Genomic DNA, 56,525 nt, shown 5'->3' with positions numbered 1-56,525 from the left:
ACAGGTTATTCGCATTGGTTCGGGTGGTTACATGTAACCATCCTGTAACCCTACTTAATATGTTGATCATATTATCTATTACTATAAAAACGGTTACAAAAGGATAGTATGTACCCAATGAAGATTTTCAAATGAAAATGAATCTTCCTTCCTTCCTGTTCGATGATGCGAAAAAAAACCAGTGGTTCCGCTCGAACTCGTGGTTAATAACGAATCAGTTCAGGTCCCGCTAATGCTTCAGACTTCCTTTGTGAACGCCATTGACAAATTCACTTACGACCACGGGCTAACCCAAATTCTAGTTGCGTCTAAAGCTGGAAAATAGAATGCTTGATAGCAGCGATGTTAGCAAAATGTTAGCATTTTTGAGATTAAGGTGATTAGTGAGTTAGTTTTGGGAGATTTTAGAATTGGAAGTTGTTGAAATCCTTGGTCATTACGTGGTGCCGAGGGACGGAATCGAACCATCGACACAAGGATTTTCAGTCCTCTGCTCTACCGGCTGAGCTACCTCGGCAACCGGAAGCTATACTAATGTTTGTGATGAGATCTGTCAACGGGTTTTGGCAAGATTTTGCCCCAAAAGGGTCCATCCTTATCCTTGCAGAGGCGCAAAATCACTTTTTCAGATAGTCACTCGCGTAGTTTCGGACACCTTTGTTCTTTAACATGTGGAATGTGCGCATCCTGTTTATATGAATTGGATTCAACGAGCCCAGGGGAATATAGACAATGCGTCTTCCCATAGTGCCGGCGAGTTTCTTCCAGCGATTGGTCGGTGGCTTACGGGCGGCATAAACTATTCCAGGCTTCTCGGAATAAGCTATTCCCGCCACAAGAAGCCTCTCATGACGAGTCGGCACAAAATTAAACGTCGGGTCCTTCCACACGTCAAACATTCGCATAGGCGGATAGGAAAGAATGAAACCGCCGTGCTCCATCCTGCTTATACCCGGCCCCACAACATCCTGACCAGGTGGAGTGGAATAAAAAGCCATGTCCGATTCCTGGGAGTGCTCCCCTAACCATGTCATCTCAAAGGTGAATTTTTCACGATCCAGGTCTTCATCGAATATTATTACTATAGAACCAAATTCCGGCGTTCCTTGCTCACGGCTTTTAATATAGATTCTATTTTTGTAGAATCGTCTGAGGGTCTCTCTGACATCGACCCCTCCCCCTATATCGGAGACAAATGGCTCCGTATGAGACTGACTTGTCTGCATTAGATTCGTGGCATGCTTGGCAAGAGACTCGCCCCACTTTTCTATTAGAACGTCTTCCGGTGGAAAAGAGCAAATATCTACTTCATCAGGATCGGAAGCCTCCCACTTCTGCTTCAGATGATCCTTCCATTTTCTGGAATTGACCGCTTTTAATCGATAACGTCGACTTGGGCCTATGAATAGTGACCTTAGCCTTTTGTGCAGGGTTATCTTGTGACCATAGAACTGAAGGCTCTCTTCATCCAACTGCACGGCCGCCGGATCGTTGGGATCGTTTTCCCAACTATAACCTGACATGAACTCATGAACATGATAGGCGAGGTCCTCATCCATAGCGGCGCGGGCAGATGACACCAGATGAAATAGGTCCGGCAATATCATGCCCTTGGCCCTTAACCATTTACGCAGGAACTGGGCCCATGTCAGTCTTACATATTCGGGGATTTCCTGCCGTGTTTGCTTCGCATAATACCCAATCGCCTCTTCCATCAAGCTTACGATCAGTTCGTGTCGATCCGGCGGAAAATCGGTTTCCATATCCTGCCGCCAATCCTCATACGCTTCCGTGATCCTCGGGATGTCGGTAAATCCCTTTTTCAAAGTATCCGGATGAAGCGGCGCAACCACAGCCGCCTTGGCGATTTCCGGTTTCATGAGTGGTATTGCGTGAGGCTCTTCAAGGATGTTGGCCAATCGATTTACAGTTCGAAAATTTCCAACAAACAGAATTCGTTCGAAACTGTGCGAAGCTTCTTGAAGACGGGCCGCAATATAGAGTTCACGATTGGGGTGGTCAGGATCGGGCCTGTCGGTCATAGACAGCCCAATTATGCTTTCCAGGAAAGTCTTCTGACCAATTTGATCTATTGTGTAAGCGTCAGGAAGTTTATCGGATGAACCATGGCGGTTACGCACTGTCGGGTCTAAGAACCAAACAGGGATATTTTCCTCAGTAGCTGACCGCACCGCTTCAATAATTCCGTCAGACCCATCTATTATCAACCCCGTGTACTGATCATTCGCATTTCCATATATGATCACAGAGTGGTATGGAAGACGACGGACCGCTGTGACGATTTGCTCACGTAGAGCTACCGGCGCCTCGACGCACACAAGGTCGGGCTGTTCATTGAGAATGAACGAACGAACCTGGCAGGCGAATTCGACGCGGTAATCAATTGAGCCAACCAGAGAAACCCGCCCTACCCTGACAACGTCAGACCAACGTCGGCCCATCATATGCGACACGCCTAACCCCTGTGATTTGGAATACTGCCTGGTTTAAAGCGCTATCCTCAGATAACTTAGGTCTGAACTTCAGGAGACGGTAAGCGAAACGGGATATGTTCATGCCATCCCTGACGCTGAGATCTTCGTCTTTGGCATGAGATTCCTGGAGCAACTCAACTACATGATCGATTAATGTGTCACTTGGACCACCTAGTTTTCCCCTGATTATCTTGAATTCCTCGTCGCGAGTCGGATAATCCATGTGAATTCCAGGCTGTAATCGGGAGTAAATATATTCGGGCACTTCAAAAGTGGAAGCGTCTTCGTTCATGGTTACGCAAATTCTAAATTCCGGTTTGGCCTTAATTTCAACACCTGCGATAATTGAATACACAGAACGGCGCATATCCAATAGTGAAGCGATTGAGGCCCAGCTCTTCTCACTCATTCGGTTCCCTTCGTCCAGAAGACAAATTCCACCGCGAATCATGGCCGTCACCAAAGGTGAGGCTACATATCGTATTTTCCCTTCTTCAGCAATCACCGGCGAAATGAGTAAATCTTCGGGTTTTGTATCCACAGTGCATTGGAAAATATAAAGGTCCTGCTTCATCCTTCCAGCCGCCGTAATGGCCAGGGAAGTTTTCCCTACTCCAGGCTTTCCGAGGATGCGAGGCTGCATCGGAGGGTCATCACCATCATCCGACCAGGAGGCGAGAAGTTGTGTCAGCGGTTCTTCCATGCCAACCCATTCAACGTCGAGTTGCGGTGGGTCCATAAGGTGAATCTCAACGCCTTTTACTACGATTTTGTTGTTCTGTTTCCCCATGTTGATAAATCTCTTCCCTGAATTACATAATGTCCTGAAAAATTCGTCTTTGCCGCGCATTTGTCAAGTTCAACGCAAATTCTATGCGACCACACATTTGGTGTCAACCAAAGGCGGGCGCTCCACGACCTTCATGAATGGCGCTACTCTCGACAGGCCAGGTCTAGACAAACCTTGAAAAAATGATGTTGGAAAGAAGACGACCACGATCGGTGAGTTTTACGCAGTCTCTTTCGATCACGAACAGATCGAGGTTCTCGAGACCACACAAAGTTTCTTTTACAAACAGGCATGCGTCAAATCCATATTGGGACCCCATTAACGCGAGGTCAACACCTTTATTTAATCTGAGCCCCATAATGAGAGCATCCTTGAGCCTGGTCACTGGATCCAGATCTTCCATGGAATTTGTAATGGGCCTTTTCGATGAGATCCCTTCAATATAACTTTGAAGCGTCTCCGTATTGGCGTACCGCGTGCGTCCCGTCATCCCGTGAGCGGCTGCTCCAAACCCCAGGAACACCTGGTCCGTCCAGTATTTCAGGTTATGTTTCGATTCCATTCCCTGTTTCGAGAAATTCGAAATTTCATATTGCTGGAACCCCACAGATCCTAGTTTCTGACATATCGCTTCATACATATCCGCTATGAGATCATCATCAAGAAGTTCGACGTCTCTTGATGTGACACTTTTTTCAAGTTTAGAGCCTCCCTTCACCTCCAGGAGATACACGGAAATGTGTTCCGGTTCGAGTTCAATAATTCCTTTCAGACTGTTCATTACAGATTTGAGTGTTTGACCTGGATATCCGGCCAACAAATCAACAGAGACGTTGTCGAATCCGGCTGATCGAACAGCATGAAACGTTCTCAGGAAGTCATCCACCGAATGGCGCCTGCCCATGGCTTTCAACTCCTGATCATTGAGGGATTGCGCTCCAATACTTATCCTGTTGATTCCAATTTCGCGACACAGAAAGAACTCTTCTTCCCGGTAAATTCCTGGATTCACCTCAATTGTTATCTCGACCGGATGGACTAAATTAAATTTCTTTGAAATGGAGGCTACCAATTGATTTAAACTCTGAGGGCTAAGAACCGAGGGCGTGCCGCCACCGATGTATATCGTATCCAGGTCACGAGGCTCCTCTTCAAGCTCCTGAATCGGCAAAATATCAGAACCGCTGATTTCCTCAGTGACGGCCTTCAAATAGCGGCTTTCCAGATTCGGATCTGAAGGATATGAAACGAATCCACAATAGTCGCAACGACTAAGGCAAAATGGTATGTGGATGTAGACTCCGATAGGGCTGGAATCAACAGGGAAACTTATGGGGTTATTATTCGATTTCATTTTTGAGAAGTGTTGGGTCGGAGGGGGATAATTATTAGTGTGGCGTACGATGAGAATTTTGGTTATTGGCTGGGGGACGAGGATTCGAACCTCGGTTAACGGGGCCAGAACCCGTCGTCCTGCCGCTAGACGATCCCCCAGCAACAACGAACCCATATTAGGGATGATGAGCCGTTTCTGTCAAGGTTATTTCATTTGACTTAACTTTGGGTGTAGTTTCTAGCCTATTGTCCTAAGGCTCTTGAAATTCGTTCTTCGGAAATCGATCCAATTCTGACCATGCTCCACGATTCATCAGAAACATCAATAACCGTTGAAGGCATGCCTCCGGGACATGACCCATCATCCAACACCTCATCGACCGAACCAACCAATTCAATGGGTATCTCGTCAACAGTTTTCGGAGCCGCTTCCCCTGAAAAGTTAGCGCTGGTAGCAGTGATCCAACCACCAACTTCCGCGGCCAATCGACGCGCTGGGCAATCAGGTGGCACTCTTACACCAATTTTGCCGAATTCATTTCGGACATAACGAGAAAACTCCTTCTCGGCATCCAACAGAATAGTGAGGCTTCCTGGCCAGAATGTTTTCATGAGAGTCCTGGCTATTGGAGAAACATTAAATGTCTTGGAATTCACAAATTCCTGGCTGGCTGCTATCAAAGGTAATGGACTTTCTGAAGATCTTCTTTTGATTGAAAAAATTCTCTCAACGGCTTTACCAAGGAATGGATTTACGGCAATGGCATAATAAGTCTCAGTGCCAACTATAACGGTTCCTCCTTTCAATATTGCCCTAATAGCTTTCTCCATCTGTAAATTCGGCTTCTTAAGCCAATTATCGGAAACAGTTATCAACAACTGTTGGTACCTCTAAACATACTTGCAACATGCGCTAAAAAGGAAATGCTGACTCAATTTAAACCATTAACATATCGATATGGCATCAGTTATTTAATTGTCCGCCATAGCGACAGCCTATGGCAAACCGACAGTTTTTCGAACGCAGGTCGCATTTTTGACAGGTCTACATAAAAGTTATCAACAGGCTCCGACAAAATTTCGGCCCAACGGTTTATAATGAGTCTAATGGGGAATACCTAGCGCTTCCTTAATTTCCTGTTCCTTAAAACCGACTATGACTTTTTCACCTATTATTACCGTGGGAAAAGCGCACTTTGATGTAAGCTTTTTTATTTCGTCCAGAATTGGCTTTCGATCGTCGTCTGAGAGTAAATCTACGTCCGTGAACTCATATTCTATTCCACATTCCCCCAGAAATTTCTTGCAGGCTTTGCAATGACTGCAGGTACTCAACGAATAAAGTTTACATTGTTCCATCTTGTATCTCCTTCAATTCAACCATGGAAATTCAATTTATCAATCACTGTTCAAATAACATAATTTGTCGGTTTCAATGATGACATTTTTCATTACTACCTGAACCTAACTATGCAAATTGAAGCTATTAGATCATTTTAGTTAGTCTTTTCAGATGGTTGTTGACGTTAGTTACCCATAATGTTATCGTTAAGTTTCGTCATTTTATTTCCAAAAGTCGGGTTCTTACAAATGTCACAAACTGAAAACAAGAGGGCTCTAATTACCGGGGTAACCGGACAAGATGGCGCTTACCTGACAGAATTTCTCCTTCGTAAAGATTACGTTGTATGTGGTGTTAAAAGAAGAAGCTCGTTGATCAATACCCAGAGAATCGACAATTTTTATGAAGATCCCCACTTCCCAAGTCGACGTTTGATCCTTGAATACGGCGACATGACGGATTCTACCAACCTTATTAGAATCATTCAGCAATTTCAGCCTACGGAAATTTATAATCTTGCGGCGCAAAGCCATGTCAAAGTTTCATTTGAAACACCTGAATATACCGCAAATTCAGATGCGCTTGGAACGCTTCGATTGTTGGAAGCGATCCGCATCCTGGGCCTTGTAGACAAGGTACGTTTTTATCAAGCGTCAACAAGTGAACTATACGGGATGGTCCAGGAAATACCTCAGAAAGAAACCACGCCCTTCTACCCCAGAAGTCCCTACGCCGTGGCCAAGCTGTACGGTTACTGGATAATAAGGAACTATCGTGAAGCCTATGGCATGTATGCTTCCAACGGCATACTTTTCAATCACGAATCACCTCTGCGGGGTGAAACCTTTGTAACCAGAAAAATTACGCGGGCAGTTGCAAGAATAAAACTGGAGATGCAAGAAAAACTCTTCCTGGGCAATCTTAACGCCAAACGGGATTGGGGCTACGCGGCAGATTATGTGGAGGCAATGTGGCTGATTCTACAACATCATGAGCCTGACGATTTTGTAATAGCAAGTGGCGAAAATCATTCCGTCAGAGAATTTGTAGAGCGAGCCTTCAGGGAGGTCGGCATTTCTATTATATGGAAAGGGTCAGGCGTAGACGAAATAGGGATAGATTCAGAAACTGGTAAAGAACTGGTCCTTGTTGACCCCCGATACTTTAGACCAACTGAGGTTGATCAGTTGCTTGGAGATGGAACCAAGGCTAAAGAATTATTGGGATGGACCCCTCGGTGCGATTTCTCCCAATTGGTTCGGCGAATGGTCGTCGCCGATCTCAGAGAAACCGAGAAAGAACAGTTGTGCAGAACAGCGGGATTTAATTGATGAGTTCAACAAAACCTAAGGTATTCGTCGCGGGTTCCACAGGCATGGTGGGATCCGCTATTTGCAGGCGACTCTCTTTGGAAAATTATCCAGTGATAAAGCATCCCGGTCGCAAAGTCGATTTGCGTAACCAAACAGCCGTGTTTGATCTAATCAAGAGCGTCCAGCCCCAATGGGTTTTTCTCGCAGCGGCCCGAGTTGGAGGGATATATGCTAATAACACGTTTCCTGCTGAATTCATTTACGACAATTTGATGATGCAATGTAACATCATGCACGCGTGCCATGAACTCAAGGTAGAGAAATTGCTTTTCCTCGGGAGTTCCTGCATATATCCCAGATTGGCTCCTCAACCCATAAAAGAGGAGTACCTGTTAACGGGACCACTCGAACCTACCAATACTCCGTACGCTGTGGCAAAAATCGCCGGAATCATCATGGCCCAATCTTATCGAAGACAGTATGGAGCAAATTTCATATCAGTTATGCCTTCTAATCTTTATGGTCCTTTCGACAATTTTGATTTAAAGAATTCTCACGTATTGCCGGCATTATTAAGAAAAACACACGAAGCTAAAGTTTCCGATTCAGATTATGTCGAAATTTGGGGTTCAGGTTCCGTTTTGCGCGAATTCCTGCACGTGGAGGATCTGGCTGACGCTGTTGTATTCCTCATGAAAAATTACAACGAATTGGGCATTGTGAATATAGGAACAGGTAAAGACATTTTGATCAAGGATCTGGCTGAATTGGTAAAAGACGTTGTAGGTTTCACGGGCGATTTACGTTTTAAAGTGGACATGCCTGACGGAGTACCGCAGAAATTGTTGGACATCTCCAAGATTACAAGCCTCGGATGGCAACCCAAAATAGGCTTGAAAGAAGGTTTGGAATCAACCTATTCCTGGTACCTCGAGAATATCGATCATTGCAGGAATTCATAGGGCCTGCGTTAAAATTATACCGCGATTTTCTAAGAAACGGTTTATCGTGTGATGGATGCGGCTTTGAGGCCCGAACTGTTCAGAGCCCTTTCTCAACGAGACTGAACGCAGTAGAGATCAAATTGGGGATCATTTCGACCTGATCATCCAACAGGGTTCTAGGGTCAATCACTATGCAATCATCCTTGGCTAGCGCTACGACCGGTGGGTCTCCTCGTCTGAGGGCGCTTTCAAGACGAGCGGCGGAGAAATTGAGAGGTTTTACGCAAACGCGGGGGCCAGGGAGGTCACTCATAGGTAAAGCGCCTCCACCTACTCTGCCGGAACCCTGTTCAATGCTTATTTGCGCTCTTTGTCCCATGGCAAATTCCAAAGCTTCGGCAATTTTTGAGGCGTCTATCATCAGATCGCCCTGACTTTTCTTGATCATAGCCAGAGTGGGTATATAATTTGTCGGATCCGATGATCGGGTATACTCCTGAAGTGTGGCCTCCAAACCGGCAAGGGTTAACTTGTCCATTCTCAGAGCCCGTGCCAGCGGGTTTACAGCCATTTTATCAATCATTTCCTTCTTTCCGGCTAGAATCCCCGCCTGTGGCCCACCCAACAGCTTGTCCCCGCTGAAACTGACAACGTCAATCCCTTTGGCAATAACTTCCTGAACAGTGATTTCTTCCGAGAGTCCAAAAGGAGACAGATCAACGAGACATCCGCTTCCCAGGTCCATCATTGTAGGCAGTTCGTAATCTTTGCCTATTTGAGTCAGTTCCTCCAAAGATACTTCGCGCGTAAATCCTACAATTCTGTAATTGCTAGTATGAACTTTTAGAATAAGAGCGGTACTGTCGGTTATGGCCTGTACATAATCCTGGGGATGGGTCCTGTTGGTTGTCCCAACTTCCCTCAAGACGGCCCCGGATTGGGCCATAACTTCGGGGATGCGAAAAGAGCCCCCGATCTCGATCAACTCACCTCTCGAAACGATCACTTCCCGCCCTTTAGCAATTGAACTCAAAGCCAGTAGAACCGCTGCGGCGTTGTTATTAACCGCAAGAACAGCTTCCGCTCCGGTTAGTTCTTCCATCAAGGATCTCAAATGCGCGTTTCTCTGACCACGCTTACCCTTTTCCAGGTCATATTCAAGGTTCGAGTAAGAAATGGCCGCCTCAAAAATTCTTTGCGCAACTTCCCTTGACAACGGGGAACGACCCATATTTGTGTGAACAACCACGCCAGTGGCATTAATGAGTTTATGAAGTTTACGGGATAATCGCTTTTCGACTGCAAGCCGAATTTTGCTAACCATCAAATCCGGGGCAAGGTCTTCAGAAATCAATTTGTCATTTCTAATGAGCAAGCGCACATTGTCCAGCGTAGATGTAATGATCTGTTTTACTAATGTCGGAGAATATAAGTTTAACAGGCGCTGAATATCAGGATTGGAAAGTAACCTGTCTACTGAAGGAATAAGACTGAACAAAGATTCAGATTTCTTGTCCGTCACGATCCCGCCCCTATGATGATTTGATCTTGATTGACTTGACAAATTCCTCAAAGGTTGTGGAATAGGTCTTGAAATCTTTGGCCGGAGCAGAAAATTCGACATTGATTTCGTTCTTGTCGGTAAAAATTTTCAGACCCCATGACATCAAACGATTCGTATCGGATGGAGGTTTTTCTTTTGTTAGAATCGCTTTCGAATTCGAAATCCTTAAGGTTTTTACCCGATCCAATCTGGTGTCGGTGTTGGCAGTTTTCTTGAATGCGTTTATCATTGCGCTTCTCGATCCGATGAGCCGGTCACCGACTACGATATATATCTCCGCGGAGTTTTTGGTCCATTTAAAAATATGAGGTTCGTCAACCCCTTCCGCCTTAAATCCTTCAGGGATCTTGATTTCCATCACGCCGTCTACAACATGGGCCTGGGATGGACTTGTTTGCGCGGGTTGGCAGTACGCCGTTACAGGGGTCAGGATGACCGATAAAGTCAAGATCATCAGTATAAATATTCCCGAAATCGCAATTCCAGGAAAAGGCGCCCAGGAGGCGGCTTTCGTTCCCAGGAACCTTATTGGTTCGCTGTCAGGATTACACTTCCCAACGTATCGAGTCATCCAGTCTCCGGATTCCAGGATTGCTTAATAGAAAATACTAACTTGAACATTTCCGAAATTGTACCACGGATACAAAAACATGTCAAAAATCATTACATCTGACACCACCCTGCCTTCCCGAAAAGCGCATGTCTATGTGATGGGATGCAAGGTGAACCAGGCCGAGATTGATAGTGTGGCAGGCTTCCTCATGGAGAATGGGTTTGAAATAGACCAACACAGCGAAACGCCGGAAATCATTTTTGTTAACACCTGTTGTGTTACTGATTCAGCAGCCGGAAAATCCCGTCGTATGATTCGAAAATTGGCGGATCAATATCCATCCTCCAGATTATTGGTTTCCGGTTGTCTTTCTGAAATCGATCCCGAGATGATCAAAAGAGTCGCTCCGAACGCTGATGTCCTCGGGACATATGACAAAGACCGTTTTCAAGAAATCATTTTCGCTAAATCATCGACTGTTTTAGAATCTAGTCTTATTCCAGCGTCATCGTGTCTAAAATTTTCCAGTGTGTGGAGATCATTTCGGTCATCCAGGAGTCGGGCTTTCCTGAAAGTTCAGGATGGTTGCTCGCATCGCTGTTCCTATTGCGTTGTACCGATAGCGAGGGGACCGTCTCGCAGTATGAATGTCAAGGAAGTCATAAACAATGTTCGAGACCTTGTTAAATCAGGATTTTCCGAGATAGCTTTGACGGGGGTTCATTTAGGAGCCTACGGTAGAGATCTGTCTCCGAGATCGTCTCTCGACTGTCTTATCGCAGAGCTACTTGCCAACACATCAAATTGCCGGTTTAGGTTGAGTTCAATCGAACCTCAGGACTTTTCTGATGAGTTGGTCATGTTGGTTTCACAAAGTTCCAGAATTTGCCGGCACTTCCATATTCCTACGCAGAGCGGAGACGACGAGATTCTCAAACGGATGTTCAGGCCTTACAGGACTGGTTTGGTTCGCGACCTTGCGGATAAGATTCTAGAACACGTAACCGACGCTTGTTTGGGCATGGACATAATGGTTGGATTCCCAGGTGAATCTGAATCCTCGTTCCAAACCACCCTGGAATTTGTCAAGGGATCTCGTTTCAGCTATTTTCATGTATTTCCATTTTCTCCCAGAAGGGGAACAGTGGCATACGGGCTTCCCCTACGGACTCCTAACAAGGTAGCTCGCTCAAGAGTGAAGATTCTTCGGAGTCTCTCAAATGAACGGCGCCAGGAATTCTACAAGAGATTTGTAGGACGGGCTTTAGAAGCTGTTGTCGAGTCGGTTGGAGAAGATTCTGATGGATGGGGTAAAGCTCTCACGGACAATTACCTTTCCGTGAATGTTAGCGGTCTGGATAAGGGACTTAAGAGAAAGATTGTGCCGGTTAGAATCCACACGGTGTCCAAAAATGATGTTATAGGATCACTTCTACGGGAAAAGTAAAATTACGGAGGGTAATTGTTGGTAACACGTCACGGGATTCTGTCAGTGTGGACTTAAATTACGTTTGCTTAACCCGAATTGTCACGCTTCCTGGTCAGCTCGATAAATTCCTTGGCCTTCGAAAGATGGTCTCTGACCTTCCGCAAGTCCTCGGGTTTAGCGTCCTGAAAATAATTGGATACCGATTCACAGGCAAGATATGTGTGAGATATTGACTGTCTGATTAATTCATGGAACTGGGCGTATTTCGAAGGCGGGATTATCGAAAAGACCTTTGAATCAAGTATGCGTAAATCCCGCTTCAATGATTCGAGTTTCAGGTTAAGATCTTGAACCGCCACATGCGTGTTCGCTTCGCTAGGGTCGTAATCCTCTAAATTCAAGCTCGGGGCTCTTGTCATTAGAAGTGACAGCTCTTCCAATATTGGGGTCGTTTCCGTGAGATAAATTCGTAGACCCCTGCTTGTTCCGACTTGTTCATCCAGGGGAGAAGGAATGTGTTCCTTTGGCGCGATAGATTCTGTAAGGTTTTCAGTGGCGCCTGGCGCCGATTCTTGTGTCTCTTTGACCGGAAGCTGTTCTTTTTCAGTCGACTGGCTAGGAGATTCAACCGGGGTTTGCCCTGAATTCTCAACCACGGCGCCAGTAGATTCTTTAGAAAGCGTTTCATTGAATTCGGGCGCTTCCGACTGAGCCTTCTTTATTTCTGATTCATGTTTCGTTTCCTCAACAGGAATCTCAGTGGCTTCCTTTCTTGTTTCCAGGACTATCCAGTCTTCCGGCGCCAGAGCTTCATGATCTTCAAGAGCCTCAACCGCAGGAGCTTTCAATGAGCCTTTAATGGGTTCCAACTCTTTGATTTTGGGCGCAATTAGGTTCTGTCGCCTTCCTAACGCTTCCTTGGCAGGCTCCGGAAGCGCTTCCGTAATATTTATGGGAGCTAAAGGAGTCCCCATATGGGGTTGCTCTCGTTCGATGCGGTTCTTGACATCCTGCAGATCTTCTTTTTCATGTTGCTTGATTGTTTTTCCATCACTGTAATCAAAGGGTAGATGAGTAACAGGCGTCTCCTGCCGATCTTCCAGTTCTGATGGCCCAGGAATTTGTATGACTGGCCCAGGCTTCTCCGGTGAAACGGGTTCCGTATTTTCAGGCTCAACAGGAGCTTCCACCGGATGAGGCGCCTCCTCAACTTTGGGTTTGACCTCCCCCACGATCTGATTCATTTTTATTTCGGGAATAAATACCTTGTAGCCGGATGGTCCGACTGGAGCGTATGTTCCGGCGCCCTGACTTGATTGGGCATTAGGCGCCCCTTCTTGCGGCGCGTTTGGTAAAGACTGTCCCAAAGTGTCTGAGCTGAAAGTTAAAACCAACAGTGCAGACAACGTTAATATTATCGGTTCTATGGCTTGAAAACGTTTCATATCCAAGCGCTCAGGCGCAATTCACTACGCCTATAAAATGCTACAAAAACTTCTCAACAGTACTTCAAAATTGCTAATAGCAAATCATATTTTATTTTATTAACTTATTTTATATTAGTCAAGTTGATCATTAATTTCAGGTGTATCGGAGTCCAATGAAAGGTCTAGCCTTACAGACCTGATTCGGTCCAACACTCCATTAATAAAGGCTCCTGAATTCTCAGCTCCGTATTTTTTTCCAATCTCAATAGCCTCATTCAGGATTACGGCGGTGGGGGTTTCCGGAAACGTGGTCATTTCAGCTATGGCCATGCGTAATATGTTTCGGTCAACCTGATTAATTCGATGAAGCTTCCAGTTCTCTGAAAATTCTGAGATCAGGCGGTCTATGGAGTCTTTGTGGTCCGTAACCGCTATGATTAGAGCAGATGCGAAATCCATTGAGACTCTATCGGTTTGGACAACCTTTTCCGGATCCGATCCAAAGTGGGTTTCCAAAAAGCGGAGAGTTCTCAATGGAGACTGATTCAGTGTTTCCGCGGAGAATAATACTTGCAACGCGAATTCACGAGTTTTTCTTCTGGAAGGCACTCTTAAATAAACATTCTCATGTCATAAAATCGGTTTATTTTATTGCTTTTAGCCATGTCATATAGATTTTAGCAAACTAGCCATTTCTATGGCCGACATAGCAGCCTCAGAACCTTTGTTGCCACCTTTAGATCCAGCTCTTTCAATCGCCTGCTCCAAAGTGTCTGTGGTCAAGACACCAAAGCTTACAGGAATCGTAGATGTGAGAGCTGTCTGCGCTACACCTTTGGACACTTCCGACGCGATAAAATCAAAATGAGGAGTGGAACCTCTTATTACAGCGCCTAGAGCTATAGCCATATCAAATTTCTTTGAGTGCGCAGCAGCGTTAATAACTTGCGGTATTTCAAACGCGCCCGGTACCCTGACAATCGTTATATCTTCAGACGCCATGCCATGTCTGACTAAAGTGTCTATGGCTCCATCGATAAGCCTGGACACCACAAAATCGTTAAAGCGACTAGCTACCAACACTGCTTTAAGACCGGAGGCGTTAAAGACGCCTTCAATCATTCTAGTCATCAAGCCTCCCTGTAAATCGTGATTTAGGCGCCGCGGACACCATCAGGCAGACGCGGCTGCCCACATTAGCACGAGGACAATTCATATAGATGTCCCATTTTTTCCTTTTTGGTCTTTAAGTATCTAAGGTTCGTCGAGCAGGGCTCGCAAACTATTGGAACCTGCTCAATAACTTCAAGGCCGTAACCTTCCAGACCTACAATCTTGGTGGGATTATTGGTCATCAAGCGCATTTTTTTGACACCCAGATCGGCCAGCATTTGCGCGCCGATACCGTAATCCCGAAGATCCGGTTTGAAACCGAGTCTCAAGTTTGCTTCAACCGTGTCACATCCTTGATCCTGAAGAGCATACGCCTTGATCTTGTTCAGCAAGCCTATTCCGCGTCCCTCCTGCTGCATGTACAATATTACGCCCTTGCCGGCCTCTTCCACCATGTGCATGGCCTTTTCCAATTGATTGCCGCAATCACATCTTTTCGAACCAAAGACGTCTCCAGTTAAACATTCGGAATGGACACGAACAAGGGTTGGTTCCTCCGGGTTGACTTCACCTTTTACCAAGGCCACATGATTGTGATTGTCCACATCGTTCTCATAAACGATCAGCTTGAAATCACCCCCGAACTCTGTGGGTAAAACAGTTTCAGCTCCTCTTCGAACGAGTTTCTCGGTGCGCATTCTGTACTTTATGAGATCCTTTATGGTACATATTTTGAGGCCATGTTTTTCAGCCATGATCATAAGGTCCGGCAAACGGGCCATTGTGCCATCTTCGTTCAAGACCTCACATATTACCCCGGCTGGGGCTAAACCAGCCAATCTTGACAGGTCTACACTTCCTTCAGTCTGGCCGGCTCTCACAAGGACACCACCCTTGCGGGCCCTAAGAGGGAAAACATGGCCAGGGGATATTATGTCACCAGGTGTTGCGTCCTCATCCACTGCCGTAAGAATGGTAACAGCACGGTCATAAGCGGAAATTCCAGTGGTTACTCCCCTTGTCGCTTCAATTGAAACAGTGAAATTGGTGCCAAAAGGGGATTTGTTGTCCGACACCATCATCGGCAAATCTAAAGATTCGATCTTTTCTCTGGTCATGGACAAGCACAAAAGTCCTCGCCCGTATTTGGTCATAAAGTTAATGGCCTCCGGTGTTACCTTTTCTGCGGCCATAGTGAGGTCACCCTCGTTTTCACGATCTTCGTCATCAACAAGAATCACCATTCGTCCTTGTTTTATCTCTTCAACAGCCTCTTCTACACCTACAAGCACGCCCATTCAGGCATCCTCCCTAGATAAATCCATATTTTCGCAAAGTCTGTTCATCGAGCCCAGGCTTGCTTGACCAAACGTTTACAAATTTTTCCACATACTTACCTATTATATCGAACTCAATATTGACAGTATCATTGATCTTTTTATCGGTCAACCCTGTCAAATCAGAGGTATGCGGGATGATCATAACCCAGAATCGGTTTCGTTCAACTCTATTCACCGTTAAACTGACGCCGTCTATGGCGACACTACCCTTTTCCACCAAGTATCTGGACGAATCAACCTCAAAGCCAAGCAAAAAGCCGACACCCACTTGACGTTTTTCCACTATCCTCCCCAGACAGTCTACATGTCCTGAAACTATGTGCCCTCCAAAACGGGAATCCATCCTCATCGCCTTCTCAAGATTTACACCTGCGCCGTTTTTGGATTGTCCAAGGGTCGTAACATTCAACGTTTCAGGAGAAACATCCATTGAAATTTGTTTACTCTCGATCGACACCTTTGTCGCTGTGAGACATACTCCGTCAACGAGGATTGAATCCCCTTCCTTAACGTCCGTCAAATCCATATTCGATTTTATTACTAGTCTGATGAAATTCTGATAAGGCTCGATAGCCCTTATCACTCCTCTGCTCTCGACTATTCCTGTGAACATCCCGAATCCCTGTTGAGTCTATGCCTTTTCATTAATGAAGTTCTGTTCCGGTTAAGTCTGGAAACAAGTGCCTTTTGCGCACCCGTCCCATGGATGATAGTAAGCTCGATTTAATATCTGGGACCTGTGTTTCCAAGTCAAGCAGCAGTCTTTTTACCCAATGTCTCCTGGAATCCACCATTCCCTGGAATATGCACCCGCAGGCCACTATAGGCAATCCCATTTCTTCAGACATTTTTGAAGTAATCACTTCTCGAACATAAACAAGAGGTCTGATAACAATGTTGGCGCCATTGTCGGCCGTAAGCTTGGGACTCATCCCTTTTATCGATCCATTAAAAAACATGTTCAAAAGCAGAGTTTCAATGAAATCATCCAGATGATGACCCAATGCGATCTTATTCCATCCATTTCTTGAAGCGAATGAATACAGAGCGCCTCGCCTGAGTCGTGAGCAAAAAGAACACGGATTTGTGCCTTTGGTGAGGTGCTTTGAAACAATAGAAGGAATATCTGAAACAATAATCGTATGAGGAATGTTGTCGCTTTTCAGTCGGCAGGCCATTTTCTCCAGACCGTCAGCGTCAAAATCTGTGGCAAGGGTGACAGCGGCGACATCGTAGTGAATAGGGGCCTTCTTTTGCAGGGCTAGCAAGGTATAAAGAAGGGACCAGGAGTCCTTGCCTCCGGAAAGAGCCACAAGAATTTTGTCATTTTCCTCAATTAATGAAAAATCACCGATAGCTTTCCCTACAAGGCGTGTAATTTGTCTTTTGGTTGCAATCTTGGACATTTATTTTTAAAATTACGAGAAAAACTATCCACCCTGCTCTTGATAAAATCTGATTATAGAATAAATTATATTATTAATCTTTTCAATTAAGAGGAAACCATCTGAAAGAATTTTCAGGGCTCGTTGGCGAAATCTTTACAGGCAAGATTCATGTAAGGTTTGATATCTTATTGACCTAATAGTCCATTTCTGGAGACAATAATTGATTTTCTTAAATAATGTAGCCAAGTATGTTCAAGGCAGAGCGCTTTTCGAACAATTAAATCTGAATATTCACAGAGGAGACCGAGTAGGAATCATTGGACCCAATGGAGCTGGAAAATCAACTCTACTGGGAATGATGGAAGGCCTTATCGAAACGGACAAGGGAGAAGTTACGGTCGAAAAGAGAATAAAGATAGGCGTCCTACATCAGGAAATAACTCAAGGGAGTGATGGTCCGATTCTGGAAGAAGTTATGAATGTGTCGGACCGGCTCAGAGCCATAAAACAGAGACTGCGGGAACTTGAAGGGGCTATGGGAACACTTGCTGAAGATTCATCGCAAGCCTCGGAACTTCTGGAGGAGCATGGTCAGCTCCAAAGTGAATTCGAACAATTGGGTGGCTATTCTCTCGAGGCTCGAGCGACCAAGACACTCCAGGGTCTGGGTTTCTCTTCAGAAGATTGGACGAGAAGATGGAGTGAATTTTCCGGCGGCTGGCGAATGCGTGTGGCGCTGGCCAGGATTCTTTTGTCAGAACCGGACGCCCTGTTGCTTGATGAGCCTACAAATCATCTTGATTTAGACAGTCTGCTTTGGGTAGAGCAATACCTTGCCGATTTCAGGGGAGCGCTTGTTATTGTATCCCACGACAGGGCGTTTCTTAACAAACTGGTGAATCGTATAGTCGAGGTCGACGCAGGGAAAGCTACGACATGCTCCGGAAACTTTGATGACCATGAAAGAACGAAAGAGACCCAACAGGAAATTTTGGTAGCGTCATTTAAGAATCAACAGGAAAAGATTAAAAGAATTCAAAAATTCATCGACCAAAACCGTGTAAAGGCAAGGACCGCCAGTCGTGCCCAGAGTAGACTGAAAATGCTCGACAAGATTGAAAAGATCGAACTTCCAACTAAACAGAGACGGGTAAAATTCACGTTTCCTCAACCTCAACCTTCCGGGAGAAGGGTTATAGAAATCCTCGGTTTGGTTAAAAAATTCGGTTCCAAAACAGTTTACAACGGGTTTGATTTCAAGGTCGATAAAGGAGAGAAAATAGGGCTGGTAGGACCAAATGGAGCCGGAAAATCCACGTTGCTCAAGATTATGGCCGGAGTCTTACCTTATGACGACGGAGTTGTTCAACCGGGCCACAACGTGAAGGCCGGTTACTTTGCCCAGCATCAATCTGAAAGTCTGAATTCAGAACTTTCGGTTTTGTTGGAAGCCACCTCTGTTGCCCCTGGCGCTTCCGAACAGGAAGTGCGCAACATATTGGGGGCGTTTCTGTTTTCAGGTGACGATGTGTACAAGAAAGTCAAGGTTCTCTCTGGTGGAGAAAAGAGTAGGCTGGCTTTAACGAAAATTATGCTGGCTCCTCCTAATTTCCTGCTAATGGATGAACCTACAAACCATCTTGATATTCCTTCTTGCGAAATCCTTGAAGAGGGACTTAAGAAATTCTCAGGAACCATGGTTCTGATCACACATGATCGTAGGCTGATGAACTCTGTTTGCACCGGGATTCTGGAAATTCACGACGCTGGAGGAGATTTTTACCCTGGAAACTATGATGATTATCAGTTCAAAAAAGACCTGATGAGTAAAGAGGTTCAGAGTTCTCCACCTGAAGTCCACTTTGTCAACCCTGTGTCGCAGTTGAACCAGGCGAACCCGGGCACAAAGGACCAACGAAAAGACAAAAAAAGGAAAGACGCTCAGACGCGACAGGCTCTATCCAAAAAAATGGGTCCGTTCAAAGAACAGATCAGGCTGATAGAAATTGACATGGGGAAAAAGGAGATTCGTCGGAAAGAGATTCAGGACTTGATCGCAGACCCCAAAATTTACGAGGACAAAGACACCTTGATGTCCCTTCTCTCCGAGGAACCGGCTTTATCTAAGGAAATAAATGCGTTGGAAGAACAATGGGAGCACCTCCATACGGAACTCGAAGCATTGGAGCTTCAGTCCGGGTGAGATCTGTCGGTCCGCGTAATTTCTCCAGTAGTTTATTACGCGCAGCGTAAGTTCCACGGAATAAAGAGATAGCTTTATAGATTATCTATTCATCAACGGATTCGGCTTTTTTCAGTTCATCCACAACACGGTGGACATCGCCGAGACATCATTTCCCAGATGGGTTTTTGGAGGCGCATTTACAACCTCCAAGCCTCTTTTCAGCCATGATCCGCTCCATGATCAATGACTTGCCGTTGCAGGCAAAATCTTCTTCCAGATCATGTTTGGTGTAGCCAAAACAGTAGCAGATCAATGGGTCTTGGTTGCGTTCATCGAGTTCATTGGAATTGGTTTTCAGGGGTTGTTCTCATCCATTTCGCTGAGTTCTTTTTCGATCAATCCAATATGGCCTTTGAGGATTGGAGCAAATAATAGATAAATCAGATCCGCGGCGCGTCTACCAATGGACATGAAGTCACTCGATCCGCCATGAATATTTTTGGTTAAAAAGGTTTGTCGGCGCAGTGATGAGCAGATGAAAAGTTAGTACGCTATCTCCAAGGTGGTGGCAATTGCGTTGAGTCTTTTGTCGAGTGTCCATAATGGGACAGTAGTCAATATCGACGAGGCTAGGATGTGCGCGTCGACATAACCAAGTCCTTTGCCCATAAGATGACGAGTCTCTATGAACTTCATAACGTCTTCATGTTCAACAAATTCAGCCATGGGAAGAGCCTGCAGGAGAGTGAGTATTTCAGACCTATTTTTGATATTCCCGCAAGCGAGTTCGCCGATTACAAAAGGATGACAGAAGACTGCCCCGTCATTCAATAACGCCTTAAGTACTGTGTGGCCGGCGCGCAGATGGGCAACCCATATGGACGTGTCAACAAGTACCATTCCGTTAGCTACTTCTTTGTCTACGAGGTATCGGCATTAACTTTTTTTCGGTCCCCCCGAGTTTAGCAAGCCGTTTGCCACTTTCCAGCGCAATCAACGACTGAAGCCCAAGCCTGACAAGGGCTGTCTTCTCTACAATTCCGGTCAGTTTGGAAGCCTTTTGAATTAACTCATCATCTATGTTTAGTGTTGTTCTCACCAGTAAACTCTTTTCCTCATATGCGTTTCTGTATGATATAGTATGTATATTTTATGTGTATTTGTAAAGAAAACCAACTTTTTTGAATACAAGATGTCTTATTAATAACCAATTTTCACTTGACTGAAAAATTGAGTTGGAACCACATTTGATTAATTCGGCGTCCAACTCATCCTGGATGAATTATTTAAAGCCATTCACAACAATTTTAACGGTGAATCCGGCGCGTTCAAGAATTCAGTATAGGCTACAATTTTCTATTGCGTATGAATTTATAACAGGGTAAGATTTAATTTGGACAAGCGATGACCTCGTCCAGATGATCTTTAGTCTCAAGCTGGAAAGAGCCCGAACTGCAGACGAAAATTCCGGATCTCAATTATTTCTCGTTGAGATTTATGAAAATTCGTTAGGACGTTCGCTCAAAGTAATTTTTATAACCACTTTTTCGGACCAGATCTATAATCCGGAGGTATCTATTTATGGATCGTAACGTGTGCGTTATCGCCGGAGGAATGTCCAAGTGGGGGGTAAGAGACGGCAGTCAGAGAGATTTCTTTCAGGAAGCCGCGAAGGCCTGCTACGATGACAACCCTCAATTGAACCCAAAAGAAATTGATGGGTTACTAGTGGCATCCGCTTACACTGAGAGAACTTCTTATCAGACGCATCTTGCTCCACTTGTGGCAGAGTATGTTGGGGTAAAACCCAAAAACATTTGCGCCAGGGTAGAACTACTGTGCGCGAGTGGAAGTTCCGCGATAATTCTGGCTTTTGCCATGATTAAATCAGGTCAGGCCGATGTAGTCATGGTGGCCGGCGGAGAAAAACTTTACACCCCGCAGAAATGGGAAGTTTTCTACAGCGAACTGGCCTCTGTGGACCATGATTGGGATGGTGGCCAGGGACTAGGGTTGCCACCTCCTGTCTTCGCAATGGTGGCCAAGCAGCACATGCTTCAGTATGGCACGAAGAAGGAGCATCTTGGGACCATCTCTGTCAAGAACAGGAGAAACTCTTCCAAGAACCCCAAAGCCCAGTTTCAAACTCCAGTAACAATGGAAGAGGTTATGTCCGGCAGGATGATTGTGCCCCCGCTTACGCTTTACGATTGCTGCCCGATCACTGATGGGGCAGCATGCGTCGTTCTGGCGGCTGAAGAAATAGCCAAGGACTTGACGGACAAACCTCTTGTATACATTAGAGGAACTGGACAGGCCTCTGTAAACAACATGTCCGCGAACATGCCTAACTGGACCACCTGGGAAGCCTTAAAAATAGCAGCGAGCCAAGCTTATTCAAAATCCAAGGTGGACCCCAAAGAGGTCAATGTAGCCATGACTCATGATTGTTTCACCATTTCTGAAATAATCGAAATGGAAGATCTTGGGTTCTGCAAAAAAGGAGAAGGCGGATTCTTTGTGGCCGACGGTCAAAATGATTTTGGCGGTCAGGTGCCCACAAATACTGACGGCGGGCTACTCGGATGCGGACACCCCTTTGGTGGAACAGGAATCAGACAGGGAATTGAAGTTATGCGTCAACTGCGAGGAGACGCCATCCAGCAGGTTCCAAACGCAACCGTTGGGTTGACCCACAATTTGAGCGGATTTATAGCCGCCCATACTGTTCTTGTTTATGGGAGGGAAGTGGCATGAGCACACCTGGAATTTCCATTTTGGATGGAAAATACATGGTCACCATGGACCTGTTCCCTCAACAGTCCAAGGAATTCAACCAGATCCATGAATTTTACGAGTTTCTCAAAGAAGGCCGATTTACTACCACAAAATGCAAGGACTGCGGATCGGAGCCTTTCCCTCCGAGGGTCATGTGCCCGGACTGTTACAGCACAAATATGGAGTGGATAGACTGGCCCACAGTCGGGACAGTTATTGATGTAACAGAAGAAGCGGTAGGTGTCCCCTTGGGCTTCGGTAAACCTCCGTTGGTGCATGCTTTGGTCGATCTGGACGGCAAGAAGACTTTTTTTGTCCGGATCATCAATTGCAAGACCGGTGAATTGAAATCGGGCGACAAGGTCAAGTTATCCGTGTTTGATGTGGATCCGGTTCCCCAAGAAGTTGGCAGGGAAGTAGTTCAAATTCCTAGGGTGTTTTACGCTTTCGAGCCAGTTAAATAACCCGGACGATAGTGTGGAAGTCTAGGAATTCTGTTCTGTTCATAGGCACTAAAGGTAACAAGTTTAGCCCCGACATTTTTCGGGCCAAAACCAATAATCAGGAGGATCAAATGACTTTGGAATGGTTGCCTCGCGATAACGGACCTAAGAATCACGTTCTTATCGGCGCTGAGCATTGGGGCACAGACGCTCCCTGTACCGTATATGAAAGAAAACCTCTGACCAACCCCAAAGGAGAGGAAATCCCGGGTCTATATGTAGCCTGGATCCGACTCAACAATCCCAATCAGTATAACTCCTACACCACTGAGATGGTGAAGGGCGTCATCGCTGGATTTACCGCTGCGAGTCAAGATAGATCAGTAGTCGCGGTGGTGTTCACCGGAACAGGTGATAGGGCGTTCTGTACGGGTGGTAACACAAAAGAATACGCCGAATATTATAGCATGAGACCCCACGAATACGGCGAATACATGGATCTGTTCAACGGAATGGTGGATTCCATCCTTGATTGTAAGAAACCGGTTATTTGCCGCGTAAATGGGATGAGAGTCGCCGGTGGCCAGGAAATAGGAATGGCCTGCGATTTGGCCATTTCCAGCGATCTCGCAATATTCGGTCAGGCCGGAGCTAGACATGGTTCAAGCCCAGACGGTGGATCCACGGATTTCCTCCCATGGTTCCTTTCCATGGAAGACGCTATGTGGAACTGTGTAAGCTGCGAAATGTGGAGCGCTTACAAAATGAAGGCTAAGAACCTCATCTCCAAAGCAATTCCTGTGCTCAAACAGGGCGATAAATTCATTAGAAATCCTTTGATAGTAACTGACACATATATAAAGGACGGAGAGATCGCTTACGGTGAATTCAAGACCGGGGATGACGCCAAGGCGGCAAAGGAACTGATGAAGGAGCTTCCAATTGACTTCACCCTGCTGGACAAGGAAGTCAACAGGATTATCTGGACATTCGCCAATCTGTTCCCAGGATGTTTGATCAAGGCGGTCGACGGGATCAGAGCCAAGAAAAAATTCTTCTGGGATCAGTCTAAACTCCCCAACAGACATTGGCTTATGGCCAACATGAATTACGAGGCGTACCTAGGGTTCAACGCTTTTAATACCAAAAAAATTACTGGAACAGACGTAATTGACTTCATTAAATGGAGGCAATTGATTGCTGAAGGGGCCCCTGCTATAGCTGAGACTTTCGCGGAAGTTTTAGGAAAACCTAAGGCATAGTCGTTAATTCTTTGACTTCAATTGCGGCGGCCCGCTTGATCCTGTTTCAGTGGGCCGTCGACCAAATAGCTCCATCTGAGGATCCTGTAAAATGGAATACCGTTTGATTAGGGTTGAGAAACTTTTTGAAGAGTCAGTCATTAAAATCGTGCTGAACTCACCAAAAGCCAATGTCCTGGAAGCAGCCATGCTGGGCGAAATATTGGCCGTGATCAAGGATCTGGGCTCCAGCAAGAATTTTAAGCTCATAGTTTTTGAAGGCGAGGGGAAGCATTTTTCTTTTGGCGCCAGTGTTCCAGAGCACACGAAAGACAAGGCGGCCATGATGCTCAAGTCTTTCCATGAGTTGTTCTATGGACTCGCTGACTTGGGGATCCCCACCATGGCCGTTGTGAAAGGCCAGTGTCTGGGAGGCGGAATGGAATTGGCCCTGTTCTGTAATTTCATCGTCGCCGATTCGACGGCATTTTTTGGCCAGCCAGAGATTGTGCTGGGTGTATTTCCTCCACCAGCTTCCGTAATGCTGCCTTTGAAAATAGGGCAAACATTCGCCGATGAAATAGCTCTCACCGGAAGGTCTGTAGACGCAAGAGAGGCCGCCAAGATAGGACTTGTGAATCTTTTGTGTGAAGATGGTCAAGACGCATGGGAAGCCTCGTGCAAATGGATCGAAAAGTATATTCTCCCCAAGAGCGCATCCAGCCTGAGAATCGCCAATTTTGCGGTCAGAACCCAATTTTTTAGGGCTATTCGCGAAGACCTACCTCGAATGGAAGGTCTCTATCTAAAGAACCTGATGGAAAGCTGCGACGCGAACGAGGGAATCCAGGCCTTTTTGGAAAAGAGAAAACCAAACTGGAAAAACGACTAGTTTTCACTCAAAACTCGTCTTGTGACCTTATTTAAGGGCTGTGACAACCTGATCCATGTGCGACCCTCCACGGAGGACCTGGATGTCGTGAAATCCACTTAGAGCGAGGTCCTCACTAATCTCCTTGAATGTGTAGGTAGATCCTTCCCCAGTTGCTACAAGCATATTCACGGCAAAGATAGCGCCATCTTCAGGAGCAACTCGCGATTCCTCCATGACATGGTCTCTAATGATGATCAGACCATTTGGATCCAGACATGCGTGGGCTTTTGAAAATAGTCGCTGGTTGCCTTCACGCCCGTTCATGTGAATGATTGCGGAGAGCAACACAATGTCATAACCAGCGGGCAACGGATCAGTTTTAAAATCACCCTTTACAAAATTGATTCGATCGGCCCATTTGCCGTCGGAAATTTTTTCGGTGGTGATTTCAACGACCAGAGGAAGATCAAATAGAGTGGCTCGAAGCTCAGGGTTCAATTCTAAAAGGGCTCTGGAGTAAATCCCAGAGCCTGCGCCGACATCCAGCAAACTGGTTCTATTTCCTAGATTTATATCTTTGGCGATTGCCAAAGCCCTATCACGTCCAACTACCTCCATGGCTCCAATAAAAGCTTCGATATCTTCCCTTGATCTAGCTGCCTTGAAATAAGATTCAAAATCAAAATCTCCACGAACAATGGCTGTCAGGTTGGACCAACTATTCCACATGCGTACCCGATGTCTAATCAGGGGCAATATTGACTTGTCCGAGTCCGAATCGAGCCATTCTGATAGTTGTTGATCAACCGAATATGATGAGCCGTCCTTGGTCAGGAACCCCATGGCGACAAGAGAATCCATTAGAATTTCAAGCCCCCTTGGATTCCAACCGTGAATTTCGCATAGATCATGAACTGATTTCTTCGTCCCTTCACGAAAATTGGAAAACAGATCCAGTTCAGCGGCCGACAGCAGTATACGCGCCTTCTGGAACCCGGAGCAGATAGCGTCAATGCGCTGAGGGTCAAATTTCGTGATCATACTATAACTTCCTCCCGTGGATTCATCCTGAAATACGCTTGAACAGAGCCACTCCAGCGGAACTCATGGCAATCAGAATGGTCCCGATCATCAAATACAATCCTATAGAGGGCAGGCTGCTCATGTATAATTTGTAACGCCTGACGACAATGAGTTTCACAATCAAAAGAGAAAAAACAACTATTGCCGTAAATCCATGGACCAAAAAATTCACTGGAACATTTTCAAAGAATGCGATTCTAGGAACCATGTATATGAATAGACCAGTAAAAAGAACCACGAAACAGAGTCCCAGCCATCGGTGCAATGACCTAAGACTATTTCGCCCTCCCTTGCGGCCTAACACTTCAAGAATCACAAGGGTGTTGACTGCCCCTATAACAACTAAAGTGATTGCGCCCGTAAGAACTATTGACTCAGCCATGGCTCCTACCTCTCAATTTATGAATTTCCAAAGTCGATGATTTCTTTGTATATCATAACTCTCTTCATGGTATAGGCAAACCAGATTTTGTCCAAAAAAAGACCAGCCTTACATAAACATACACTTTAAATATCCATGATTATATATTGTTATTAATTGACAATATTTTCTAGTAATAATATCTTCACCATGCGTCATCACCCTGAGATTGAGACGCGTCATCATCGCGAGTTACCGTTCAAAGGTTAGCATGAAGCCTTCCAGAAGAGTGCAAAGAGGTTTCAGGATACATCCGGATTGGGCCTCTGTTTTGTCAAACATTCGGATTGTGCTTGTTGGAACAACTCACCCAGGGAACATAGGTGGGGTAGCTCGTGTCATGAAAAATATGGGATTGAATAATCTTAAGCTCGTTTCTTCAACCGAATGCGGACCCGAGACTGAAGCGTTTTCTCTGGCTTCCGGCGCTTATGATATTGTTTCCTCAGCTCAAACTTTCGATTGTCTGGCTGACGCTCTCGCTTCATCCGTGATGGCGGTCGCCACATCGGCTAGGCTAGGGGGAAAAAGGACTTCGGCCAAGACACCATCTGAGATGACTCCTAAATTCATGGCAAAGGCCCACGACGGAGAAGTATCCATAGTCTTTGGTCGAGAATCCCGAGGTCTTACCAATGAGGAAATTAAGTTGTGTGATCAACACATGATAATTCCCTCTGACGCGGATTTCGCTTCGATGAACTTGGCGCAGGCTGTGGCGGTGGTTTGTTATGAAATCTTTAAAATAGCTTGCCAACCGGTAGGATTTCAGGCTCTGTCGTTTCATCCCGCTTCTATAGAATCACGCGAAAAGATGTTTGATCACGTCGAGCAGGCTCTTCTTCGAGCCGGTTTTCTGGCTCGAACAAATCCCCTAAGAATGATGCGGGACGTCCGACGGATTTTAAACTGCGCCAATCTTGACGAACGAGACGTCCGAATCGTTAGAGGAGTTTTTCGTAAATTCGATAACGCTATCCGTTTGGCCAGGAGCGTCAAACTTATCGAAGCGAAGCAAGAATGAATCTACCTGAACGTATGCTTTTTGATCCAGTTATTTTCAGACTCGGTCCACTAGAATTTAGGTGGTACGGGTTGATGTATTTGATTGGTTTTGGGATCGCCTACTTCGTCATAAAGAAAGAATTAACGAGAAAAAACGGACCTATTCCTCCGGAAGCCGCTGGCGATTTCTTGTTTTATCTGATTCTGGGGTTGCTGGTTGGCGCCAGAGTTGGTTACGTCATCTTTTACAATTTGCCTGTTTACATTCACCAGCCATGGGAAATCTTCGCAATCTGGCATGGTGGAATGAGTTTTCACGGTGGATTAATCGGTATGGTTGTTTTTGGTCTTATTTTCTCAATAAAAAATAACGCTCCTTTTTTTGAACTTGCAGACATCGGGGCCCTTGCTGCGCCTATGGGGTTGATGTTGGGGCGCCTTGGGAACTTCATTAACGGAGAGTTGTACGGCAGACCCACGGACTTACCGTGGGGCATGGTTTTCCCAGGAGGCGGCGATGTTCACAGACATCCCTCCCAGCTATACGAGGCTCTACTGGAAGGACCGATTTTGTTTGCAATTCTTTGGGTCTTGAGAACCCGGCTCAGACAATCGGGAACTCTTTTAGCGGTTTTTCTGATGGCGTATGGCGTGTTCCGGTTTGTAGCCGAATTTTTCAGGGAACCCGATCCCCAATTGGGGTTTATCATTGAAGGTTTAACCATGGGACAGTTACTTTGTCTGGCCATGATGGCCTCGGGAATATGCTTGTTCGTGTATTTGAGGTTTGTCGCCAAACAGGATGGCGAGCCCCAAAAGGATCGGGTATCTTAATCGATTTTGAACTTCTTAAGCCAAATTCGAAACTTGACCAAATTATATACTCAAAATGGTGACCATAATGAAAAATAGGTTCTGGCTCATCTTAGGGATGTATTCATTATGCCTTTTCATGACATTATATTCCGTTCCTTCGTCCAAAGCCTCTGAAATGGCAAACACCCCTGAATCGGCTCCTGCCCGGAAGTCAACGTCAGAATCAGTTGTTAATCTCCTGAAGTCTGGCGACGAGCAGGCGAAAAAAGGTGATTGGGAACTTTCCCTAGATACGAATAAATCAGCGATTGAGCAATCCACATCAATTCGCGACAAAAAACTTGAAGCATTAGCTTATAGGGGCGCTGCGGTCGCCTGTTATCACCTCGGGCGCCTCGACGAAGCGATGGATTTTTCGGAAAAGACTATTGAGATTAATCGTGCCCTAAGAAACGCCAAGGGCCGATCCCTCGATCTCATTCTCGCCGGAAAGATCTCCTTGGCCCGTCAAAATTATCCTAAAGCCTTGACACAGTTTGAGGAGGCCCAGCGGATTTTACCTACCTCTGAATCTTCTGAGGCTCCAGGGTTGATGCGCGATCTGGCGGAGGTCAACATCAAGTTATTGCGCCTACCGGAGGCCACCGCTATCCTAAATCGTCTCGGCGCCTATTATTCCAAGAATAACGATTTGGACCAAGCAGCGCGGATATGGGCCCAGGAAGGCGATCTATGCCTCATGAAAGGTGACTATGGTAACGCTGCGATCCTCCTGAAAAAGGCTGAAAAAACATTTTCAGAACTCAAAGAAGACAAGGAATTGGGACAAACTCTCTATCGATTGGCCTACCTGGCTTTTATTTCTGGAGATTTCAAGCAAACTAAATCTTATCTCGACTCGGCTAAACAACATGTCTCCGCTGACGACGAAAAATGGCCGGTGGCCTTGCAAGCAGCTATAAAAGCCATGAATTCGTTCGACCACGGCTCAAGCGATCAGGCATCTAAAGAACTTGCTCAGGCTGGTGTTATGCTGGCGCAGGGACAACACATTCTTCTTAAAAGCAGAATACAAATGCTCCAGGCCAAAGTCGAAACGGAACTCTGCAATTGGAAAATGGCTGACGATTGCGCATCAACAGCTCTACAGGAATTCAAAAAGTTGTCAAACCTGGATGGAGAAGCCGAAGCCGAACAAACTCTGGCTCAAATTTACTTCAGGCAGAGTTCGTTAAAAGAGGCCCTGGATCATTCTCAACGATCCTTTGATATTTACAGGAAGCTCAAAAACAAAGACCGTACGGTTGATTGTAGGATACTCATCGCAGAGATCAACGAGATTCTGGGAAACCCGGCGGTGACACTAAAACAGCTCAAGGACGCTCTCGAAGAATCAAAGTCGGGGATTGATCCGAGAACATCCAACTATTTAAGACTGGCGGTGGCCAAGTTTCGCGTAACCAGGGAAAACACGGAAAAGGCTTTGGAGTCCGCCTTAGAGGCCAAGAAAGATTTCGAGACCGCAAACGATCAACGAGGGGTGGCAGAAGCGGACTTGGTCCTGGGGTTCGCGTACGAACTTGGAGGAAATATACCCAAAGCGTCGGAATCGTTACAAGAAGCCCTAGGGATAAGTCAAAAGCTAGGGGATCGTTTTGCCCAGGGTAAGGAACTCACAGCATTGGGCGTGATTTATAAGAATTCAGGTGATTTGGAAAAAGCTCAGGAAATTTTTCTCAAAGCGATGGAGCTTCGAAAATCCATTGGTGATTTGAGGGGATATGCCGCAAACCTGGCAAATCTGGCAAATATTTATAGACGCCATTCACAAAACACCGAAGCTCTACAGAATCTTCAGAAAGCCCTGAATATTTATCGTGAGGTGTCAGACAAAAAGGGCGAGGCCGACGCTTTGACAAATCTGGGAAATCTGGATGCCGCAGGAGGCTCCAACCAGGTGGCTATGGAAAAGTTCCAAAAGGCCCTTCAATTGCATAGGGAGACTTCAGATATTCGAGGAATCGCAACGGATCTTATTAGCATAGCTTCTCTCCGCCTGGCTCGTGGAGAAATTGACGAAGGGGCGGCTGCCCTGAAAGAGGCGGAAATTTACAACAAGAGAATCTATAATCCGGTCGGGAGCCTAGCCATACTTTCAGAGACCGCCACGGTAGCCAAGGCGAGAAAAAATTACAACGAAGCCCTAGATTGTCTTAATAAAGCAATGGAATTGGCAAAAAAGACCAAAGATTCCAGAGCAATTTCCTCAATCAATTTGAGGATCGCTTCGGTGTTTGAAGAAAAGGGAAACTTCCAGAAAGCCCTCAATATTCTTAATCAGGCTTCAGATCAACTAGAAAAGCATCAGGACTACAAAGGATTGTCTTGGGCTCTAGGGGCAAGAGGCATTATTCTCGCTAAAATGGAAGATTATGAAGGCGCATTAAAAGATTTAAACGAGGCGACCCGGATTCGGGCTGAACATAATATCACATCATCCCAATCTCAAGAGGTCGATTTCTATCTTGCTGAAATCTATCAGGGATTCAAAGACTATGACAGGGCCCTTGCCCACTACCACAGAGCCTTGGGTGGTTCACAAACAGCGGGAACCGACAGATTTGTTGGAAAAATATACGATCGAATCGGAACTATTTATTATGGCATGGAGGAATATTCCAAAGCGCGAGATTTCTTGGAAGACGCCTTGCGAATAAGCTCCGAGTCTGGAAACCTCAACAATCAGAAAGTTCAGCTTATTCGTTTGGCCGACGTGATGTCGAAACTGAAAGATCCTGACAACAGCCTTAAATATCTACAGAAAGCTCTGACTTTGACCAGAGACACAAAGGATTCGTCTAATGAAGCCAGGGTCTTGACAAGAATGGGGACTCTCAATCAGGTGCAGGGACGGCTCAGAACAGCTTTGGAAAACTACTCGGACGCAATGGATATTAGAACCAAAACCGGAGACAAAAGAGGCGTCAATGAAAATGTTCTTCAAATAGCCCTTGTAAACGCCACAATGTCAGATTTCGATCAATCTGTCTCTAACATCAAACGAGCCATCGACATAGCTCAAACGTCCGAAGACAGAAGCATGTTGTGGAAAGCCTATTTCATAATGGGCAGAACCCTCGAAGAAAAAAAGGCGTTTGGAGAAGCGTTGGAGGCCTATAGAAAGGCTCTCAATATTGTAGATTCCATGGACGCTGATTTTTCAGAAGAGTCTGAAGATGATGATTTCATATTTGGTGGCACATCAGCTCTTTTTGAGACAACACTTCGAGTCCTCATGACGCTGGCTAAGAAGGATCCCGACGGAGCGTACGATAACCAGGCCTTGAGGCTCATTGAAAGGCTGAAAGCCGCATCCTTTGAGAATACTCTCTTGAAGATTAACGTCCCAAGTTTTTCGAATGTGCCGAATGATTTGATCATCAAAGAAAAGAGTTTGAAATTAAGTCTGAATAAATTGAATCTGAAGTTGATGGAGCAAAGGTCGAAAATACACCCCAACGCTGAATTGATGAAAAGACTTCTCGACGAGAGGCGCAAAAAGGAAACAGCTTTCTCGAACCTGCGGGAGCAACTCTCCAAGGAATATCCTTCATATGTGAACCTGACCAAACCCAAATCCATGTCTATCCATCAGATTCAAAAAGATCTAGACCCTGACGAAGTGTTGCTAGAGTACATGGTCACACGTGGTCGAACCTACATTTTCGCTGTAGACAAATTCCGATTTCATACCTTTTCAGTCGATTATCCGCTTTCAGAAATAGAGAAAGACGTCGAACTCCTCGTTCGTCCCCTCCAGAAGCACGAGACCCTCGCAAGCTGGGACCCGTCCGTCGCCTATAAACTCTACTCGAAAATAATTAAGCCGGTAGAATATACCATGAAAGGAAAAAAAACCGTTGTGGTAATACCTAACGGTCCCCTGTGCTGGGTTCCATTCGAAATTCTTGTCGATTCAAAATCCCACGAGAACAAAAGGTTCTGGTCCGCAAATGACCAGCCAACATATTTGTTGGAAAAGTACGCCTTCTGTTACGCTGAATCGTCTTACTCTCTTTGTCTTTACAGAAGCAAGAGACCGGTTAAGAAACCCGGCTGGACTCTTGCGGCGTTTGGGGATCCAGTCTTCAACGATTCGAATAAGTCCCTGGAACAGAATCCGGGCTCCCACAGGCTGTTGTCAGCCATGAACACCCATCAAAACACACCGGACGCGAACTACGCCTTCCTCAAACCATTGCAGGCAACCAGAAAGGAAATTATTGAAATTACCAAGGTTCTAGGCGGCCCTACCCAAACGTACCTGGGTCCTCAAGCAACCGAAACACTTTTCAAGAAAGCGGATTTGAGTCGTTACATGTACATACATCTGGGAGCATATAGTGTGTTCTGGAATGGATTGGGCAGATCTCAACGGCAACCCGGTATTATATTCTCCCTCTACGGAGACAAGGAAAATGACGGTTTTCTTGAGTTGGGAGAGGTATTCGGTTTAAGACTTAACGCTGATCTCGTTGTAATATCTACAACCTTAACCACGGGCAAAAACGTGAACCTAGCCAGCAACGGCCCATTTGACTTAGCTCGGGGATTAATATTCGCCGGCGCTGATTCTGTCATCCTGAGCACATGGCAAATAAGCGAGGACCATGCTGAAAAGTTACTTTTTGAAATGTACAAAGATCTCAAGGATGGATCCAAAGCCGACGCCCTGAGAAAGGCCAAACTCGCGATGCTGCATAGCCAGGGAACTTCACACCCGTACTATTGGGGCTCTTTTATACTTGTCGGTGACTGGCGTCCCAGATTTCTGTCGGCCAATAACCGCTGGGAGCCTGAAAATGTAGGCTTTAAAGGTGTTTCAACCTGGAGAAAGCTTTTTAACATGTAGGGACCTGATTATGAAGATTTTGGTGCTGAATAGTGGGAGTTCATCTCTCAAATTCATCCTGTTCGAAATGAATGACGAAAGAGTCCTAATCTCGGGCATGGTTGATAGAATTGGAATTTCAGGTTCCATTCTAAGTTTTCAAGAACAAGGTGGACGCTCCGAGGAGATCAGTGTAAACATTCCAGACTTTGGAGCAGCGCTGGACACGTTGTTCCAACTGTTGGCGACAGGGTCAATTTCGGCGTTATCAGAAATTCCCGCGATTGCTCATAGAGTCGCTCATGGGGGTAAATTTCTGGAATCGGTTATCATAGCGCCGGAAGTCCTTGCCCAAGTTCGGTCCATGAACCGCTTCTTCCCGCTACACCACCCAGCAATGATTCTTGAAATGGAAGAGTGCATGCGCAGAATGCCTCATGCGATTCATGTCGCGGTGTTTGATAACTCTTTTCACCGAGACATTCCAGACGAGGCTGCCATTTACGGCCTTCCATACAGATATTTTTCCGAGAAGGGTTACAAGAGAACTGGCTATCATGGAAATTCTCACGCATTTGCGGCTCATGAAGCCGCAAAATTCCTAAATCTTCCTCTGGAGAAGTTAAAGATTATCACATGTCATTTGGGAAATGGGTGTAGCGTATGCGCCATAAAATATGGGAAGTCCATCGACACAAGTCTGGGAATTAGCGCTATAGAGGGCCTCATAATGGGAACCCGATGCGGTGATGTTGATCCTGGATTGATTCCAATCATCATGGAAGAGGAAAACCTTTCTCCCAGTCAGCTTACCAACATGCTGTCCAAACAATCCGGCCTGCTCGGGATAAGTGGGTTAAGCAGAGACATGCGAGAAATTGAGGCTGCCGCTATTCAAGGGAATCCACAGGCTTCTCTTGCATTCAAGGCGTTCTGTTACAAGGTTAAGCGTTCGATGGGCTCCATGTTGATGGCGCTCGGAGGGTGCGAGGTGTTGGTCTTTACCGGTGGAATTGGAGAAAATAGTTCCGTTGTTAGGGAAAAGATCGTGGCAGGATCTCAAAATCTTGGTTTTGTGATTGAACCTATGAAAAACTCAGGAGTAAAGCATCTGGACATGGAAAACCCGGTTCAGGAAATCTCTAGCGGTTCTTCCGCCGTCAAAATTCTTGTTGTCAGGGCCAACGAAGAACTCATGATGGCGAGGGAGTGTTTACAGATTGCTCGCAAAGTTTCCCTATTTGAAACTGGATATCCTCCGGCGTAAGGCATAAGCTGTGATATGGGTTTCTAGCGGAGAAAACCTTGGACAAAACCGGCATTGTGATCGGTCGTTTTCAGGTCTTCCATAATGATCACCTCAAGTATGTGCTTGCAGGAAAATCTCTCTGCGACAATCTTGTAATCGGCATAACAAACCCCGATCCAACCTATTTCAAGGATGATTCTTCGGATCCTCATCGTAGCCTTGTTTCTTCGAACCCCCTTACCTATTTTGAACGCTACGTTATGCTCAAATACGTCATGAGGGAAAACGGAATTTCATGCATGGATTTCTCGATAGTTCCTTTTCCGATAAATACCCCTGAAACTTACTGCTATTACGTTCCCATGAGCGCTGTGGCTTACATAACAGTGTATGACAGGTGGGGTCAAAGAAAACTGGAGCTTCTCAAGAGTGGTGGTTTGCATACCAGAGTGCTGTGGGAAAAACCCGCGACCGAAAAAGGTATCACTGGTTCAGAAGTGCGCCGCCGCATTGCGTTAAACGAACCCTGGGAGCACCTGGTTCCCAAGAGCATAGCGGCGCTAATCAAAGATTGGAACCTGACGTCCAAGTTAAGGCTCAAACCTACTGTTCCCTTTGATAAAAGCCTCGGTTAACCTGAAAGCTTCGTCGTCAGGGAACTGTACTGGCGGCCTCTTCATGAAATATGCCGAAGGGCCTTCAAGAACTCCCCCAATTCCATTATCCAGGGCAAGTTTGCAGCACCGAATCGCGTCCACTGCGACCCCTGCGGAATTAGGAGAATCTTCAACTGACAGCCTAAGTTCAAGGTCTATGGGAATACCGCCAAATATTCTTCCTTCTATACGGACAAAGCAAATTTTGTTGTCCTTGAGCCATGGGACATAGTCGCTCGGGCCGACATGAATGTTGCAATCATCCAGATTTTCCGCTAGTACGGACTGAACTGCCTCGGTCTTGGAAATTTTTTTTGATTTAAGCCTGTCTCGATTCATCATGTTCAGAAAATCAGTGTTTCCTCCGACATTAAGCTGGTAAGTGCGATCAATTTTTACCCCTCTCTTCGCGAAAAGATCCGACAGGACTCGGTGAACAATTGTAGCGCCCATCTGTGATTTAATGTCGTCACCAAGGATTGGTAAACCACTGATCTTGAACCGGTGTTCCCAAACTGAGTCACTAGCGATGAATACCGGAATATTGTTTATGAACCCCAAGCCGGCTGACAACGCGCATTCCGCGTAGAATTTTGACGCCAGATCCGAGCCTACCGGCAGATAGTTGAGCATTATGTCTGCCTGGGATTCCTTCAGAACCGAAACAATGTCCTCTCGACAAGCCTCCTTCTCGGAAGACAATTGAAACGTCCGATCCTCCGGATAATCGCTCATGTGTGAGGAAAGGCCGTCAAGGATTGATCCCATTCCTACAGTCACTCCCATATCAGGTAAACGATCCACAATTCGGACACAGCAATTTGGGGGGCTGAACAGCGCCTGCGAAATGTCCTTCCCCACTTTACGGGCGTCTATATCAAAGGCTGCGACGACTTCAATGTCCGAGGGCTCATAATGCCCAATCATAGGATGCATTAATCCAATTATGTTAACCGGGGAATTACCGCTATAATGATAAATCCCCTGCAACAATGCGCTCGAGCAGTTGCCGACACCGATTATGGCGATTTTGATTTTTCTCATTGATCCTCTTCCTTTAGGTAGAATAAATTTGGGAGGAAGCTACTCTCGCCTTAATGGCCCGATAGTTTCGATGGACAGGTCTTAAAGACTTTTGATATTATCATAATAGTAGTTATGTTTCTCTTTTGAATTGTTCGTGCGTCCGATCGGTTGGATATTTTATGCCAGACAACGTTACGTCAGATTGGAAAACCAAACCAACTGATCGATTTATTCTTAAATGGATCAAACTTAACCTCTCGTCCAGAATCACCAATGAGATAATCAAATGGAATTGGTTGAAACCTTGGATGATTACCGTTTTTTCGATGATCAACGGAATGTTCGCAGGGGTTCTGTTCGCTTCTGGCGCAGGTTTTTGGGGTGGCTTTTTTGCCGGCCTTGCCCAGGTCTTTGATGGCGTGGATGGACAAGTTGCCAGACTTGGTGGACAGGCAACCAGAGCGGGCGCTTTTCTAGATTCGGTCTTGGATCGATATTCGGATGGAACCCTCGTCATCGGGCTAACCATTTTCAATTTGCGCAATGATCTCAACCTGGACCAATGTTACGTTTTGATTGTGGGCACATTGGCGCTGATCGGTAGCGGTCTTATCAGCTATTCCAGCTCTCGGGCTGCCAACCTAGGGATTGCATTGGGGCGTCCCACTCTGGCAAGTAAGGGATCCAGGACAGCTTTTGTAGCGCTTTCAGGATTACTGAGCCCAATTAGCTTCCTTGTTCCATTATGTGCGCTTATTTATTTGGCCATCCATACGAACGCCGTAGTCGTATACAGAATTCTTAGGGTTATGAGAACGCCGGAGCCTCAAAAACGAATCTAACTGAGGCGATAGATCTGTTATGTTTTATGAGATTGACTATTATTGGAAAATGCGTGAGGCTAGGTGAAATGGATATGTCCGCTCATGTTTTTATGGAGAAGCGCCGTCATGTTCATTGACCTTATTAAATCTCTAACTATTTTGTTTGCTCTCGTCGGTCTTTTGAGCTGCGCCGCGGTGGAAACGCCGAGGAGAGAGATCGATCAATCAGCTCCCAAAGTCAAAGAAGAAGACATTACGGGTCGCAACTCCGGTGTTCAGCCTTACCAAGCGCCCCAGGATTCCACTACTGGTGGCGCACCCGGTATCGGGCAGCCGATGAACTCTGTCCCGCCCTACTCTACTGATTCTGGATCTGGAAAAACGCCTAGACGATTTCTTTGGAAGGACAGGAATTAGTCACTTATTCCATGGCTTCGGTTGCTTTTCCCGAGCTGATTAATTATAAATATTTATGAGCTGACATGATGAGGCCGATTTCGTCATACGAATTCGGCCTATTATTATTTTACGGCCCCTAAATCCTGCGGGCCCGGTTGAATCGGCCCTCAAGGTCCTGATTTAGGTTAGACCCACTTTCAGATGCTCGAATTTGTAACCAACACTCGATTTCTTGTCCTCGCCGCCTCAAACTTCTTTCTTTTCCTGGTTGTTTCAGCCTGGAGTTTCCTATCTATTTTCGTATCAGAACTGGGCGCGAACACCGGAGATATAGGCGTTCTAATGGCATCCGCGGGGATTACGTCACTGGGAGTGTTGCCTTTCATAGCGCCCCTGATTGACCGCTACGGGCGGAAGGGATTCATGGTAGTTGGTATATTTGTCGTTGGGATATCAAATCTTGCGTTTATGTTGTTCCATTACTACTCACCGTGGATGCTGATAATCAGGCTAATTCAGGGGCTCGCCTTCGCTGCATGCTTCAATGCCTGCTCTACCGCTCTCGTGGACCTGTTGCCTTTTAATAAGAGAGTCCAGGGCATCGGTCTATATGGCATATCCGGCTCCCTCGCTGTGGCAGTTGGGCCTTATCTGGGCGAAACCGTTATAATTCATTTTGGATTCAACGCATACTTTGCTCTTTTGGCGACTTTTGGAATTGTCGGGGCCTGCCTGGGGCTGGCTTTCAAGGAACCTTTTATTTGTATTCAGTCAAGGGTTTCCAAGGTGAGATTCTTTCCTACCGTGATTCAGGGAAAGCATGTGGCAATGATGTCACTGGTTGCGGTGTTTGGTTCGGGCTTTGCAGCCATGAATACGTTTTTTCCCCTTTATGCAAAGAGTCTGGGCATTAGGGCCGGCATCTTTTTCACATCATACGGCGCGACATTAATCATCGTTAGGCTGGTTTTGGGAAACGTCGTAGACAGGATGAACCGAGACAGACTCATCCTTGTCTGCTTGCTGGGCTTTGGGGCGCTATTGGTAGCGACGTCCCAAATTCAGTCCATGATTCAAACCATATATCTGGGGATACTATTTGGTGCGACTCAGGGACTTTCATATCCCGCAATGATGGCTCGGATGGTTGACAAGTCAAATGACGCCAATCGCGCTATCGTGGTGTCCTTGTTCACTGGATCATTTGGAGTGGGCATAAACCTGTCCGTCCTTCTCTGGGGCTTTATAGGGAAGATCAACGGGCTGCCCTTCATGTTCGCTTTCGGTGGATCGTTGATGTTTGTGACTGCGCTTATCTGTATTATTGCTTTTTTCCTGCACAAGGAGTCGGTTGTAGGCAAGCGTGCCACTTCCGGGAAACCGGGCTGATATTTCCCCCCTTTTCTTGCCCTTCCCCGCGAGTGACCCCAAACGCTCAAGTCTTCGTTAAGGACTACCGTCATTGCTCCATGGGAGGTATCCGCCGGCACAACAAATGTTCCGAGGTTTATTGGATGCTGTCCAGCGAAGGGTGGATAATCTGCCGTTTAGACTTGTGATTACACACCGTCACGATTCTGTATTAGCCAGTATTTGGAACCATTTCAGATCGCTGCCGCTAACGTTGGATCACTGTTTTCCCAAGGAGTGATGAAATCATGGAGAACAAAAAAAGCCGGGGGTTAGCCCGGCCTTTTCAGGGAATAAATTCCCGACTTCTAGATTACCAGCCCCTGGGCGCTGTGTAAATATTAACTGGTGTGCAAGGAACCGCGGCTGTAACATAAGCCGGGCCGTCCAACTCAACGGGGCAGCAGCTTTCGCCAGGAATAAGCCTACCGGTGAATATAGGAGACATGACAAGACCAACAGCCCTACAAGGAACACTCAAAGCCGCATGGATAATACCCGGAATCAACGGTGGTTCACAAGCGGGAGCGACAGGACCCCTCAGTGTGACATCTTCAGGAGATACGTTCAGACAAGAAGATCCTCCACCAAAAGTTGTGTTCGGGATACCCGGAACCGGCCACGAGCTTACGGTGTAACCCCAGGACATCCCAACTCCTAGTGTTAGCACAGCCAGGATTCCAAGAGCTACAACGGATTTTCTAACCATACCCTCATCCTCCTTTCATTCAAGACGTTCCAGTTTACAAACCGGACATCAAGATTATATTTCGTAAAATCTAGCGCGTATATTTTGCGCTATTGTTAACTCAAATTTGAAGAGTTGTCAAGGATTTTTTACTACCATAAACCGATCTAACCATGCTGAATTATTCATCAGTTCAACGCTTGTGGATTTAATCAATAGGACCGGGCACCGAGTCCGGCCCTATGTATTGTTTTTCTCACAAGGTTATGGTCTCACGATTTACCATAGAGCTCCAAAAATGGTGGAATCACCGGACAGCATTGCCGCGCCGGAACCAAATACCCCACCAAAACCGCCACCAAACGGGGAACCACAGCCCCTGTCTCCACCGCCAGCGCCGCCGCCAAAGCCAGGGAAGCAGCCATATACGCCATCAAAACCGCCGAATAACATTTCACACGGGTGAGCGACAGCAGTCAACAATGAGCACAACATACCAGGTCTTGGCCCAGTCTTGCATGATGAACCGCAAGCCGGCGTAGGCGCAGGGCACGGACCCTCAATCTTGCACTGCCAAGTCTTAACTATGGTCTTGGCGACACCCATGTCAGGACAATCAACAGGAACATACAACGGCCCACCACATTGGGTACCACAACCACCACCACCGATAAAGCCGAATGAAGTCCCCGCCACCATCAGCGTCAGAGACAAAACACCGAGAACGACTAATGTTCTCTTAACCATACCCTCATCCTCCTTTCATCAATCCTTTCCAAAGGAAGCTTTAATACCATATTTGGATAGCCTCCAAAAAATATAGCTCTGCATGTGTTTTAACTTTATTACAGAAATCCGCAAGGTTGTCAACCCTTTTTTTCACGCCTTGAAACGTCCGAATTTACAAATCCTTGCCTCACAATTGACTGTCGTAACTTAGCCAGCCTTTAAGTCGGATGTCAAGTCAAAAAAGTGTCCTGACACATTCGGCCTGATTCACGGTCTATTCAGCGATTACGTCCTCTTTCCTCGTTAACCCCAAACTTCCATACAGAAGATGGTTGTTGACTCTTTAACACAAACAGTAATAAAAATTTACAATCCAATCCCTACGGGGATACATTTAAAAGAACGCTGTCTACTTTTTCGGAAATTCACGATTATGTTTTTCTTAAATCTATTCGGAAAAAAGAAGGAGCCCAAATTTATGCCTCTTGATTCTACCTCTCTATTCTTCGCCGGCGCATCCAAATACGTGTTGGATGAAGAATTGGCCAAGATAGTGAATATCTCCATTGCGCTGGAAATGCCGTTGCTTTTGAAGGGCGAACCGGGAACGGGCAAGACCATGCTGGCCCATGCCATTGCTGAGTCTCAAAAGATGCCTCTTCTCATCCTGAACGTCAAATCGAGCCTCAAGCTCGTCGACGCCTTATATCAATATGATACTCTCACGCGTCTTAACGACAGCCGATTCGGAGATTCCAAAAGGGATGTGAGTAACATTGAGGAATACATCCGAATGGGTAAAATCGGCCAAGCTTTCGTATCCGACACGAGAGTGGTCCTGTTAATTGACGAAATAGACAAGGCTGACACCGATTTCCAGGACGACATGCTGGATGTTCTCGACCAGATGGAATTCGATATCATGGAGATCGACAAGACCACTAAAACCAAGAACAGGCCTGTTATCATCATCACTTCCAACGCTAAGAAGGACCTTTCAGATCCATTCCTCGGGAGATGCAATTTTCACCATATCGCTTTCCCGGACCCCGACATGATGCGCAAGATCATTAACGTCCATTTCCCTGATCTCGATGAAGATCTCATGGACATAGCTGTAAAAACTTTTTACAAATTGCGCGATTTTCAGGGAATAGAAAAGAAACCGGCCACACGGGAGCTGATCAACTGGGTTCGCGCCCTTAAAAAGGACCCGGATTTTCGACCAAAGGACTTGATTCAAGGAAAGATCCCTTATCTCGGAATTCTGTTCAAGAAGAGTTCCGATTATCAATTATCCGTGCAACAGTCGCGCAGACTCCGGTCTTAACTGTGAAACACGACAGGTTCAGGTAAATTAGTATGTTTGTCGATTTCTTTTATATTCTTAGGGAATCAGGCGTTCCTGTTTCCCCAACATCGTTTCTCAGGCTTCATCAAGCGCTGTCTCTTGGTCTTGTGAACGGGCTTGATGACTTTTACACTGCGGCTCGATCGACTCTGGTCAAGAGCGAGAGATACTTTGACATTTATGACAGAGTTTTCGCCCATTTTTTTCAGGGCGCCGAACTGCCGGATTTCAAAGGCATTGACCTGGACGCGGCCGCCAGAGAGCTTCTTGCTGAATGGCTGCAGCATCCCGAAGATTTGGCGAGAGCGTTAGGACTGTCCGAAGAAAAAATTCAGTCCATGTCTCCTGACGAATTAATGAAATACTTTCTCGACCGATTGAAAGAACAGAATGAGGCACATCACGGAGGAAGCAAATGGATCGGTACCGGAGGAACCTCGCCGGTCGGTCACTCGGGTTACCACCCCGGCGGAATGAGGGTTGGTGGCCAATCCATGAGCAAGAGCGCAGTCAAGGTCGCTCTTGACAGAAGATACAAGGACTATTCTCTAGACGCGCCATTGACGCAGGCGCAGATGGGAGAAGCTCTCAAAAGGCTCCGCCGCATGATTCCCGTAGGCCCCAAGGACCAGGTAAATGTGGATGAGACAATTCGCGCGACTACACACAATGCGGGTGAAATTGAAATAGTCTTTGATCGAAGCCTTCGTGACAAGCTGAAGATTATCCTGATGATTGACAATGGCGGATGGTCAATGGACCCGTATATAGAACTCGTCCAGACACTGTTTAACTACGCCAGAGCGCAGTTTAAGGATATCAAGGTTTTCTTCTTTCACAACACTATATACGATTTCGTATGGGAAGATCCTCCACGACGATACAAGCCCCAGAGAGTACAGGATTTTTCTACCTGGGATAGACAGTCCAGATTAATTGTGGTCGGGGACGCAAGCATGGCGCCCTATGAACTAATGGCTACTGATGGATCCATCCACATTGAGGAGCGCAGCGGTTTACCGAGCATTGATCGATTGAATCTTCTTGCCCATTTGTTTCCTAAAGTCGCTTGGCTTAACCCAACCCCGTCCAGATTGTGGCCCCTCACGAGAACTATTGGCGTGATAGGTTCAATTTTTCCAATGTTTGAACTAACCTTGGATGGTTTGGACCGTGCGGTAACGACCCTCATGTCAAAAAACTAATTCTTGAATCAGCCACGGCCCATCCGAGCGCCCAAACATCTAGTGGAGGCTTCAAATTCAGATTTCAGCGCGGATAAATCCGGTTTTATAACTACACTGAAATGAATTCCAGATCGACAAGTCCGGTCCGAATGTTTTTCAAGAAAACCCTGATGTTCCTGTTGATCTGTTTCTTCTTGACTGCTGTTCTAGTTAGCTTGGTCATTGTCTGGACCTTTGAGATAAAGTTTCAGCGATGGCCCATGATGGTATTCGGCGCGCCTGAATCCGTTAGGGTCGGTGACAATCTCGGTGATCTTCAGCTTTATAATCGATTAGCTCGTCTGGGCTACACCAAAAGTGACTCTCTGGCTCCCAACATTGGCCAATGGGGCCGCTCCGGATCAGACGTCAAGATTTTCCTTCGGTATTCGCCGTTTGTTGGTGATGGCCCTATTGAGGGTCCGGTAACGCTACTGCTCGACGACGACACCATCAAATCCATACGCTTAATGCGCTCCCTGCAGGAGGTTACAAGTTTTCAACTGGAGCCTGAGTTATTGGGAGTCATTCCTGTCAAAGGGGGAATCCCCGAGATGGTCATTCCCGTCCCAATGTCCCGCATTCCCTCGTTGTTGATAGATTCCATCTTGCTTACAGAAGACAATCGTTTCTACTCGCATAGCGGCGTTGATTTAATCTCCATGTACAGGGCTCTGGTGTCAAACATTCGGGCAAGGAGATACGTGCAGGGAGGAAGCACGATCACTCAGCAGCTCATCCGAATGACGCTGCTCAATCCTGAAAAAACTCTCTGGAGAAAGTCTTTGGAGATAGTCCTCTCTGTTGGGGCTGACGCCATCTACAGTAAAAAGACCATCCTGGAGGCATATTTGAACCGCGTTTACCTCGGTCATTTCGGGCTACTGCCAGTCCTCGGAGTGTCCGAGGCATCAAGGAATTTCTTTGGCAAACCTCCTGAACAGCTCGATGTCTCAGAGTGCGCGCTGATAGCCGCGATTATTAGGGCTCCGAATGTCATCAACCCCTTTCGACATCCACAAAGAACTCTAACGCGGCGAAACATGATTCTAGGTTTGCTTTTCAAGCATGGAAAGATTTCACGCGACGTTTATGAAGAGGCCATTTCGAAACCGGTTCAAATGCTAAAACCCGGCGCTTCTCCCCCCAAGGCAGGATCCTTCATTGATATCCTGAGACAAAAGGAGAAGATCAACTATTCCAACACTGTTCCATATCAAAATTATATTTCCACGTCGCTGGATCCGGCCATGCAGGCCGGCGTCGAGGCTAGATTGCGCAAACTTGGAGAGCCGGGCCAACAGAGCTTCGTGATCCTGACCTCTCCCATTACCGGCTCACTAAAAGTATACGTAACTCCTTCCTCCGAGAAGTGGGACGGCAGAGGGGGAAATTTGGCCTTGTTCTCTCCTATGGCCCTTACCCCTGCTCTAAAGCCCCAAAAAGTGAATGATCCTATATACACCATCGCCTCTCAGGTAACTTTTTCCGACCGAAAGACCAAGAAGCTGGCTTTTGCCGAAGCTTTCAGGACAGATAGGGATGAACTCTTACGGAAAATCATAAAAGTCATAGGAGTCGACAAAATCGTTTCCGCTCTCAAAGAATTTCGAATTGACGCGGTCCTTGGCGATGGATCAGAAATATTGATTGAACCTATGACTCCTCTGGAAGTTGCTCAAAGCTACTCCATTTTATCAGGCCTAGGCTCTGCAACGCCGATAAATTGCAGACGCCCTCCGAGAAGAAGTAGTCCCGCTCAGTCTACCGTTGATTCAAAAATAGGTGTGCCTACTCCACCCTCTGTTCTCTTTATAATAAACAGCCTGCTAAGAGAACATCCAAGCCTCAACGATGTGAATGAGAGCCCCAAAAAACTCTTGTTGAGTCCTTCTGTCTTGTCTTCGTTCGACAACATGGGGGCATGGTCAGTCGCGTACAACAGAAATGCCCTGGTTCTACTGCGATTCCCGCCTTCCCACTTGTCTTCCCCTGCTTTGCGAAGACTAGCCCTTGATATGCTTCCCGCAATCAATTTGGGAGTGGATAGCGAATTTAGTATCCCAACCGGTCTAGTTTTTAGAAAACTTTGCGCAGAATCTGGTTTGAGGGCGACTTCCACCTGTCCTCAGATAACACTGGATCCTTTTCTCTCCGGAACCCAGCCGGATGAATGGTGCAGCCTGAGACACCAGACCGAAAACCGAACAGACCCGCCGCAAAAAAAGCCTGAGCGTTAAAATAGTTTTGAAACCCAGCCCTTGAGGGATAGATTAGATCTAGTGACACATCTATATGCGGCATGAAAAGGAGATTGATTATGGACGAATTTATGAAAAATCATCAGAAGATAATTTTAGAAACAACAGTGACCGCCCTCGAAAAGAACGGTTTCAAGGCAATTCTGGCCGAAACGAAGGAAGAAGCGACGAACAAAATAATGGAGATCGCCAAAGACTGCTCCTCGGTGGGAGTAGCGGGCACCCACACAGTTCGGGCTTTGGGGGTTTTACCCAAACTGGAAGAAGCGGGCAAAGCCATGTCGGATCACTGGAAATTCAAACCCGGCACACCCGAAGAGGTCGAATGCAGAAAGAATCAAGGCAGGGTGGACCTTTTTCTCACATCCTCCAACGCAGTAACAATGAATGGAGAAATAGTGAACCGCGATGGTTGCGGCAATAGAACTAACGCCATGACCTTTGGCCCCAAAAAAGTTGTTGTTGTAATTGGCAAGAACAAAATTACCCCCGATTTGGAATCGGCAATAGCAAGGATAGAAGAGGTTGCGGCTCCGATTAGAGCCATGAGCCTGAATCGAAAAACACCATGTGTAAAAAGTGGCTATTGCATGGATTGTGATTCTCCTGAACGAATTTGCCGGATAACAAGTATCATCCACAGGCGTCCAATGCTCACAGACATGACGGTTATCATTATTCCCGAAGACTTGGGTTATTAAAATGCGCGTCGAAGTCAGCGCTCCGAACCGGATCGATTTGGCGGGGGGCACAACAGACCTCTACCCCCTGTATTTGTTGATGAGTGGGGGATGTACTGTCAATATAGCGGTTAATGTGCTTAGCCGCGTAACCTTGCAGTCTACGGATCAGCAAATCTTCAAGCTACGATCCGAAGATCTGGGGGAATCTTTTGAAACCGACAGTCTTGAAAATTTGCCGACTAACGGTCCCCTGGGCCTTTTGGGCTTGACACTCCGGCAATTTCCTCCTTCGAAAGGCTTGAGTGTTACGACAAACAATTCTGCGCCCCCGGGGTCAGGACTGGGAGCGTCCAGCGCTCTTACCGTAGCCATGATTTTGGGGCTACTTAAAATTCGCCATGAGGAAATGGACCCAAACAAGATAGTTCAGATTTCCGCTGATATTGAAACAGCGCTTATCGGTGTCCCAGCGGGAAAACAGGACCACATCGCCGCCCTTTACGGTGGGTTATCCGTAATTAATTTCGGATTCAACGGTTATGAACGCAGGGGCTTTCGCGAATCACACACTAATATGCTCCAGCTCGAGGAGATGATCATTCTATCCTATACTGGAGGAGGGCGTTTTTCGGGAATGAACAATTGGGAAATTACCAAGAATTTCATTGATGGAGACCAGCCGACCAGGACGAAACTGATGGAAATTAGAACAGTCGCCCTGGAGGTCTCCAAAGCCGTGGAGGTAGGGGACTGGCAGGAGTTGAGTTTACTGGTCGATAAAGAGTGGAATATCCGACGTTCTCTGGCTCCCGGCGTCAGCAATCCCACGATTGACGCCATGATTTCAGCGGCCCACTCTTCAGGGGCGTTAGCGAGCAAGGTTTGTGGAGCAGGGGGAGGAGGATGTCTGATTACTTTAGCGCCTCCGGGGAAAAGGTCGGTGGTCGAAAAAGCCCTCTCGGATCAGGGAGCGACAATAATGAGCTATAAGTTCGACTACTTTGGAGCCGACGCAAGTGAATCGACTTAATTTTAGAGTATCGTCATTTTAGTTGTTGCAGATCATTATCATTCGTGTTAGACGCTTTTCACAGTTATTTTAGACCGATGGAGGCTAATAATGAACCGGAGCTTTTTAAAACTTTTTGTGGCTTTAGCGGTGTTCATGGCGTTCACTTTTGTGTCGGTTTCTTCTTTCGCAGCCGACAAAAAGTGGTTCGTTGTCAAAGACACCAAGGGCGTTTGCAAGGTGATACAGGCTAAGGAAAAAACACCAAAATCCATAGCCGGACCTTTTGACAAGAAAGACGACGCTGAAAAATCCAAGAAGGAACTTTGTCCCAAGAAGGACAAAAAGGAAAAAGCGACAGAGAAAAAGCGCTAATACTTAACCTGGTTCCTGGCGGTAAAACCGTAGAGCGTAAAAGCCGTTCATCCCATCAGGCGGATGAGCGGCTTTTGCGTCTTTCGAGAACTCTCAATTGTGCCATAAGAAAACGGCATTAGAGGGACCGATCAAATATATCCCAGGTCCGACAGTCGTTTCTTGACAATTTCTTCTTCTTCGTCAGTAAACCCCTTATCCTCGAACCTATTCTTAGAAGACGACGAAAAAGTTTCATGAATTTCCAGGCGGCTGGATGTCTTGCAAACATTCTGCCCAATGGGAATAACACTCCCTTGAAATTCTTTTGAAATTTCCAGACCATATTCCGCAAGTATGGTGGGGGTTATGTCAATACATGACGCATAGGTTAACTGAACATCCGTCATTGACCCGTTGCGCAAGTCGCTGAGTCTGGTAGCTATGAAAATCCCCTCCGGATCGTGATTACACGAGTCCAAACCATCAATTTCACCTTTCGTCAGAATGTCTTTCATACCCACAGCGCCGATTGACCGCCTGTTTAACGAATCAAAATAGACCATCAGATCAGGAGGAACCCCCTTAACATCCTGGTACAGATCCTCCGGCTTTAGCACTGTGTTGAACAATTTATACCCACCCGGTTCAGATGTCATTATGAGTTCATCTCGCAAATAGTCACGGAAACTTTCATATTCGGATTTCTTGATGATACCCCGAGGCTCGCGGCCTTCGACGTTCATGAAGATGCGTGCGTAGTACCCACCTTCACTCCACACGAGTGTTTTGTCCCAATCGATAAGCTCTTCGCTCAATTTCGTTTCACCCGCGGGAGGTTCCTTAAGAGTCAGCAAACCCTTGCGAATCAGCCATTCATTAATGCAAAACCCACCCGTTGAACTTCTTGCGCCATGGTCAGAAATTATAATCACCGTAGTGTCATCGTCGAGAAATCCAAGAATCCCGCCAATTTTGTCATCAAGATATTTATAGAATTCTGGTATTGGGTTGTTTTGCCCACTATTCCCAGAATCTCTTTTGCCATCGGGCGCGTGATGATTACCCCAGAACGCGTGATGCAGGCGATCTGTAGCAATTTCCACCATCATGAAGAAATCCCATTCTTCCTTCAGCAGCAGTTCTTGAGCCACCTTGAACCTGCTATCAACCATGCTGTAAAGCTGAGAAATCAATCTTTCTCTAGGCGCGGATCGGAAATCCTTAATATCCGCGAGATACTCCCCATCCCCCAAACATGAGAGACTACCCATCAAACCCCGGGGGTAACAAAAATCCTCCGAATTCTCCAGGGCAGGGAATCCGGATACCGTAATCCCAGCGTGTGGGACCGCAGGAAATGTCTGTGGAACTCCTATTATTATGGATCTCTTTCCAGATTCCTCGAGGTGGTCCCAAACTCTTGGGCGCTTTACATGAGTTGAATTCACTGTAACCAGGTCATATTGATTGTGGCTCAAACGGTTCCGAAATCCATATAAACCCAATTCGCCAGGATCGTAACCGGTGGTAATAGTAGTCCATGCCGGGATCGTAATTGGGGGATCAGTGGATTTCAGCGAACCCCACACGCCATGTTTCATAAGCGATTTGATGTTTGTCAAACCATAGGCGTCATTGAAGACTATGCTTGGTGGCGCGCAATCAAGCCCAATTACGGCGACTTTTCTGGTCGAGTCCTTTTTCTGCCGTGACTGGAAAGCGCCTGACCTGGTTTCAGGGAATTGTCTTTCTATGAAATTCAGAACCAGGTCAATCGATTCGTCCAAATTAAAACGATCAGTATTCACAACTAGATCGGGACTTTGCGGGAGCTGGAAAGGCGCGGAAATCCCGGTGAATTCTTTAATGAGGCCCTTTCTGGCTTTAGCGTATAGGCCCTTGGGATCCCGTCCCTCGCAGACTGAAACAGGACAATCCAGGTAGATTTCAACAAATTCAGACGGATCAAAAATGGATCTGACAGCCTGGCGAAGCGTTTCTACAGGGGTTATAAACGCGGCGAACACAATATGTCCTAAATCGTTTAGAATTTTTGCTATTTCTCCAGCTCTACGGATATTCTCAGCCCTGTCAGTAGCTGAAAAACCAAGGTCTCTGTTCAACCCGGAGCGCAGAATATCCCCATCCAGAAGAACCGCAGACTGATTCCTAGAACAAAGAATATCCTTTAGAGCCTTGGCAAGGGTCGATTTTCCTGAACCCGAAAGCCCCGTAAACCATATTGTTTTACCTGACATATCACCAACTATTTCGGATTGTTTAAATTTTCGTTCTGTGTTCGAAGGCCCTGAACAACGTGAGAGGATCCGCATATTCCAGCGATCCTCCAACAGGAATACCGTAAGCTATCCTTGAAACACTGACTCCGGTTTCCTTTAATTGATCTCTGATGAACGACGAGGTGGCCTCACCTTCTACGGTAGGATTCAAGGCTAGTATTACTTCATTGATACCATTTTGTTTCACTCTACCGACTAACTCATGTAACCGAATTTCTCCTGGCCCTATTCCATCCAGGGGCGACATGACCCCATGCAGGACATGGTAGACACCCTTGAATTGACCTGATTTCTCAACAGCCATTAGATCAAGAGGGCTCTCAACGACACATATTCGCGATTGATCACGACGATGATCCCTGCAAATGTCACATAAATCCTGATCCGTGAGATGGAAGCACCTCGAACAGAGCCTTAGATCCCTTTTCACAGTTTCGATCGCTTTGACCAGGTCTTCGGTCTCCCGGGGATTGGCGTTAAGGATGAAAAAAGCGTATCGAGTAGCCGTCTTCTCGCCCACTCCCGGAAACTTTTTTAGACATTTTATCAGTTTTTCCAACGGACTGATCAACTCAGCCTTACCTCACAACTAAAATCACATGACGATTATGTCAGACCAGGTATCCTGAGTCCTCCGGATATCTTTGCAATCTCTTCGGCAGCCATCTCACGAGATTTCTGAAGAGCGTCATTTACGGCTGAGACTATCAAGTCTTCCAACACTTCCCTGTCTTCCGCAACAAGGAGTTCTGATTCAATTGAAATCGACAGTATTTCCTGTATCCCATTGGCCTCAACCTTCACCATATCTCCGCCTGAACTTCCTACGACTGAACGGTCCGCCAATTGTTCCTGCGTTTCCCTGATCTTGGATTGAACTCCCTGGGCCTGTTCTATTAAATCTTTGAGACCTAACACCTGTTAAACCTCCAATTTTCACTCTCTAGAGGAAAAATAAACGTTGTTAATAGCCGCACCTAGTTGCCTGGGGCTTGCCGAAAGACAAGATTTACAGACTGCGGCCGGCCGTCTCTTGGCCTAATCTCTCAGAGCGCTTGACTTTTTTAAACAGCATACTCTTAAACTAATAGGCGCAAAAAAGAAAGTCATGAGGCGCCGCTGACATGAGACGTCCCCGTATTCTCTTAGTAAACCCATGGATTCACGACTTCGCAGCCTACGATCTTTGGGCCAAGCCTCTTGGTTTGATGGTTCTAGGGTCAATGTTACGTGAAAACGGCTGGGAGACAATGTTGGTGGATTGTGTAGATCCGGATCATCCATCTCTCCGCGCGGCTGGGAGTTCCGCCGGGTCTAGGGGCAAATTCCATAAGACTCCGCTGGAAAAACCGGAGCCTTTGAAATCCGTCCCGAGAAGTTTTTCCAGGTACGGGGTAGATATCGATGAAATAAGGAACGATCTCGAAAACCTGGAACGTCCTTCAGCAATAGTTGTCTCATCATTAATGACATATTGGCACACCGGCCTGGCTGAAACGGTGGAACTGCTAAGAGCCGTTTTTGAAGGAACGCCCATAATCCTCGGGGGTGTTTATGCGTCATTAATGCCTGACCACGCAAGAAAAACCATTCGTGTGGATGAAGTTTCACCGGGGCCTGGCGAATTTTCCCTGAATGAAGCGTTATTCCGCTGGACATCACTTGAGCCGAAAAGGAGCCAGATCAAGGCTGATTTAGGTTTCTCTCCTGATCTCGATCTGTTGAGGTCAGTGCGTTTTATCCCTTTGTTGACATCTCGAGGCTGCCCTTACCGATGCGCTTATTGCGCTTCCAGGATAGTCCAGCCGGAGTATCGCCGTAGAAAACCGGCCGAGGTGATTTCCGAGATTGAAGCAAACGTAGCCAAGTATAGAGTGGATGAGATCGTCTTGTATGACGACGCTTTTCTCTGCGCCGCAGACAAACACGCCCTACCTATCCTCGGCGCTTTCGCTTCCTCTAGTCCCCAACTGAAATGGCATACCCCCAATGGCCTTCATGTATCGGAGATAAATCCCAGGGTGGCGTTATCTATGAAAAAGGCGGGTTTTAAGACTATAAGGCTGGGATTGGAGAGCGCTTCGGACGATTTTCACTTGATTTCGGGACAAAAGACTACATGGAGCGACTTTGTCAGGGCAGTTGGATGTTTAAGAGAAGCCGGATTTGGCCGTTTGGATGTAGGCGCCTATATACTGGTTGGGTTGCCGGGACAGTCCAGACTTGAAATTGAGCGTGATGTTGAAGAAGCGCTTAACGCCGGAGCTTATCCCAGACTGGCCGAATATTCCCCAATTCCAGGTTCGACATTGTGGCCTCAATCGGTAAAGACAAGCAGGTATCCGATTGAGACCGAACCGCTTTTTCAGAACTGTTCTCTGCTGCCCGTAGCTGAGCCGGAGGTTAACTGGGAATTTTTGTCTCAAACCAGAAAAATGATACGGGAAAGCCTAGAATCATAGGCAAATAATCAACACGGCCGTGCGCCGTGAATAGTTGACACACTCAAAGCATGCTGATAAAAAAGATAGAATTCTTCATCCAAACACGCATAACAAAATTGGGAAAGTGAGATAATTATGGCCCAACCGAAGGATGTTGTAGGCGCCGCTCTTGTCGTCGGAGGCGGCATAGCAGGTGTTCAGGCCTCTTTAGACCTGGCTGAATCAGGTTATAAGGTCTACCTGGTAGAAAGTCAGACAGGTATTGGTGGCAGGATGGCTCAACTCGACAAGACCTTCCCCACAAACGACTGCTCCACCTGTATATTTTCTCCCAAACTGGTTACCGTGGGCCAAAACCCTAATATTGAGCTTTTGTCCTATAGCGAGGTTGACGATATCCAGGGCGACGCAGGCAGGTTCAAGGTCCGCATCAGGCAAAAATCCCGATATATTCGAAAAGACCGCTGCAAGGCATGTGGGGATTGCGCTACCGCATGCCCCGTAAAAGTCCCTAACAGCTTTGATCAGGATTTGAGCAAACGCTCCGCAACCTATCGATTATTCCCGCAGACAATTCCTCAGACTTTCGTAATAGATAAGGCCGACAGGGCTCCATGCGTCATGGCGTGTCCCGCGCATATCAACGCTCAGGGTTACGTGGCGTTGATAAGCAAAGGGAAGTATAAGGAGGCTGTTGAGCTGATCTATGAGAACCTCCCACTCCCCGGAGTTTTGGGTAGGGTATGTCCACACCCTTGTGAAAAGGTTTGCAGGAGAGCGGAAAAAGACCAGCCCATATCAATATGCAAGTTAAAGAGATTTGCGGCTGATCAGGTGGACTACTCGACGCTGAATGTTCCGGAAATTACTCCTCGTGATGAAAAGGTCGCTATAATCGGTTCCGGCCCTGCTGGTCTTTCCGCGGCCTATTATCTTGCTCTAAAAGGCTACAAGGCCTCCGTATTTGAGGCCGCTCCCGTTATGGGAGGATGGCTACGGGTAGGAATCCCCGAATACAGACTGCCCAGAGATATCCTAGAAAAAGAAATCAACCACATCCTGAGTCTCGGAGTCGAGGCAAAAACCAACTCCGCTCTTGGTAAGGACTTCACTATAGAAGACCTTAAAAACCAGGGCTTCAAGGCCGTTTTCCTCGGAGTCGGCTGCCAGAAAGGCGCTCGACTGGCGATACCCGGCGAAGACACTACCGGTGTGATTCAGGGAGTAGATTTTCTGAAAGACGCGGCTTTGGGGAAAAAGTTCGAAGGCGTCAAGAAAGCGGTTGTCATCGGTGGTGGAAATGTAGCCGTTGACGCTGCGAGAACCCTTGTTCGGCTCGGAGCGGAATCAACAATTCTTTACCGAAGATCAAGGGCGGAAATGCCAGCCTTCGAGGAAGAAGTTCACGCCGCTCTCGCAGAAGGAGTCAAGATCGAATTTCTTGCTGCTCCTGTTGAGGTTGTAGTGTCAGACGGAAAAGTCACTGGGCTTAAGGCTGTCCGTATGGAATTGGGTGAACCCGACGCAAGCGGTCGACGACGACCCGTTCCAGTGGTGGGATCCGAGTATGTTGTAAACGCTGACACCATTATCCCGGCCATAGGGCAGGTCATTGACCCGAGCCTTTGGGATACCGCCGGATCTTTAAGCCAAACCAGAAAAAACACCATTGAATGTGACAAGGTCACATTCGCTACTTCTATAGAGGGAGTATTCGCTGGAGGAGACGCTGTTTCCGGTCCGGCTACCGTTGTAGAGGCGGTGGCGGCGGGAAAGGAAGTCGCTGAGTCTATCCACAGATTTATTAATGGAATGGATCTGGCGGAAGGGCGACCGGTCAAGTATCCCGAGAATCCGGAATACCCTCCAATCCCGGAAGAGATCAAAACCGAACCCAGGGCCGTTAACCCGGAGATAGAACCATCCCAAAGAAAAGGCTTCCGGGAGGTTGAACTGGCTCTAGCTGAAGAAGAGGCCCAGAGAGAGGCGAATCGCTGTCTCAATTGCGGCGTTTGTTCCGAGTGCATGGAATGTGTTAAAGCATGCCCGGCTCAGGCTATTGACCATTCGATGGAAGACTCTTTCATGGATGTAGAAGTCGGTTCTGTTATCCTGTCAACCGGCTACGAAATGATCGACCCCAGTAAGATCAGAGGCGAATTTTCGTATGGCGTGGCGCCTAACGTACTGACTAACATGGAATTTGAGCGAATGCTCAGCGCGTCGGGGCCAAACGCCGGTGAAGTCAAGAGGCCATCTGACGACAAACACCCCAAAAAGGTAGCCTGGATTCAGTGTGTCGGATCCAGGGACGCCCAGAAGGGAATGCCGCACTGTAGTTCGATATGCTGTATGGCGTCGATTAAAGAAGCCGTTATTGCCAAGGAACACGACACCAACATCGAACCCACAATTTTTTATATGGATATCAGAGCTTACGGTAAAGATTTTGACGCCTACTATGAAAGAGCCAAAGATTCAGGCGCCGTGCGTTTCATCAGATCCATGGTGAGTCGAGTTGTAGAAGATCCATTGACCCATAATCTTCAAATCACTTACGTTGATGAGGATCAGAAATTCGTAACCGAAACCTTTGATATGGTTGTGCTTGCAGTAGGACTCAAGACCTCGGAACAGTCCATTGAAATGGCTAACAAGCTAGGGATTGGGCTGAACGAATCCAAATTCGCTGCGACCACTTCGTTTGAGCCGGTGTCCACTAACAGGCCTGGAATTTTTGTAGCAGGCATGTTTCAAGGCCCAAAAGATATTCCTCAAACCGTTATGGAGGCTTCCGCCGCAGCGGGGGCTTCTTCCAAGCTTCTTGCCGCGGCCAGGAACACCCTTGCGATCAAGCAGGAATTTCCTCCCCAGAGAGATGTCTCCGGAGAAGAACCACGAATCGGTGTCTTTATATGCCGTTGTGGAATAAACATCGCGAATGTCGTTGATGTTCCACGGGTAGTTGAACACGTAAAGACACTGCCGAATGTGGTTTTTGCAGATGAAAAATTGTTCACATGCTCTCAGGACACCCAAGAGCAGTTTCTGGAAATTATAAGAGATCACAACCTCAACCGTGTGGTCGTTTCCGCATGTAGTCCCAGAACACACGAGCCAATGTTTCAATTGACCATGGAAAAGGCCGGACTGAATCCCTACCTTTTTACGATGACCAATATCCGGGACCAGTGCTCATGGGTTCACGCTCATAACAAGGAAGGCGCCACATTGAAGGCCATGGACCTTGCCAGAATGGCAATCGCCCGAGCGAGGCGTCTGGCTCCGTTGCAGAAATCAAAGATGGATGTCGTTCATGACGCCCTTATTCTTGGTGGCGGAGTGTCCGGCATGACAGCGGCTCTCAATCTTGCGGATCAGGGCTTCTATACCTACCTCGTTGAAAAAAGCGAAAAATTCGGAGGAAACGCCCTTTTTATCGAACGGACGATTCAGGGCGAGCCGATCAAGCCGTTCATGGACGGACTGATCAACAGAGTCGAGAACCACCCGAAGATAGAGGTCTTCAAGAACTCATCATTCACAAACCTGTCAGGCCATGTGGGCCATTTCAAAGGCTCCATTATTAATGGAAACGGGAGCGAAAAAGTCATCGATTTTGGTGTCGCTGTCATTGCGACCGGCGCCGCCGAATCCAAGCCTAAGGAATATCTTTTTGGAGAAAGCAAGGCTGTCGAGACTCAGCACTCCCTCGAAGAAAGGATAATGGCCGGCGACCCCACCCTTAAGAATATAAAGAACGCCGTCTTTATTCAATGTGTTGGCTCCAGGGATGAAGAGAGACCTTACTGTTCAAAGGTTTGTTGCTCGGGTTCAGTCCGTCTCGCTAGTCGGTTGCGGGAAATAAACCCCGACGCGAAAATATACATTCTGTTCAGGGATCTAAGGACCTATGGATTGCTTGAAAAGTTTTACACTGAATCGAGAAAGACGGGCGCCATATTTGTCAGGTTTGACCCCGAAAGCAAGCCGGTGTGTGAACTGGCGGGAGACAAGGTCAAGGTTACTGTTAAAGATCCTACGCTTAATACGGATATGACCATAATGGCTGACCTGGTGACTCTGGCTGCGGGCATAGATCCTGCCGAGACTAACAAGCAGATGGGTCAGCTTTTCAAGGTGACCGTAAACTCATACGGTTATTTTGTTGAAGCCCACATGAAACTTAGACCAGTGGATTTCACCACTGAGGGCGTTTTTCTGGCCGGAATGGCGCATTATCCAAAACCGATCGATGAGTCTATCGCGCAGGCGACGGCCGCCGCCCAAAGGGCGTCAATATTGATCAGTCAGGAACAACTGACGTTCCCGGGAGTCATATCGAAGGTTGACCCCGATAAATGCGCAGTGTGCCTGACATGTGTGCGGTTATGTCCTTACGGCGCTCCGTTTATCAATGAGGACCACAAGGCTGAAATAGTGCCTGCTTTGTGTCAGGGATGTGGGATATGTTCATCCGTTTGTCCGGGCAACGCGATCGATCTCCAACATTTCAGGGATGATCAGGTTTTCGCTGAGATTGACACTTTGCTGGTCAAAGAGGCTTCTTAAGCCTGAGCGGAAATGGGAGGCGTCCTTTACTGTCATAAAGAGATCGAGTCGGAATATAAACTTAGGAAATATATAGCTTCGAAACAGGAGACCAAAATGCTCCAGGCAAATGCGACCACATCAACGAGGAATTCGCCGATGTCGGCGGATTTAGTATCAGTAATCAATCAGTGTTACCAGTGTGGCAAATGTTCCGCAGGCTGCCCTGTTGCCCCTGACATGGACCTGTTGCCCCATCAGCTTGTTCGTCTGGCCGTATTGGGAGATGTGGACAGGATAATCCAGTCCAAGAGTATCTGGCTATGTTTGACCTGCCACACCTGTGGGGCAAGATGCCCAAACGGCATTGACGTGCCGGGACTCCTTGATCCGATCAGGCACAGTGTCCTGAGGAACAAGGGAACCTTGACCGATCCCAAGGTAGCCATATTTCACAAGACTTTCATGGACACGGTCAAGTATTTCGGTCGTGTCTATGAGCTTTTTCTCGTGGGAATGTATAAATTTAGAACCAAGACCTTTATGGAAGACATGGAGCTTGGCATGAACATGTTCCGTAAAGGGAAGTTGC

General features: G+C 46.7%; 48 protein-coding genes, 2 tRNA genes and 1 pseudogene. 25 read left to right on the top strand and 26 right to left on the bottom strand.

Going from position 1 to position 56,525, the window contains the following annotated elements:
• Positions 1 to 441: 441 nt before the first annotated feature.
• The 7 genes from WC647_17135 to WC647_17105 form a co-directional block, all read right to left on the bottom strand.
• Positions 442 to 517, bottom strand: a tRNA-Phe gene (locus WC647_17135).
• Positions 518 to 617: 100 nt separating this feature from the next.
• Positions 618 to 2,465, bottom strand: a complete 1,848-nt coding sequence (locus tag WC647_17130; GenBank protein MFA6224027.1) for a hypothetical protein — start codon at positions 2,463 to 2,465, stop codon at positions 618 to 620.
• Positions 2,443 to 3,285, bottom strand: a complete 843-nt coding sequence (locus tag WC647_17125) for a MoxR family ATPase (protein MFA6224026.1) — start codon at positions 3,283 to 3,285, stop codon at positions 2,443 to 2,445. Before WC647_17125 ends, WC647_17130 begins: the two co-directional genes overlap by 23 nt.
• 163 nt (positions 3,286 to 3,448) lie before the next feature.
• Complete coding sequence (gene hemW, locus WC647_17120; GenBank protein MFA6224025.1) at positions 3,449 to 4,639, bottom strand: radical SAM family heme chaperone HemW; 1,191 nt, start codon at positions 4,637 to 4,639, stop codon at positions 3,449 to 3,451.
• Between the two features lie 66 nt (positions 4,640 to 4,705).
• Positions 4,706 to 4,779, bottom strand: a tRNA-Gln gene (locus tag WC647_17115).
• A gap of 84 nt (positions 4,780 to 4,863) precedes the next feature.
• Positions 4,864 to 5,451, bottom strand: coding sequence for an L-threonylcarbamoyladenylate synthase (locus WC647_17110; GenBank protein MFA6224024.1), 588 nt, complete (start codon positions 5,449 to 5,451; stop codon positions 4,864 to 4,866).
• A 273-nt stretch (positions 5,452 to 5,724) separates the two neighbouring features.
• A complete protein-coding gene (locus WC647_17105) occupies positions 5,725 to 5,979 on the bottom strand; it encodes a glutaredoxin family protein (GenBank protein MFA6224023.1) in 255 nt (84 codons plus the stop codon).
• Between the two features lie 231 nt (positions 5,980 to 6,210).
• Between WC647_17105 and gmd the strand changes: the two genes are divergently transcribed.
• Positions 6,211 to 7,293, top strand: a complete 1,083-nt coding sequence (gmd, locus tag WC647_17100; protein ID MFA6224022.1) for a GDP-mannose 4,6-dehydratase — start codon at positions 6,211 to 6,213, stop codon at positions 7,291 to 7,293.
• Positions 7,293 to 8,237 (top strand): GDP-L-fucose synthase, encoded by a 945-nt coding sequence (locus WC647_17095; GenBank protein ID MFA6224021.1) that lies wholly within the window; start codon positions 7,293 to 7,295, stop codon positions 8,235 to 8,237. The genes gmd and WC647_17095 overlap by 1 nt, the downstream gene beginning before the upstream one ends.
• A 79-nt stretch (positions 8,238 to 8,316) precedes the next feature.
• Here WC647_17095 and selA read toward each other — a convergent pair whose 3' ends face one another.
• Entirely contained in the window at positions 8,317 to 9,741 is a 1,425-nt protein-coding gene (selA, locus tag WC647_17090) for an L-seryl-tRNA(Sec) selenium transferase (protein ID MFA6224020.1), read from the bottom strand.
• A gap of 10 nt (positions 9,742 to 9,751) precedes the next feature.
• Positions 9,752 to 10,354 carry a hypothetical protein gene (locus WC647_17085; protein ID MFA6224019.1) on the bottom strand — a complete coding sequence of 201 codons (603 nt, stop codon included), beginning with the start codon at positions 10,352 to 10,354 and terminating at the stop codon, positions 9,752 to 9,754.
• A 79-nt stretch (positions 10,355 to 10,433) separates the two neighbouring features.
• On the opposite strand from WC647_17085, the gene mtaB reads away from it, so the two are divergent.
• Positions 10,434 to 11,783 (top strand): tRNA (N(6)-L-threonylcarbamoyladenosine(37)-C(2))-methylthiotransferase MtaB, encoded by a 1,350-nt coding sequence (gene mtaB / locus WC647_17080; GenBank protein MFA6224018.1) that lies wholly within the window; start codon positions 10,434 to 10,436, stop codon positions 11,781 to 11,783.
• A 68-nt stretch (positions 11,784 to 11,851) separates the two neighbouring features.
• Here the strand turns inward: mtaB and WC647_17075 are convergent, their stop codons facing one another.
• The 6 genes from WC647_17075 to WC647_17050 all read right to left on the bottom strand — a co-directional run bounded on the left by WC647_17075 (position 11,852) and on the right by WC647_17050 (position 17,051).
• On the bottom strand, positions 11,852 to 13,210 hold the full coding sequence (locus WC647_17075) for a hypothetical protein (protein ID MFA6224017.1): 1,359 nt from the start codon (positions 13,208 to 13,210) through the stop codon (positions 11,852 to 11,854).
• 114 nt (positions 13,211 to 13,324) lie between these two features.
• Complete coding sequence (nusB, locus tag WC647_17070; protein MFA6224016.1) at positions 13,325 to 13,801, bottom strand: transcription antitermination factor NusB; 477 nt, start codon at positions 13,799 to 13,801, stop codon at positions 13,325 to 13,327.
• Positions 13,802 to 13,858: 57 nt separating this feature from the next.
• Positions 13,859 to 14,323: a 6,7-dimethyl-8-ribityllumazine synthase gene (ribE, locus tag WC647_17065; GenBank protein MFA6224015.1), complete on the bottom strand. Its 465-nt coding sequence runs from the start codon at positions 14,321 to 14,323 to the stop codon at positions 13,859 to 13,861.
• A 65-nt stretch (positions 14,324 to 14,388) separates the two neighbouring features.
• Complete coding sequence (locus WC647_17060; protein ID MFA6224014.1) at positions 14,389 to 15,603, bottom strand: bifunctional 3,4-dihydroxy-2-butanone-4-phosphate synthase/GTP cyclohydrolase II; 1,215 nt, start codon at positions 15,601 to 15,603, stop codon at positions 14,389 to 14,391.
• Positions 15,604 to 15,616: 13 nt separating this feature from the next.
• The gene (locus WC647_17055) at positions 15,617 to 16,258 is read right to left on the bottom strand and encodes a riboflavin synthase (protein ID MFA6224013.1); all 642 of its coding nucleotides are present in this window, start codon (positions 16,256 to 16,258) and stop codon (positions 15,617 to 15,619) included.
• Positions 16,259 to 16,289: 31 nt separating this feature from the next.
• Positions 16,290 to 17,051, bottom strand: a complete 762-nt coding sequence (locus WC647_17050) for an ATP-binding protein (GenBank protein MFA6224012.1) — start codon at positions 17,049 to 17,051, stop codon at positions 16,290 to 16,292.
• Between the two features lie 202 nt (positions 17,052 to 17,253).
• Between WC647_17050 and WC647_17045 the strand changes: the two genes are divergently transcribed.
• Positions 17,254 to 19,236, top strand: a complete 1,983-nt coding sequence (locus WC647_17045) for an ABC-F family ATP-binding cassette domain-containing protein (GenBank protein ID MFA6224011.1) — start codon at positions 17,254 to 17,256, stop codon at positions 19,234 to 19,236.
• A 151-nt stretch (positions 19,237 to 19,387) separates the two neighbouring features.
• Here the strand turns inward: WC647_17045 and WC647_17040 are convergent.
• The 3 genes and pseudogenes from WC647_17040 to WC647_17030 all read right to left on the bottom strand — a co-directional run bounded on the left by WC647_17040 (position 19,388) and on the right by WC647_17030 (position 20,317).
• Positions 19,388 to 19,576: pseudogene (locus WC647_17040) on the bottom strand (hypothetical protein).
• A gap of 185 nt (positions 19,577 to 19,761) precedes the next feature.
• The gene (locus tag WC647_17035; protein MFA6224010.1) at positions 19,762 to 20,118 is read right to left on the bottom strand and encodes a type II toxin-antitoxin system VapC family toxin; all 357 of its coding nucleotides are present in this window, start codon (positions 20,116 to 20,118) and stop codon (positions 19,762 to 19,764) included.
• A 4-nt stretch (positions 20,119 to 20,122) separates the two neighbouring features.
• Entirely contained in the window at positions 20,123 to 20,317 is a 195-nt protein-coding gene (locus tag WC647_17030) for a type II toxin-antitoxin system VapB family antitoxin (GenBank protein ID MFA6224009.1), read from the bottom strand.
• Between the two features lie 482 nt (positions 20,318 to 20,799).
• On the opposite strand from WC647_17030, the gene WC647_17025 reads away from it, so the two are divergent.
• The 4 genes from WC647_17025 to WC647_17010 all read left to right on the top strand — a co-directional run bounded on the left by WC647_17025 (position 20,800) and on the right by WC647_17010 (position 24,572).
• Positions 20,800 to 21,975, top strand: a complete 1,176-nt coding sequence (locus WC647_17025; GenBank protein MFA6224008.1) for a thiolase family protein — start codon at positions 20,800 to 20,802, stop codon at positions 21,973 to 21,975.
• A complete protein-coding gene (locus tag WC647_17020) occupies positions 21,972 to 22,460 on the top strand; it encodes a zinc ribbon domain-containing protein (protein ID MFA6224007.1) in 489 nt (162 codons plus the stop codon). The genes WC647_17025 and WC647_17020 overlap by 4 nt, the downstream gene beginning before the upstream one ends.
• A 110-nt stretch (positions 22,461 to 22,570) precedes the next feature.
• Complete coding sequence (gene oah / locus WC647_17015) at positions 22,571 to 23,701, top strand: 6-oxocyclohex-1-ene-1-carbonyl-CoA hydratase (protein MFA6224006.1); 1,131 nt, start codon at positions 22,571 to 22,573, stop codon at positions 23,699 to 23,701.
• 91 nt (positions 23,702 to 23,792) lie between these two features.
• Positions 23,793 to 24,572: an enoyl-CoA hydratase-related protein gene (locus WC647_17010; protein MFA6224005.1), complete on the top strand. Its 780-nt coding sequence runs from the start codon at positions 23,793 to 23,795 to the stop codon at positions 24,570 to 24,572.
• A gap of 27 nt (positions 24,573 to 24,599) precedes the next feature.
• On the opposite strand, the gene WC647_17005 is transcribed toward WC647_17010, so the two are convergent.
• Together WC647_17005 and WC647_17000 are read right to left on the bottom strand one after the other, a co-directional pair.
• Positions 24,600 to 25,595: a methyltransferase gene (locus tag WC647_17005; protein MFA6224004.1), complete on the bottom strand. Its 996-nt coding sequence runs from the start codon at positions 25,593 to 25,595 to the stop codon at positions 24,600 to 24,602.
• Positions 25,596 to 25,617: 22 nt separating this feature from the next.
• Complete coding sequence (locus tag WC647_17000) at positions 25,618 to 26,019, bottom strand: DUF6529 family protein (protein ID MFA6224003.1); 402 nt, start codon at positions 26,017 to 26,019, stop codon at positions 25,618 to 25,620.
• A gap of 250 nt (positions 26,020 to 26,269) precedes the next feature.
• Between WC647_17000 and WC647_16995 the strand changes: the two genes are divergently transcribed.
• The 5 genes from WC647_16995 to WC647_16975 all read left to right on the top strand — a co-directional run bounded on the left by WC647_16995 (position 26,270) and on the right by WC647_16975 (position 34,654).
• Positions 26,270 to 27,082: an RNA methyltransferase gene (locus WC647_16995; protein MFA6224002.1), complete on the top strand. Its 813-nt coding sequence runs from the start codon at positions 26,270 to 26,272 to the stop codon at positions 27,080 to 27,082.
• Positions 27,079 to 27,897 (top strand): prolipoprotein diacylglyceryl transferase, encoded by an 819-nt coding sequence (lgt, locus tag WC647_16990; protein MFA6224001.1) that lies wholly within the window; start codon positions 27,079 to 27,081, stop codon positions 27,895 to 27,897. The genes WC647_16995 and lgt overlap by 4 nt, the downstream gene beginning before the upstream one ends.
• Positions 27,898 to 27,964: 67 nt before the next feature.
• Positions 27,965 to 32,791, top strand: coding sequence for a tetratricopeptide repeat protein (locus WC647_16985; protein MFA6224000.1), 4,827 nt, complete (start codon positions 27,965 to 27,967; stop codon positions 32,789 to 32,791).
• 10 nt (positions 32,792 to 32,801) lie between these two features.
• Positions 32,802 to 34,037: an acetate kinase gene (locus tag WC647_16980; protein MFA6223999.1), complete on the top strand. Its 1,236-nt coding sequence runs from the start codon at positions 32,802 to 32,804 to the stop codon at positions 34,035 to 34,037.
• 38 nt (positions 34,038 to 34,075) lie between these two features.
• Positions 34,076 to 34,654 (top strand): hypothetical protein, encoded by a 579-nt coding sequence (locus WC647_16975; GenBank protein MFA6223998.1) that lies wholly within the window; start codon positions 34,076 to 34,078, stop codon positions 34,652 to 34,654.
• On the opposite strand, the gene WC647_16970 is transcribed toward WC647_16975, so the two are convergent.
• Positions 34,610 to 35,719: an inositol-3-phosphate synthase gene (locus WC647_16970; protein MFA6223997.1), complete on the bottom strand. Its 1,110-nt coding sequence runs from the start codon at positions 35,717 to 35,719 to the stop codon at positions 34,610 to 34,612. The genes WC647_16975 and WC647_16970 overlap by 45 nt on opposite strands.
• Before the next feature lie 161 nt (positions 35,720 to 35,880).
• Between WC647_16970 and WC647_16965 the strand changes: the two genes are divergently transcribed.
• The 3 genes from WC647_16965 (at position 35,881) to WC647_16955 (ending at position 38,313) form a co-directional block, all read left to right on the top strand.
• Positions 35,881 to 36,543, top strand: a complete 663-nt coding sequence (locus tag WC647_16965) for a CDP-alcohol phosphatidyltransferase family protein (GenBank protein ID MFA6223996.1) — start codon at positions 35,881 to 35,883, stop codon at positions 36,541 to 36,543.
• A 108-nt stretch (positions 36,544 to 36,651) separates the two neighbouring features.
• Complete coding sequence (locus tag WC647_16960) at positions 36,652 to 36,942, top strand: hypothetical protein (protein MFA6223995.1); 291 nt, start codon at positions 36,652 to 36,654, stop codon at positions 36,940 to 36,942.
• A gap of 183 nt (positions 36,943 to 37,125) precedes the next feature.
• Positions 37,126 to 38,313, top strand: a complete 1,188-nt coding sequence (locus WC647_16955) for an MFS transporter (GenBank protein ID MFA6223994.1) — start codon at positions 37,126 to 37,128, stop codon at positions 38,311 to 38,313.
• A gap of 334 nt (positions 38,314 to 38,647) precedes the next feature.
• Here WC647_16955 and WC647_16950 read toward each other — a convergent pair whose 3' ends face one another.
• A complete protein-coding gene (locus tag WC647_16950) occupies positions 38,648 to 39,043 on the bottom strand; it encodes a hypothetical protein (protein ID MFA6223993.1) in 396 nt (131 codons plus the stop codon).
• Between the two features lie 258 nt (positions 39,044 to 39,301).
• Positions 39,302 to 39,769: a hypothetical protein gene (locus WC647_16945; GenBank protein ID MFA6223992.1), complete on the bottom strand. Its 468-nt coding sequence runs from the start codon at positions 39,767 to 39,769 to the stop codon at positions 39,302 to 39,304.
• A gap of 460 nt (positions 39,770 to 40,229) precedes the next feature.
• On the opposite strand from WC647_16945, the gene WC647_16940 reads away from it, so the two are divergent.
• The 6 genes from WC647_16940 to WC647_16915 all read left to right on the top strand — a co-directional run bounded on the left by WC647_16940 (position 40,230) and on the right by WC647_16915 (position 46,656).
• Positions 40,230 to 41,081: a MoxR family ATPase gene (locus tag WC647_16940; GenBank protein ID MFA6223991.1), complete on the top strand. Its 852-nt coding sequence runs from the start codon at positions 40,230 to 40,232 to the stop codon at positions 41,079 to 41,081.
• Between the two features lie 32 nt (positions 41,082 to 41,113).
• On the top strand, positions 41,114 to 42,307 hold the full coding sequence (locus WC647_16935) for a hypothetical protein (protein MFA6223990.1): 1,194 nt from the start codon (positions 41,114 to 41,116) through the stop codon (positions 42,305 to 42,307).
• 131 nt (positions 42,308 to 42,438) lie between these two features.
• Complete coding sequence (locus WC647_16930; protein MFA6223989.1) at positions 42,439 to 44,568, top strand: transglycosylase domain-containing protein; 2,130 nt, start codon at positions 42,439 to 42,441, stop codon at positions 44,566 to 44,568.
• Between the two features lie 80 nt (positions 44,569 to 44,648).
• The gene (locus WC647_16925; GenBank protein ID MFA6223988.1) at positions 44,649 to 45,290 is read left to right on the top strand and encodes a lactate utilization protein; all 642 of its coding nucleotides are present in this window, start codon (positions 44,649 to 44,651) and stop codon (positions 45,288 to 45,290) included.
• Position 45,291: 1 nt separating this feature from the next.
• Positions 45,292 to 46,302, top strand: coding sequence for a hypothetical protein (locus WC647_16920; protein ID MFA6223987.1), 1,011 nt, complete (start codon positions 45,292 to 45,294; stop codon positions 46,300 to 46,302).
• 90 nt (positions 46,303 to 46,392) lie between these two features.
• Positions 46,393 to 46,656: a hypothetical protein gene (locus WC647_16915; GenBank protein ID MFA6223986.1), complete on the top strand. Its 264-nt coding sequence runs from the start codon at positions 46,393 to 46,395 to the stop codon at positions 46,654 to 46,656.
• A gap of 131 nt (positions 46,657 to 46,787) precedes the next feature.
• On the opposite strand, the gene cysC is transcribed toward WC647_16915, so the two are convergent.
• The 3 genes from cysC to WC647_16900 are packed head-to-tail and all read right to left on the bottom strand — an operon-like array spanning position 46,788 to position 49,856.
• Positions 46,788 to 48,896 carry an adenylyl-sulfate kinase gene (cysC, locus tag WC647_16910; protein ID MFA6223985.1) on the bottom strand — a complete coding sequence of 703 codons (2,109 nt, stop codon included), beginning with the start codon at positions 48,894 to 48,896 and terminating at the stop codon, positions 46,788 to 46,790.
• A gap of 22 nt (positions 48,897 to 48,918) precedes the next feature.
• A complete protein-coding gene (gene recR, locus WC647_16905) occupies positions 48,919 to 49,509 on the bottom strand; it encodes a recombination mediator RecR (protein ID MFA6223984.1) in 591 nt (196 codons plus the stop codon).
• Between the two features lie 35 nt (positions 49,510 to 49,544).
• Positions 49,545 to 49,856, bottom strand: a complete 312-nt coding sequence (locus tag WC647_16900; GenBank protein MFA6223983.1) for a YbaB/EbfC family nucleoid-associated protein — start codon at positions 49,854 to 49,856, stop codon at positions 49,545 to 49,547.
• 206 nt (positions 49,857 to 50,062) lie between these two features.
• On the opposite strand from WC647_16900, the gene WC647_16895 reads away from it, so the two are divergent.
• The 3 genes from WC647_16895 to WC647_16885 all read left to right on the top strand — a co-directional run.
• Positions 50,063 to 51,400, top strand: coding sequence for a radical SAM protein (locus WC647_16895; protein ID MFA6223982.1), 1,338 nt, complete (start codon positions 50,063 to 50,065; stop codon positions 51,398 to 51,400).
• Positions 51,401 to 51,517: 117 nt separating this feature from the next.
• A complete protein-coding gene (locus tag WC647_16890; protein ID MFA6223981.1) occupies positions 51,518 to 55,954 on the top strand; it encodes an FAD-dependent oxidoreductase in 4,437 nt (1,478 codons plus the stop codon).
• A 96-nt stretch (positions 55,955 to 56,050) separates the two neighbouring features.
• Positions 56,051 to 56,525, top strand: a 475-nt coding sequence (locus tag WC647_16885; protein ID MFA6223980.1) for a 4Fe-4S dicluster domain-containing protein, incomplete at its 3' end; no start/stop codon positions are given.

The organism is Desulfomonilaceae bacterium, assembly GCA_041662605.1.
Classification (GTDB): Bacteria; Desulfobacterota; Desulfomonilia; order Desulfomonilales; family Desulfomonilaceae; genus CAJBEZ01.
The sequence above is the reverse complement of the archived record's forward strand: the minus strand, read 5'-3'. Positions and strand labels throughout refer to the sequence as shown.

Bases quoted from the DNA above. Each gene is read 5' to 3' on its own strand.
- WC647_17130 (MFA6224027.1), bottom strand. From the start codon at position 2,465: ATGATGGGCCGACGTTGGTCTGACGTTGTCAGGGTAGGGCGGGTTTCT.
- WC647_17125 (MFA6224026.1), bottom strand. From the start codon at position 3,285: ATGGGGAAACAGAACAACAAAATCGTAGTAAAAGGCGTTGAGATTCAC.
- hemW (MFA6224025.1), bottom strand. From the start codon at position 4,639: ATGAAATCGAATAATAACCCCATAAGTTTCCCTGTTGATTCCAGCCCT.
- WC647_17110 (MFA6224024.1), bottom strand. From the start codon at position 5,451: ATGGAGAAAGCTATTAGGGCAATATTGAAAGGAGGAACCGTTATAGTT.
- WC647_17105 (MFA6224023.1), bottom strand. From the start codon at position 5,979: ATGGAACAATGTAAACTTTATTCGTTGAGTACCTGCAGTCATTGCAAA.
- gmd (MFA6224022.1), top strand. From the start codon at position 6,211: ATGTCACAAACTGAAAACAAGAGGGCTCTAATTACCGGGGTAACCGGA.
- WC647_17095 (MFA6224021.1), top strand. From the start codon at position 7,293: ATGAGTTCAACAAAACCTAAGGTATTCGTCGCGGGTTCCACAGGCATG.
- WC647_17085 (MFA6224019.1), bottom strand. From the start codon at position 10,354: ATGACTCGATACGTTGGGAAGTGTAATCCTGACAGCGAACCAATAAGG.
- mtaB (MFA6224018.1), top strand. From the start codon at position 10,434: ATGTCAAAAATCATTACATCTGACACCACCCTGCCTTCCCGAAAAGCG.
- WC647_17075 (MFA6224017.1), bottom strand. From the start codon at position 13,210: ATGAAACGTTTTCAAGCCATAGAACCGATAATATTAACGTTGTCTGCA.
- ribE (MFA6224015.1), bottom strand. From the start codon at position 14,323: ATGACTAGAATGATTGAAGGCGTCTTTAACGCCTCCGGTCTTAAAGCA.
- WC647_17060 (MFA6224014.1), bottom strand. From the start codon at position 15,603: ATGGGCGTGCTTGTAGGTGTAGAAGAGGCTGTTGAAGAGATAAAACAA.
- WC647_17055 (MFA6224013.1), bottom strand. From the start codon at position 16,258: ATGTTCACAGGAATAGTCGAGAGCAGAGGAGTGATAAGGGCTATCGAG.
- WC647_17050 (MFA6224012.1), bottom strand. From the start codon at position 17,051: ATGTCCAAGATTGCAACCAAAAGACAAATTACACGCCTTGTAGGGAAA.
- WC647_17035 (MFA6224010.1), bottom strand. From the start codon at position 20,118: ATGGTACTTGTTGACACGTCCATATGGGTTGCCCATCTGCGCGCCGGC.
- WC647_17025 (MFA6224008.1), top strand. From the start codon at position 20,800: ATGGATCGTAACGTGTGCGTTATCGCCGGAGGAATGTCCAAGTGGGGG.
- WC647_17020 (MFA6224007.1), top strand. From the start codon at position 21,972: ATGAGCACACCTGGAATTTCCATTTTGGATGGAAAATACATGGTCACC.
- oah (MFA6224006.1), top strand. From the start codon at position 22,571: ATGACTTTGGAATGGTTGCCTCGCGATAACGGACCTAAGAATCACGTT.
- WC647_17010 (MFA6224005.1), top strand. From the start codon at position 23,793: ATGGAATACCGTTTGATTAGGGTTGAGAAACTTTTTGAAGAGTCAGTC.
- WC647_17005 (MFA6224004.1), bottom strand. From the start codon at position 25,595: ATGATCACGAAATTTGACCCTCAGCGCATTGACGCTATCTGCTCCGGG.
- WC647_17000 (MFA6224003.1), bottom strand. From the start codon at position 26,019: ATGGCTGAGTCAATAGTTCTTACGGGCGCAATCACTTTAGTTGTTATA.
- WC647_16995 (MFA6224002.1), top strand. From the start codon at position 26,270: ATGAAGCCTTCCAGAAGAGTGCAAAGAGGTTTCAGGATACATCCGGAT.
- lgt (MFA6224001.1), top strand. From the start codon at position 27,079: ATGAATCTACCTGAACGTATGCTTTTTGATCCAGTTATTTTCAGACTC.
- WC647_16985 (MFA6224000.1), top strand. From the start codon at position 27,965: ATGAAAAATAGGTTCTGGCTCATCTTAGGGATGTATTCATTATGCCTT.
- WC647_16980 (MFA6223999.1), top strand. From the start codon at position 32,802: ATGAAGATTTTGGTGCTGAATAGTGGGAGTTCATCTCTCAAATTCATC.
- WC647_16970 (MFA6223997.1), bottom strand. From the start codon at position 35,719: ATGAGAAAAATCAAAATCGCCATAATCGGTGTCGGCAACTGCTCGAGC.
- WC647_16965 (MFA6223996.1), top strand. From the start codon at position 35,881: ATGCCAGACAACGTTACGTCAGATTGGAAAACCAAACCAACTGATCGA.
- WC647_16960 (MFA6223995.1), top strand. From the start codon at position 36,652: ATGTTCATTGACCTTATTAAATCTCTAACTATTTTGTTTGCTCTCGTC.
- WC647_16955 (MFA6223994.1), top strand. From the start codon at position 37,126: ATGCTCGAATTTGTAACCAACACTCGATTTCTTGTCCTCGCCGCCTCA.
- WC647_16950 (MFA6223993.1), bottom strand. From the start codon at position 39,043: ATGGTTAGAAAATCCGTTGTAGCTCTTGGAATCCTGGCTGTGCTAACA.
- WC647_16945 (MFA6223992.1), bottom strand. From the start codon at position 39,769: ATGGTTAAGAGAACATTAGTCGTTCTCGGTGTTTTGTCTCTGACGCTG.
- WC647_16940 (MFA6223991.1), top strand. From the start codon at position 40,230: ATGCCTCTTGATTCTACCTCTCTATTCTTCGCCGGCGCATCCAAATAC.
- WC647_16935 (MFA6223990.1), top strand. From the start codon at position 41,114: ATGTTTGTCGATTTCTTTTATATTCTTAGGGAATCAGGCGTTCCTGTT.
- WC647_16930 (MFA6223989.1), top strand. From the start codon at position 42,439: ATGTTTTTCAAGAAAACCCTGATGTTCCTGTTGATCTGTTTCTTCTTG.
- WC647_16925 (MFA6223988.1), top strand. From the start codon at position 44,649: ATGGACGAATTTATGAAAAATCATCAGAAGATAATTTTAGAAACAACA.
- WC647_16920 (MFA6223987.1), top strand. From the start codon at position 45,292: ATGCGCGTCGAAGTCAGCGCTCCGAACCGGATCGATTTGGCGGGGGGC.
- WC647_16915 (MFA6223986.1), top strand. From the start codon at position 46,393: ATGAACCGGAGCTTTTTAAAACTTTTTGTGGCTTTAGCGGTGTTCATG.
- cysC (MFA6223985.1), bottom strand. From the start codon at position 48,896: ATGTCAGGTAAAACAATATGGTTTACGGGGCTTTCGGGTTCAGGAAAA.
- WC647_16895 (MFA6223982.1), top strand. From the start codon at position 50,063: ATGAGACGTCCCCGTATTCTCTTAGTAAACCCATGGATTCACGACTTC.
- WC647_16890 (MFA6223981.1), top strand. From the start codon at position 51,518: ATGGCCCAACCGAAGGATGTTGTAGGCGCCGCTCTTGTCGTCGGAGGC.